Genomic DNA, 57671 nt, shown 5'->3' with positions numbered 1-57671 from the left:
GGCCTCATCGGCGAGCAGCTGGCGCGGCCCACCTGGCGGTCGCCGCAGGTGCTGTGGGCGGCCGGCCTCTACGGGCTGGCGGCGCTGCTGGCGCTGGGCGTCATCTGGGTGCTGTGGCGGTCGCTGCGGCGCTTCGCCCGCCTGGCCCGCGCCATCGCCCAGGGCGATGCCGAGGCGGCGCAGGGCTTCCAGCGGCAGGCCCGCATCCCGGAACTGGCCGGCATCGCCGGGGAGTTCGACCGCATGGTGGAGCGCCTGCGCGCCTCCGCCGATGCCATCCGCCACGCGGCGGAGGAAAACGCCCACGCCTTCAAGACGCCGCTCGCCACCATCGCCCAGAGCCTGGAGCCGCTGTATCGCGCCGTACCGGTGGGCGACCAGCGCGCCCGCCGGTCACTGGATACCGCCCGCGCCGCCCTCACCCGGCTGGAAGCGCTGGTGCAGGCGGCCCGGCGGGTGGATGCCGCCATGGCCGACCTGATCGACCCGCCGCGGCGGCGCATCGACCTGTCGGCCCTCATCGGCGCAGTGGCGGAAAGCTTCGACGACCCCGAGGAAGGGGTACGCATCATCGCCGACGTCGAGCCGGGGCTGCATGTGCTCGGCGGCGAGGATCTGCTGGAGACGGTGGCCGAGAACATCATCGAGAACGCCGTCTCCTTCAATCCCATCGGTGCCACCGTGCGGGTCAGCCTGCGCCGCACCGGCCGCGACGTCACCTTCACCGTCGACGACGAGGGGCCGGGCGTCGACCCTGCCGTGCTGCCCAACGTGTTCGAGCGCTACGTCAGCCACCGCCCGGAAACCCGGCCGGAACGCCAGGGCACCGGCCACTTCGGCCTCGGCCTGTGGATCGTCAAGCGCAACGTCCAGGCCATGGGCGGCATGGTGGCGGCGGAAAACCGCAAGCCGCGCGGCTTCCGCGTCACGGTGGTGCTGCCGGCGACGCGCTAAATGGGCCGGGTTTGAAGCATCCTCCCGGGGCGATCATATACCCGTAAGAGGATTGTTCCTGGGGAGGACCACACCATGACCGCGCCCGTCGTTCTTGCCGCTGTCGATCTCGGCGCCGGCACCGCCACCGTCATCACCCGCGCCGCCCATGTGGCGCGGGCGATCGGCGGCACGGTCAGCGTGCTCCACTGCGTCGACCCCGAGGAGCCCGGCCCCAACGCCCGCCGCCGCCTGGCGCCGCTGCTGGACGCCGACGCGGAGCTGGGCGAGCTGATCGCCGAGGTGCGGGTGCGGCCGCACATCCACGGCCTGCCGGAAGCCATCGCCGAGGAAGCCGACCACCTGGACGCCGCCGTCATCGTCACCGGCCGGTCGCAGCGCCCCTTCCTGGCCCAGCTGTTCAAGGGCGGCACCACCGTCGCCCTGCTGCGGCGGACCCGCCGGCCGCTGCTGCTGGCCCGCCTGCCGGCCGAACGCCCCTACGATGCCGCCCTGGTGGCGCTCGACCTCACCCGGCCGCTGGACCCGCCGGTGAGCGCCGCCCGGCGCCTGCTCGGCCCCCTGCGCATGGAACTGCTGACGGTGCTGGATGCCGCCACCCGCCTGCAGCTGGTGGTCGCCAATGTCGGCGAGGAAGCGGTGGCGGTCTACGAGCGCGACCGCAAGCAGGGCGCCTACACCGCCCTCACCGCCTGCGCCGCGCGGCTGGCCGAACCGGGCTGGGCGCCCTCCTCCGTCGCCGTCGAGGGCAAGCCGGAGGAAGAGATCACCCGTCGCCTGCAGGCCGTCGGCGCCGAGGTTCTGGTGCTGCAGCCCGACCAGAAGGACTGGCTGACCCGCACCCTGGTCGGCAGCCTGACCGAAACCGTGCTGGAACGCCCGGTGGACTGCGACGTTCTTGCCCTGCCGGCGCCGGGCTGACCACCACCCTCCCCTCTCCCGCCGTCCCTCTCCGCACCGGCACCGCAGGCCGCCGCCGGTGCGGGCGCCGGGCTGTTTCACACCCAAATTTTGTCCTATCGCCAAATTACACAGTCAGTTTAGAATAATTCCCATGTTCTACCGTTAAATGGTGTAAATATGAACACCCTGGACCTCATCGGCAACACGCCCCTGGTGGAGATCACCGGCCTCGACACCGGCGTCTGCCGGCTGTTCGCCAAGCTGGAGAATCAGAACCCCGGCGGCTCCATCAAGGACCGCATCGGCAAGTCGATGATCGAGGCCTTCGAACGCGACGGCCTGCTGAAGCCCGGCGGCACGCTGGTGGAAGCCACCGCCGGCAACACCGGCCTCGGCCTCGCCCAGGTGGCGGCGCGCAAGGGCTATCGCCTCGTTCTGGTCATCCCCGACAAGATGAGCCGCGAGAAGGTGCAGCACCTGAAGGCGCTCGGCGTCGAGGTGGTGATGACCCGCTCCGACGTCGAGAAGGGCCACCCGGAATACTACCAGGACAAGGCGGAGAAGCTGGCGGCCGAGATCCCCGGCGCCGTCTACGTCAACCAGTTCGGCAATCCGGCCAACCCGCTGGCGCACGAAACCGGCACCGGCCCGGAGATCTGGGAGCAGATGGACCACGACGTCGACGCCATCGTCTGCGGCGTCGGCTCGGCCGGCACCATCACCGGCCTGTCGCGCTATTTCGCCGGCGTCAGCCCGAAGACCACCTTCGTGCTGGCCGACCCCAAGGGCAGCGTGCTGGCCGAGTACACCCGCAGCGGCACCATGGGCAAGGCCGGCTCGTGGCTGGTGGAGGGCATCGGCGAGGACTTCCTGCCGCCCATCGCCGACCTGTCGCGCGTCGGTGCCGCCTATGAAATCTCCGACAAGGAAAGCTTCCTGGCCGCCCGCGAGTTGCTGGCGAAGGAGGGCATCCTCGGCGGCTCGTCCACCGGCACCCTGCTGGCCGCCGCGCTGCGCTACTGCCGCGAACAGACCGAGCCGAAGCGGGTGGTGTTCTTCGTCTGCGACAGCGGCAACAAGTACCTGTCCAAGATGTACAACGACCACTGGATGGCCGACCACGGCTTCCTCGACCGGCCGCGGAGCGGCGACCTGCGCGACCTGATCGCCCGCCGCCACGGCGTCGGCGACACGGTGACGCTGGCGCCCGACGATACCCTGCAGGTCGCCTATGGCCGCATGAAGCTCTACGACGTCAGCCAGCTGCCGGTGACGCGCGGCGACGAGGTGGTGGGCATCCTGGACGAATCCGACCTGCTGCTCTCCGTCGTCGGCGACGGCGGCGCCTGGAAGAAGCCGGTGGGCGACGTGATGACCACCAAGCTGGAAACCCTGCCGCCCACCGCCGACGTCTCCGACCTGCTGCCCATCTTCGACCGCGACCGGGTGGCGATCATCGTCGAGGACGGCCGTTTCCTCGGCCTCATCACCCGCATCGACCTGCTCAACCACCTGCGCACCCGCGCCGACGCCTGACCCGGAGCCCCCTATACCATGAGCCGTAACGACAAGACCGGCTTCGGCACCCGCGCCATCCACGCCGGGCAGCAGCCGGACCCGACCACCGGCGCCGTCATGACGCCGATCTACGCCACCAGCACCTACGCCCAGGAGGGCCCCGGCGAACACAAGGGCTGGGAATACAGCCGTTCCGGCAACCCCACCCGCAAGGCGTTCGAGGACTGCCTGGCCGACCTGGAAGGCGGCACCAAGGGGCTCGCCTTCGCCTCCGGCCTGGCGGCGGAAAGCTGCATCCTGGAAATGCTGGAGCCGGGCGACCATGTGGTGGCGGTGGACGACCTCTACGGCGGCTCCTTCCGCCTGTTCGAGCGGGTGCGGCGGCGGTCCATGGGGCTCGACTTCACCTACGTGCCGGCCGACGACACGGCGGCGGTGGAGGCGGCCATCCGCCCCGACACCAAGTTGATCTGGATCGAAACGCCCACCAACCCGCTGCTGAAGATCGCCGACCTGGCCGCCATCGCCGCCATCGCCCGCCGCCACGGCGTGCTGACGGTGGCCGACAACACCTTCTGCTCGCCCTACATCCAGCGGCCCATCGAGCAGGGCATCGACATCGTCGTCCACTCGGTGACCAAGTACGTCAACGGGCATTCCGACATGGTGGGCGGCGCCATCGTCATCGGCGACCGGCCGGAGGTGGCGGAAAAGCTGGCGTTCCTGCAGAACGCCACCGGCGGCATCCTGTCGCCGTTCGACAGCTTCCTGGTGCTGCGCGGGCTCAAGACCCTGCACCTGCGCATGGAACGCCACAGCAGCAACGGCCAGAAGATCGCCGAATGGCTGGTCGGCCGGCGGGAGGCGGAGGCGGTGTTCTACCCCGGCCTGCCCGACCACCCGGGCCATGCCATCGCCCGTCGCCAGATGCCGGGCGGCTTCGGCGGCATGATCTCGGTGCGGCTGAAGACCGACAAGGCCGGCGCCGTGCGCCTGCTGAAGGCGATGAAGGTGTTCACCCTGGCGGAATCCCTGGGCGGCGTCGAAAGCCTGATCGGCCACCCCGCCACCATGACCCACGCCAGCATCGACCCCGCCCGCCGGGCCGATCTTGGCATCACCGACGGGCTGGTGCGCCTGTCGGTGGGGGTGGAGGACGCCGACGACCTGATCGCCGACCTGGAACAGGCCTTCGCCGTCGCCGAGATCGGCTGAGGCCGTCCCGCAGCACGGACCGGTACGGCGGCGCCGGGATCAGGCGTCGCCGTACCAGCCGTCGGGCATGCCCGCCTCCGCCCGCGCCGGGGCGTTGAACGGCCCCTTGAGGCCACCCGGATGCAGACGCGGCAGGCGGTCGCGATATTCCGCCGCCGGGTCGAGCCCGCGGGCGGCGCACACATGGCGGAACCACCGCACGCCGGCCGCCACATGGGTGATCTCGTCGCGATAGATCACCTCCAGCACCGCCACCGTCTCCGGGTCGCCGTTGGCGGTCAGCCGCTCCATGGTCGGCGGCGTGGTGTCGAGGCCGCGCGCCTCGTGCGTCATGGGCACCAGCGCCAGCCGGTCGAGCAGGTCGCCGGCAGTCATGGTGGCGGCCCGCCACAGGCCGTCGTGGGCCGGCAGGTCGCCGTAGGCGGCGCCGAGATCGGCCAGCCGGCGCTCCAGCAGTTCGAAATGCAGCGCCTCGTCCACCGCCACCTGCACCCAGTCGTCGAAGAACTCGCGCGGCAGCCCGGACTGCGGGCCGAAGCGGGCAACGATGTCCCACGCCAGGTCGATGGCGTTCAGTTCGATATGCGCCAGCGCGTGCAGCAGGGCGATGCGGCCGCGCACGCCGCCCTTGGACCGCTTGGGCATGTCCTTGGGCAGCATCAGTTCGGGCCGCGCCGGCCGGGCCGGGCGCTCCGGCGGCGGCGTGGTGCCGATGTCGGGCAGGGTGCCGGCCGTCCACGCCTCGGCATGGATGCGGGTGAGGCGGATCTTGTCGGCCGGCTCCGCCGCCTGCAACACGGCGCAGGCGGCGGCGGCAAGGGTGCGCGGGGTGTCGGTCACAGCGCCTTCACGGCCTCCAGCACCTCGGCGGCGTGGCCCTTCACCTTCACCTTCGGCCAGACGCGGGCGACGGTGCCGTCGGCGGCGACCAGTACCGTGGTCCGCTCAATGCCCAGGAAGGTCTTGCCGTACATGCTCTTTTCCTTCCACACGCCATAGCGTTCGCAGACGTCGCCGTCGGCGTCGGAGGCGAGCGGGAAGGTCAGGCCGTGCTTGGCCTTGAACTTGTCGTGCTTCGCCACGGGGTCCTTGGAAATGCCGATCACCACCGCCGAGGCGCCGCTGAAGTCGGGCTCGGCATCGCGGAAGTCGCAGGCTTCAGTGGTGCAGCCCGGCGTGTCGTCCTTGGGGTAGAAGTACAGCACCACCGGCTTGCCGCGCAGCTCCGACAGGGTGACGGAGCCGCCGCCGTCGGTGGGCAGGGTGAAGTCGGGGGCGGGGGCGCCGACGGTCAGGGTCATGGGGCTCTCCTTGCCAGGGTCAGGAACGGTCGCCTTCTACGCCGCCGGCATCGGCCTGGACCTCCGCCAGCCGGGCGCGGGCGGCGGCGGCCGGCTCGTCCACCACCCGGCGGAACACGTCGGAGGCGGCGGCGGCACGGGCCGCCATGGCCTGCTGCAGGTGCTCGAAGCTGTCGCAGCCGGCCGCCTTCACCAGCTTGTCCTTGAGACCGGGGGGCGCCGTGTCCTCGCTGAAGCGGCCGTCGATGCAGTGGCGCAGCACGCCCTGCACGGTCAGCCACAGGAAATGCGCCCGGTCCAGCGCTTCCGCATCGGCGGCCGGCAGCAGGCCGGCGGCGGCGAGGTTGCGCAGCGCCGTTTCCGTGTTGGGCGACAGGATGTGCGGATGGGTCGGCGCATGGCGCAGCTGCAGGTACTGGCTGACGAATTCCACGTCCACCATGCCGCCGCGCATGTGCTTGACGTCCCAGGCGTCGCCGTCCTTGGTCAGTTCCTTGGCCATGCGGGCGCGCATGTCGGCGACGTCGACCAGCAGCCGGTCGCCGTCGCGCGGGCGGCACAGCACCTCGCGGATGGCGGCGCGCACCTTCTCCGCCAGCAGCGGGTCGCCGCAGCACACGCGGGCCCGCACCAGGGCCAGATGCTCCCACGTCCAGGCATCGTCGCGGTTGTACTTGACGAAGCTTTCCAGGCTGGTGGCGAGCGGCCCCTTGTTGCCGGACGGACGCAGGCGCAGGTCCACCTCCCACAGGCGGCCCTCGCTGGTCATGGCGGTGATGGCGTTGACGAAGCGCTGGGTCAGGCGGCCGAAGTACTCGGTGCGGCTGAGCGGCTTGCGGCCGTCGCTCATGTCGACGTCGGAGGGCGCGTCGTAGACGCAGATGAGGTCGAGGTCGCTGGTCGCCGTCATTTCCTCGCCGCCCGCCTTGCCCATGGCGATCACCGCCAGCCCGGCGCCGGGGAACAGGCCGCTGGTGCGGGCGAGGTCGGCGGTGACGTGGGGGATCAGCCGGTCGAGCACCACGTCGGCCACCGCCGCCAGGGCGCGCCCGGCTTCGCGGGCGTCGGCGGTGCGGCGCAGGGTTTGCAGCCCGACCTGGAACTTGTGGTCGTTGGCGAAGCGGCGGGAGATGTCGAGCACATGCTCGAAGTCGCGGGCATCGGCCAGCCGCAGGTCCAGTTCCTGCACCAGCTCCGCCCGTCCCGGCAGGGCGTCGAAGAAGCCCGGCGTCAGCACCGCGTCCATCAGGCCGGGATTGCGCGCCAGGATTTCCGACAGCCGCGGCGCATCGCCCATGATCTCCGCCACCAGATCGAGCATCTGCGGGTGGGTGTAGAACAGGCTGAACAGCTGCACCCCGGCCGGCAGGCGGCTGAGGAATTCGTCGAAGCGGAAGAAGGCCTTGTCCGGATCGGCGGTGCGGCCGAGCGCCCGCAGCAGGGTCGGCACCAGCTCGGTCAGCATCTCCTTCGACCGGGTGGAGCGCACCGCGCGGTAGCGCCCGTGGTGCCAGCCGCGCACCGTGCCGGCGACGCCGGAGGGGTTGGTGTAGCCCATTTCCCCCAGGGTCTGGATGGTGGCCGGATCGTCCTCGTTGCCGGTGAAGACCAGGTTGCCCTCGTCGGACAGGCTGGCCTCTTCCTCGAACAGGTCGGCGTAATGCCCTTCGACCGTGTGCAGCACCTCCTTCAGCGCTGTCTCGAAGGCCGGCAGGTCGGCGTGGCCCATGAACACCGCCAGCTCGCGCAGCTTGCCGGCGTCGGCGGGCAGGGTCTGGGTCTGGGCGTCCTCGATCATCTGCAGGCGGTGTTCGAGGGTGCGCAGGTAGCCGTAGGCGGCGATCAGTTCCTCCGCCACCGTGTCGCGCACATGGCCGGTGGCGACCAGCGCGCGCAGGGCTTCCACCGTGCGGGGGTTGCGGTTCTGCGGCTCGCGGCCGCCCCAGATCAGCTGCTGGGTCTGGGCGAAGAACTCGATCTCGCGGATGCCGCCGCGGCCGAGCTTGATGTTGTGCCCGGCCACCGCCACCCGCGCGCCGCCCTTGGCGGCGTGGATCTGCCGCTTGATCGACTGGATGTCCTGAATGGCGTGGAAATCCAGCGACTTGCGCCACACGAAGGGGCGCAGGTGCGACAGGAACCCCTGCCCCGCCGCATCATCGCCGGCGACGCAGCGGGCCTTGATCATGGCCGCCCGCTCCCAGTTCTGGCCGAAGCTTTCGTAATAGGTTTCCGCCGCCGGCAGGGCGATGGCGATCTTGGTCGAGCCGGGGTCGGGGCGCAGCCGCAGGTCGGTGCGGAAGACGTAGCCGTCCATGGTGCGTTCGTCCATCATCCGCACCAGATCCTTGGTGATGCGGACGAAGAACTCGCCGATGAACTTGGAGCCGCGGTAGTCGACGCCGTCGGGGTCGAAGACGACGATCAGGTCGATGTCGGAACTGTAGTTCAGTTCCCGCGCCCCCAGCTTGCCCATGCCGAGCACGAAGTAGCCGCAGCCCTTTTCCGGCTCGTCCGGGTGGGGCAGCACCAGATCACCGGCCGCATGGGCCCGCCGCAGCAGGAAGCCGCACGACATGCGCAGCGCCGCCTCGGCAAAGTCCGACAGGGCGGCGGTGACGCGGGTCAGATCCCACGCCCCGGCGATGTCGGCCAGCGCAACCGCGAGCGCCATGCGGCGTTTGGCGACACGCAGGGACTTCATGGCGCGGGCGATGTCGGTTTCCGCCGCCACCGCCGCGCGGGTCTCCGCCAGCAGGCCGGCCAGCGCCGCCTCCGGCCCCTGGGTCAGCAGGCGGCGCAGGAAGTCCGGCTCGCGCAGCACGCAGGAGGTGAGGTAGGGACTGTTGCCGAACACGGCATCCAGCAGGCGGCCGGTCGGGCCGTCCACGGCGGCGCGGATGAACTGGGCCAGACCGTCGTCGGCGGCGGTGTCGGCCAGGGCGACGAAGCGTTCGCGGCCGCGGTCGCGGCGGTCGGCGTCGGAGGCGTCGGGCAGGCGGGCCTCGGGCCCCGGAAAGACGAAGTCTGGCATTTGCATTTCCCCGCTTTTCGCGCACACTGCGCGATAGGTCGTCCGGGGTCAAGCGACGGGGCAGAGGGCTCCGGCGGTCGGCGGTATTGGAGTTGAGACGGGCGTGGTTCACGGCGCCGTGAAGTGGCTGTTCAAGGGGCTTGCGGCGCTCGCCCTGGTGCTTCTCCTGCTCGGCGCCGGCCTTGCCCTGCGCCTGTCGCACGCGCCCCTGCCGCTCGGTCTGCTCACCCCCTACATCGAGGAGGCCATCAACGGCCCCGACGCCCGCGTCACCCTGTCCATCGGCGGCACCGAACTGCATTGGGGCGGGCTGAAGGACCCCTTCGACCTGCGGGTGCGCGAACTGAAGGCCCACGACCGCGCCAGCGGCGCCCTCATCGCCGTGGTTCCCGATGCCTCCGTCACCCTCGACCCGCTGCCGCTGCTGCGCGACGGCACGCTGGCGATCGAGGACGTCACCCTGCGCGGCGCCAGCCTGCACCTGCGGCGGGAGGCCGACGGCTCCCTCGCCCTGGCCATGACCGGCGACGACGGCGCCGACAACCCGGCGGTCGAGCATCGCGCCGATACCCCCGCCGGCGCCGTGCGGGCGGTGCTGCGCGACCTCGGCCTCGGCGACGACGGCGAGCCGGCCGCCGCCGCCCTGCCGCACGAACTGCGCATCGCCGACGCCCGCATCACCCTCGACGACCGCATGATGGGCGTGGTGTGGCAGGTGCCGCAGGCCGACATCCTGCTGCGCCGCGACCGCAACCGGGTGGCCGCCCAGGCGGCGCTGGCGGTGGCGACGCCGGCCGGCGGCACCACCCGCCTGGAACTGGCGGCATCGCTGGAGCGCGGCGGCGTGATGGATGCCGCCCTCACCCTGCACGACCTGCGGCCGGCTGACTTCGCCGCCGCCGACGAGGCGCTGGCCGACCTCGCCCTGGCTGACCTGCCGCTGTCCGGCACGGTGGAGGCGACGGCGTCCCTGGACGGCGAGCGCATCGGCCTCGACCTGCTCACCGCCGCCCTCACCGCCGGCCCCGGCGTGCTGGTGCTGCCCGATCCGGTGCACCACGCCTATGCCCTGGACGGCATCCGCCTGCGGCTGTCGGCCTCCGACGACCTGCGCCATGTGGTGGTGGACGACCTGGCGATCACCGTCGCCGGGGCGCCGCCGACGGCGATCGGCCTGCGAGCCGCCGCGGTGCAGGGGGCGGAGGGGATGGAAGCGACCGCCGACGTGAGCCTCGACCGGGTGGCGACCGACCGGCTGGCGGAACTGTGGCCGGCGGCGGTGGCGCCCAACGCCCGCGAGTGGATCATCGCGCACCTGTCCGACGGCGATGTCTCCGGCCTCGGCCTGCATGTGGCACTGGCCGGCGCCGATGCCGATACCCTGGCGCTGACGGCGCTCGACGGCCGCGCCCAGGTGCAGGGGGTGACGGTCGACTACCTGCCCCCCATGCCGACGGTGGCCGATGCCGCCGCCGAACTGATCTTCGAGCAGGAGGCGGTGCGCCTGGTGCTGAGCGGCGGCCGGGTGTTCGACCTGAGCGTCACCGGCGGCGAACTGGTGTTCGACAAGCTGCACGGCGACGACCCCACCGCCGACATCAAGGTCAGCGTCCAGGGGCCGCTGGTGGATGCCCTGCGGCTGGTGGACAGCCCGCCGCTCGGCTACGTCTCGCGCTACGGCCTGCCGCTGAAGGGGGTGAAGGGCCGGCAGGTGACCGACCTGCACCTCGCCTTCCCGCTGCTGGCCGACCTGACCTTCGACGACATGCAGGTGGAGGCGGTGAGCCGCCTCACCGGCGTCGCCCTGCCGACGGTGGCCTTCGAGCAGGACCTGACCCAGGGCGAGCTGGCCCTGCGGGTGGATACCAAGGGCCTGAAGGTGGAGGGCAACGCCGCCATCGGCGAGGTGCCGGCGGTGGTGGCGTGGGAGGAGAACTTCACCGGCAAGGGGCCGTTCACCTCGCGCTACACCGCCTCGGCCATCCTGGACGATGCGGCGCGGGAACGGTTCGGGCTCGACATCATCCCCTTCACCAAGCCCTTCACCCGCGGCCCGACCCAGGCGTCGGTGATCCTGACCGGCCTGCAGGACGGCACCCAGACCCTTGGCGCCACCATCGACCTGGCCGCCGCCTCCATGACCCTGCCCGGCTTCGGCTGGCACAAGCGGGCCGGCGAGCCGGGGCAGGCGACCATCGCCGGGCTGCTCGACAAGGGCGGCACGCTGCGGGCCATCAACCACTTCACCGTCACCGCCGGCGGCCAGCTGTCCATGAGTGGCCGCGTCGACATGACCGAAAGCGGCCAACTGGACCATGTCGCCTTCAGCGACGTGCGGGTGGGGGAAACCCGCCTGCGCGGCGGCCTGTCCATGCGGCCGGACGGCGGCATCGACGTCAACGTGGTGGGCGATGCGCTCGACGCCGTGCCCTTCCTGCAGGACCGCCCCATGGGCGCCGCCGAATCCCCCGCCCTGCCCGAGGAGGCGGAGGAAGACGAAACCACCCTGCCGCCGCTGTCGCTGCGGGCCCAGTTCGACGTGGTGTGGGTGGCCGAGGACAGCACCCTGGAATCGGTGGTCGCCCACATGATCCGCGACCGCGACGGCTGGACCTTCATGGACATCCGCGGCCTGGCCGAGGGCATCGAGCCGCTGGCCTTCGAGTTCCGGCCGCTGGCGCCGGGCTCGCCCAACCGCGCCTTCACCCTCGACAGCGGCAATGCCGGCACGGTGCTGCGGGCGCTGAACGTGTTCGGCGACGTGCAGGGCGGGCGGCTGTCGGTGAAGGGCACCATGGACGTCAACGACATCGTCACCGGCGTCGCCCAGATCGGCGACTTCCGCGTGGTGCGGGCGCCGGCCCTGGCGAAGATCCTGTCGGTGGCGGCGCTGACCGGCATCCTGGAAAGCCTGACCGGCCCCGGCCTCGCCTTCCAGTCGGCCACCGTGCCTTTCACCTACATGGACGACGTGCTGCGCGTGAGCGACGCCCGCGCCAGCGGCCCCTCCCTTGGCTTCACGGCGGAAGGGGCGATCAACCTGGAAGACGACCTGATCGACGTGCAAGGCACCATCGTGCCGGTCTATGCGCTCAACTCGCTGCTCGGCAACATCCCCATCATCGGCGACCTGATCACCGGCGGCGATGCCGGCGGCGGCCTGTTCGCCGCCACCTATACGGTGCGCGGCAGCCTGGAAAGCCCCGACGCCTCCGTCAACCCGCTGTCGGTGCTGGCGCCGGGCATCCTGCGCAAGATCTTCGAAGGCGACCCGCCGCAAACCGTCCGCCGCCCCCACGATGCGCCGGCTCCCGCGCAGTGAGGCGGGCGGGTCTATTGCCTGTGCTTGCAGGCGACCAGCCGCCGCCCTATGCTTGATCGGCGCTGACCCGGGATCACGGCCATGACCCTCAATCTCTCCCCTGAAGCCCTGCTGAAGGCCCGACGCCTCGCCGAGTTGCGACACCTGTCGCTGGAGGAGGCGGTGGAGGAAGCCATCACCGACCGCCTGCGGGCGTCGGAACCGCCCGGCCGTCCCAAGGTGAGCGTGGCCGAGCATGCGGAGCGGCTGCGCCGAATCCAGGCCCATGTGCGGGCAACGGCGACCACGCCCCATCTCGATGACACCGACCTCTACGACGCCGACGGGAATCCCATCCTGTGATCGCCGTAGACACCTCCGCTCTGGTGGCGATCCTTCGTCAGGAACCCGAGGGAGAGGGCTTTTCCCACATCCTGCTTGCGGAGCGTTGCGCCCTCTCGGCCGCCACGCTGGTGGAACTCCGCCGTGTCGTCGCCAGTTGGCAGGGCCCGGAGCAATGGATCGTGGACGACACCCTCGACACCTATGGCATCGAAGTCATCCCCTTCGACATGACCCAGGCAACCTTCGCGCGTGACGGCATGTTGCGCTATGGCAAAGGGCGCCGGATGCCGCCGGAGGTGCTCAACTTCGGCGACCTGTTTTCCTATGCGCTGGCCCGCGCCCTTGATGCGCCCCTGCTGTACAAGGGGGATGATTTCGGCCTCACCGACGTCCGACCCTATCCAGCACTATGACAAAAGGGCCGCCCCACCCGGAGCGGCCCTTTTTCACGTCCAGCCTCTGCCGCCGGTGGTCAGGCCGGCTTCACCAGGGCGTGCTTCTTCTTGCCGGCCGACAGCTTGATGTGGTCGCCGTCGAGGGCGGCGAGCGTTACCGTGTGGGCTTCGTCGGTCACCGCGGCATCGTTGACGCGGGCGCCGCCCTGCTTGATGAGGCGGCGGGCTTCACCCTTGGACGCCGCCATCTCCAGCCGCACCAGCAGGTCGACCAGGGTCACGCCGGCCTCCAGCTCGGCGTGCGGCACCTCCACCGTCGGCAGGTCGCCGCCGGCGCCGCCCTTCTCGAAGGTCTCCTCCGCCGTGCGGCGGGCGGCTTCGGCGGCCTCGGCGCCATGGCACAGGCGGGTGGCCTCGTCGGCCAGCACCTTCTTGGCGTCGTTGATCTGCGCCCCCGGCAGGGACTCCAGGCGGGCGATCTCGTCCAGCGGCAGTTCGGTGAACAGGCGCAGGAACTTGCCGACGTCGGCGTCCTCGGTGTTGCGCCAGAACTGCCAGTAGTCGTAGGGGCTCAGCCGTTCCGCGTTCAGCCACACGGCGCCGGAGGCGGTCTTGCCCATCTTGGCGCCGGAGGCGGTGGTGAGCAGCGGCGAGGTCAGGCCGAACACTTCCTTGCTGTCGCAGCGCCGGGTCAGCTCGACGCCGTTGACGATGTTGCCCCACTGGTCGGAGCCGCCCATCTGCAGGCCGACGCCCAGCTTGCGGTTCAGCTCCAGGAAGTCATAGGCCTGGAGGATCATGTAGTTGAATTCCAGGAACGACAGGCTGTGCTCGCGCTCCAGCCGCAGCTTGACCGAGTCAAACGTCAGCATGCGGTTGATGGAGAAGTGGCGGCCGTAGTCGCGCAGGAAGTCGATGTACTGCAGGCCGTTCAGCCAGTCGGCGTTGTTCACCATCACCGCGTCGGTGGGGCCGTCGCCGAAGGTCAGGTACTTGGCGAAGACCTTGCGGATGCCCTCCATGTTGGCGGCGATCACCTCGTCGGTGAGCAGCTGGCGGGCTTCGTCGCGGCCGGTCGGGTCGCCGATGCGGGTGGTGCCGCCGCCCATCAGCACCACCGGCTTGTGGCCGGCCTGCTGCAGGCGGCGCAGCAGCATGATCTGGATGAGCGAACCCACATGCAGGCTGTCCGCCGTGCAGTCGAAGCCGATATAGGCCGGCACGACGCCTGCTGTCATCCGGGCGTCCAGCGCCTCCAGGTCGGTACACTGGTGGAGGTAACCACGCTCCACCACGGTCCGCAGGAACTCGGAACGGCAGGTGCTCATGGATCGTGCCTTTTGTTCTTGCCTATCGAATTGGCGTTGCAGGGAAGAGGGGTCGTTTAGCACAATCGTCCCCGCCCCACAACGCAACCCACGCCCAGGCGGAGCCCGTGACAGACCTGCTTGCGCCCCCCCATCCGCTGCGGGCCATCGGCCTGATGAGCGGCACCAGCATGGACGGCATCGATGCCGCCTGCGTGGTCACCGACGGCCATCGCATCCTTGAGCGCGGCACGTCGCTCACCCTGCCCTATACCGCCCCCTTCCGCGCCCGCCTGCGCAGCGTGCTCGGCGGCGGCGGCCCCCTGGCGGCGGTGGAGCGGGAACTGACCCTGCTGCACGTCGAGGCGGCGCGCGCCCTGCTCGCCCGCACCGGGCCGGTGGACGTGGTCGGCTTCCACGGCCACACCATCCTGCACCGGCCGCAGGAACGCCGCACCTGGCAGATCGGCGAAGGCGCCCTGCTGGCGCGCGAACTGGGCCTGCCGGTGGTCGACTCCCTGCGCGTCGCCGACGTCACCGCCGGCGGCCAGGGGGCGCCGCTGGTGCCGGCCTACCACGCCGCCCTGGCCGCCGACCTGCCGAAGCCGCTCGCCGTCCTCAACATCGGGGGCGTCGCCAACATGACCGTCATCGGCCGCGACGGCAGCCTGCTCGCCTTCGACACCGGCCCCGGCAATGCGCTGGTCGACGACTGGATGCACAACCGATCCGGCCTGCCCATGGATGCGGACGGGCGCCATGCGGCGCGCGGGACGGTGGACGACATCTGCCTCGCCACCCTGCTGGCCCATCCCTACTTCGATGCGCCGCCGCCCAAGTCGCTGGACCGCGACGACTTCTCCGCCGACGCCCTCGCCCATCTGGCCCGCGACGACGGCGCGGCGACGCTGACCGCCTTCACGGCGGCGGCAGTGGCCCGCGCCCTGCCCCACCTGCCGGAAGCGCCGCGCCGCTGGATCGTCTGCGGCGGCGGTCGCCGCAACCCGACCCTGATGGCCATGCTGCGCGACCGCCTCGCCCCGGCGACGGTGGAGCCGGTGGAGGCGGTCGGCTGGGACGGCGACGCGGTGGAAGCGGAGGCCTTCGCCTTCCTGGCGGTGCGCAGCCTGCGCGGCCTGCCCATCACCTTCCCCGGCACCACCGGAGCCCCCGCCGCCATGACCGGCGGCCGGCGCCACGAGGCGGCTTGAGGTTTTTGTGCGCCCTCAGGCGCCGGGCGCGGCCTCCGGCCGCTTGGCTCCCGCGGCAGGGGCCGCGCGGCGCAGTCGCGCCGTGGGGGAGTCGGTTTGTGCGCCCTCAGGCGCCGGGCGCGGCCTGCGGCGCTTGGCTCCCGCGACATAAGCCGCGCGGCGCAGTCGCGCCGGGTGGAGAGTGGTTTGTGAGCCTTCACGCGCCGACCGGCCGGCGATGGGGGATCGCCGGCCGGTCGGGTGTGGCCTTACTTGTCCGCGCGGGCGGTGGCCGGGGTGGTGCCGAGCAGGGCGCGCCAGTCGGTTTCCCGCGCCAGGGCCGGCAGGGCCAGCATGGCGACGCCGGTGATGGCGATGGCGGTCTTGGTCACCTCGTTGAACGGGCCGTAGTGGCTGTTCAGCGCCATCACCGCATAGGCGATGGGAACGTGGAAGGCATAGACCTGCAGCGAGTGGCGGCCAATCAGGCGCAGGAACGGCAGCTGGAACACGTTGCCCACCACCTCCGCCATGCGGCGCACGCGGGCGTTGCTGCTGCGCGGGCCGGCGATCAGCAGCCACGCCATGGCCCAGCCGAGGGCGAGGAAGTTGACCAGGAAGATCAGGCTGAACTCCGGCCGCACCTCATAGCCGCGGAACCGCTGCGCCACCTCCTGCGGCCAGACGCCGAACGAGAAGCCGACCCGCCACACCAGGAAGAACACCAGCAGCGCCACCGCCAGCCACACCAGGGCGGTGCGTTCCGGCGTGAACACCTTCTGCCAGTCGATCTGGTTGGTGACGGTCATGACGCCCAGCACCAGGCCGCTCATGAACACCACCTGCCAGGCCAGCACGTTGAAGGCGGCACGCAGGCGCACGCCCTCGCCGGCGGCGCCGATCAGGCTGTTTATGCCGTCGGCCACCGGCATGTGCAGGCCCAGCTGCACCGCCAGCCACAGCACCGCCGAGCCGATGGCGACGGCGGCCCAGCGGCCGCGCAGGCACAGCCACACCAGCGGCGGCGCCACCAGCAGGTAGACGATGTACTGCGGCAGGATGTCCATGAAGGTCGGCTGATAAGCGAGCGAGGCGGCGGCGCCGACCATGGCGGCATCGCCCGCCCGCAGGTCGCCGAGCCACGGCTGCCAGTAAGCCTGCAGCGCCGGCTCCAGCGCCGCGGCGCCGAGGATCAGGGCGATGCACCCCATGGCATAGAGATACAGCTCGCCGGCCCGCTTCCACATCTTGGCGGTGCCGTCGGCGAAGCCCTTGCGGTCCATGCGGCGGGCGTAGACCATCCCGACCAGCAGGCCCGACAGGAAGACGAACCCCTGGGCATCCTGCACGAAGCCCAGTTCCGCATGGTTCACCCGCACCAGCAGATAGCCGCCGGTGAAGCTCAGGTGGTTGAGCAGCATGAAGACCAGGAAGTAGCCCCGCATGCCGTCGAGGATCTCGAGGCGTCGCATGATCGTGTCCTCGGCTGAAGCCTAGATGTTGCCGAAGAAACGGATCGAGAGTGTCGATGGCTCCCCCAAAGACGGTGACCAATCGGGGGCGGGACTGCCACAGCGGCGGGACTCTAAAAGACTGAAAATGTTCCTTGGCGGCCGCCCCGCCCCCACCCGCGCGACCCGCCCCCGCCGCGCGGCGGGAGGAAACCGTGCGGTGGAGGCGGGGGCGGGCCGGCGGAGCCTGCCCTATCCGGCGGCGGCCAGATGCCGGGCCTCGGCCCGCAGCACCTGCTTCTGGATCTTGCCGGTGGCGGTCTTCGGCAGCTCGCGGAAGACGATGCGGCGCGGCGCCTTGAAGTGGGCCAGATGGTCGCGGGTCCAGGCGATCAGGGCCTCCGCCGTCGGCGCCGGGGCTCCCGGACGCAGGGTGACGAAGGCCGCCGGCGTCTCGCCCCAGAACGGGTGAGGCTCGGCCACCACGGCGGCTTCAAGCACCGCCGGATGGCGGGTCAGGGCTTCCTCCACCTCCAGCGAGCTGATGTTCTCGCCGCCGGAGATGATGATGTCCTTGGCCCGGTCCTTGACCTCGATGTAGCCGTCCGGGTGGAGCACGCCGAGATCGCCGGTGAGCAGCCAACTGTCGCGCAGGGCCTCGGCGGTGGCGGCGGGGTTCTTCAGGTAACCGAGCATGACGCCGTTGCCGCGGAAGGCGACCTCGCCCAGGGTGGCACCGTCGGCCGCCACCGGCAGGCCGGTGATGCGGTCGAGCACCGTCGCGTCCTCCACCTGCACCAGCGGCACGCCCTGGCGGGCCTTGGCGGCGTAGACCTGCTCTGCCGGGGCTGCCGCCCACTCGGGCTGATCGGCGCACAGGGTGGTGGGGCCGTAGCTTTCGGTCATGCCGTACATGTGCAGCACGCGGAAGCCGCGATCCTCGGCGGTGCGCAGGGTGGTGGACGACGGCGCCGCGCCGCCGGTGCCGGCCAGTACCGGCCGCGCCGGGCGGATGACGTGTTCCTCCGGCGCATGCAGCAGCATGGTCAGCACCACCGGCGCCGCGCACAGGTGGGTGACGCCATGGGCGGCGATGAGGCGATAGATCTCCTTCGGGTCCACCCGCGGCAGACAGACATGGGTCGCCCCCGCCGCCGCCACCGCCCAGGTGCCGGCCCAGCCGTTGCAGTGGAAGGCCGGCAGGGTCCACAGGTAGACGCTGTCCTGCGTCAGCCCGAGGGTGTGCATGTTGCCGATCGCCGCCAGCCAGGCGCCGCGATGGTGCAGCACCACGCCCTTGGGGTTGCCGGTGGTGCCGCTGGTGTAATTGACGGCGATGGGCTCCCACTCGTCGTCGGGCAGGCGCCACGCGGCGGGCACGGCGGCGGCCAGGGCCGTCTCGTAGTCGAGGGCACCGGCGATGACGCCCTCGCCCTCGCCGTCGCCGTCGCGCACCTCGATCACCGTCAGACCCGGCGGCAGCTCCGCCAGCGCCTCCCGCGCCACCGCCGCCAGGCTGGCGTGGACGATCAGCACCCGCGCCTCGCTGTGGGCGAGGATGAAGGCCAGCGCCGGCGCATCCAGGCGGGTGTTGAGCGGGTTGATGACCGCACCGGCGAGCGGAATGCCGAAGTGGGCTTCCAGGATCACCGGCACGTTGGGGGCCAGCACGGCCACCACGTCGCCGCGCTCCACCCCCTGCGCCGCCAGCAGCCCGGCCAGGCGGCGGGCGCGGTCGGCGAAGGCGCCCCAGGTCAGGCGGCGGTCGCCGTCGATCACCGCCGTGCGCTGCGGCCACACCCGCGCCGTGCGGCGCAGGAACGACAGCGGCGACAGCGGCGCCTCGTTGGCGGCGGAGCGGGCGAGGCCCGCCCACCGCTCCTGCGGAAAAGCCATGGGCGGGGTGCTCCTTACCACGTCGGCAGGATGGTGCCGTTGAACTTGGTCTCGATGAACTGCTTCACCTCCGGCGAGCGGTAGGTGTCGATGAAGGTGGCGACGCGGGCGTCGTCGGCGTTGTTCTTGCGGGTGGCCCACACCAGATGCCAGCGCGAGTGCTCGTCTTCCAGGATCAGCGCCGACTTGGGATCAAGGCCCGACAGCACGGCATAGTTCAGGGTCACCACCGCCGCATCCACGTCCGACAGCGAGCGCGGCAGCTGCGCCGCGTCCAGTTCGATGAAGGTGATCTTCTTCGGGTTGTCGGCGATGTCGAGGATGGTGGCGGTGATGTCGGCGCCTTCCTTCAGCGTGATCAGCCCGGCCTTTTCCAGCAGGAACAGCGAGCGGGCGCCGTTGGTCGGGTCGTTGGGGATGGCGACGCGGGCGCCTTCCTTCAGGTCGGCGAAGCTCTTGACCTTTTCGGAATAGACGCCGGTCGGCACCACGATGGAGGGCTTGCTGGCGACGATGTCGTAGCCGCGCGCCTTGATCTGGTTCTCCAGGTAGGGAATGTGCTGGAAGTTGTTGGCGTCGATATCGCCGTTGTTCAGGGCCTCGTTGATGAGGGTCCAGTCGGTGAACTCGATGATTTCCGCCTCGACGCCCTTCTTCGCCGCCAGTTCGGCGGTGTAGCGCAGGATGTCGCCGTAGGGGCCGGCGGAGACGCCGATCTTCAGCGCCGACTCGGCATGGGCGGGGGCGATGGGCGCGGCCACCGCCAGCAGGGCGGCGAAACCGGCGGCGGCAAGCAGGCGGCGGCGGGACAGGATACGCGACATGGGACAGACTCCGTGGTGAGGATCAGGCAGGCGCCAGGGTGCGGTGCCGCCGGGAACGCGGCACCGTGGGATCACCCGGGCGAAGAGAAGAGAAGAGAAGAGAAGAGAGAAGAAGGAAGGCGGCGGAGGCCGGCCGTCAGCCGGCGAGCAGCTTGCGGCGGGCCTCGTGCATCTGGCGGCTGACGTCCTCGACGGTCAGACCGTCGCGGGCGAGCACCAGATGCACCAGCGGGTCGGCCAGCAGGTCGGCCAGCAGCGGTTCCCGCCCGGCGGTGCCGTAGGCCTCCGCCGTATGACGGGGCGGGCGCGGCACCGGCCGCAGGAAGGACGGCAGGCGGGGGCGCGACGGGCCGCCGACGGACGGCGTCCGCTCGGGCGGGGCGGTGGGAAAGGCAACGGCAACGCAGGCCATGGTCAGTGCTCCTCGGTTGGCGCGAGGGCTCTGCCGAAGCGGTGGCCGCAACGACAAAACCCGCCGCAGCGCTGGCGCTGGGCGGGTCACGGCCGCTCACGCTTTAGCTGCATTTATAACGCGCCCGCAAGCTGTTGCTTCAAATCGGCGCGACAGGGAGACGCTATAACACACATCGGGCATCGTCAAACAAAAAATATCTACATGATCCTCGCGTAATTACATCCCCTCCCATTGGCCCTTTCGCCCCTGCCCCGGCTTTGGCAGCCTGAGGCTTCCCCAGCAGGAGGCACACCCCATGAGCCACCCCGCCGACGCCCTGTTCCCGCCCGGCTTCACCCTGCGGCGCATCGCCGTCAACGGCATCGAACTGGCGGTCCGCACCGGTGGCGAGGGGCCGCCGCTGCTGCTGCTGCACGGCTATCCGCAGACGCACGCCTGCTGGCACCGCATGGCGCCGCTGCTGGCCCGCACCCACACCCTGGTGATGCCCGACCTGCGCGGCTATGGCGACAGCGACAAGCCGCCCGGCGACTCCAGCCACGACACCTACAGCCGCCGCACCATGGCGGCCGACGCGGCGGCGCTGATGACCGCGCTGGGGCATGATCGGTTCCAGGTCGTCGGCCATGACCGCGGCGGCCGCGTCACTCATCGCCTGTGCCTCGACCATGCGGAACGGGTGGAGCGGGCGGCGGTGCTCGACATCGTGCCCACCCACACCATCTTCGCCACCATGAACCGCGGCATCGGCCTCGCCTATTACCACTGGCTGTTCCTGGCCCAGCCGGCGCCGCTGCCGGAACGGCTGATCGGCGGCGACCCGGACTTCTACCTGGAGTGGAAGCTGGGCGCCTGGGGCACCGGCCTTGCCGCCTACGACCCCGCCGCCCTGGCCGAGTACCGGCGGGCCTTCCGCGACCCGGCCTGCATCCACGCCACCTGCGAGGACTACCGCGCCGCCGCCACCATCGACCTCGCCCACGACGAGGCCGATGCCGAGCGCCGCATCCGCTGCCCGCTGGTGGTGCTGTGGGGGACCAACGGGCTGATGGAAAGCAACTACGACGTCCTCGCCACCTGGCGCGCCAAGGCCGACGACGTGCGCGGCCGCGCCCTGCCCGGCGGCCACTTCCTGCCCGAGGAACGGCCGCAGGAAACCGTCGACGCCCTGCGGGAGTGCGGCTTTGCCCTGGCGTGAGGAGGAACCGCGGGTCGGCGTCATCGTCACCGTTCGTGATGCCGAGGGGCGCATCCTGCTGGTCCGCCGCCGCAACCCGCCCTCGGCCGGCATGTGGGGCTTTCCCGGCGGCAAGCCGCGCCGGGGCGAGACCCTGGCCGAGGCCGCCGCCCGCGAACTGGTGGAGGAAACCGGCATCACCGCCCGCATCCTGCGCCCGCTGACCGCCTTCGACGCCATGGAGACGGACGCCGGGACAGGCGCCCTGGCCCATCACTTCGTGCTGGTCGCCATGCTGGCGGTGGCCCCGCGCGGCACCTGCGCCGCCGCCGACGACGCCCTCGACGCCGGCTGGTTCGCCCTCGACGCCCTGCCCGAACCGCTGATCGAGCGGGTGCGGGAGGTGGCGGCGATGATGGAACAGCCCTGAGCTAGCCCGCCGCCGGCGCCAGCAGCCCGGCCTCGGCCAGGAAGGCGACCACCCGCCCGGCGGCGGCGTCGTGGGGTTCCGGCGTGGCGGGGAAGTGCGGCAGGCCGGGCAGCAGTTCCAGCCGCCGGGGCGCGGCCGCGGCGGTCAGGGCGGCGAAGGCCCGCTCGGTCGCCACCGGCGGGATCATGCGGTCGGCCCCCGGCTGCAGCACCAGCACCGGCCGCCGCCACTCGGCCCACCGCAGGCGCGGCGGCAGGTCGGTCTGCAGCGACTGCAGCACGCCGAGGGTGCTGGTGCGGGTGATGAGCGGATCGCGCAGCATGGAGGCGGTGAAGCCCGGCGTATCGTTCAGATGCTCCAGCGCCAGCCCGAGCCATGCCGGCAGGCTCAGCCCCGGTGCCAGCCGCGCCAGCGGCCGCGCCGCCCGCAGCAGCGGCCCGGTGGCGGCGCCGAAGCGGCCGGCGGCCCGCAGCACCGCCGGGTCGGCAGGGCTGAACAGGTTCCACACGGCCAGCGCCCGCACCGCCGGCACCGCCAGGGCGGCGGCGAAGACCGTCGGCGCCCCCAGGCTCACCCCGCTGGCCACCAGCGGCCGGTCGGCCCCGCGCGCCGCCGCCGCCCGCAGCACCGCTTCCAGCCCCGCCACCTGATCGAGGATGCCGCGCCGCCCCTTGTCGTCGGCCGTGGCGGACAGGCCGCAGCCCGGCAGGTCCGGCGCCACCACGGCGCAGCCGCGCCGCCACAGCCCCGCCAGCACCGGCATCAGCATGCGGCCATAGCCCTGGATGCCGTGGACCATCACCACCACCGGCGCCGCCGGCTCCGGCCGGTCGTAGACGTCCTGGTGCAGCCGCCCGCCGGCCCACGACAGCGTCTCCGCCCGGCCGTGGTCGGCATGGAAGGCGACCGCCGCTTCGCCGAACCAGCGACGGACGAAGCCGCTCCAGTCGTGGTCGCGCCCCTGCGTCATGGCTGCCTTGCACTCCGGTGAATGGGACTTTGCCGGCGGTGGATGCGGGTGCTATAGGCCCCGCCCATGGATGACGCAAGGCGACAGGCGGAGGATCCCATCATGCGGCGGTTGTGCGTGTTCACCGGCTCCAACGAAGGGGCCAACGTGGCCTATCAGGCGGCGGCGGTCCGCATGGGGCGGACGCTGGCGGAAGAAGGCATCGAGCTGGTCTACGGCGGCGGCCGGGTTGGCCTGATGGGCGCGGTGGCCGATGCCTGCCTGGCCGCCGGCGGCCGCGTCACCGGCGTCATCCCCAAGTTCCTGATGGACCTGGAAGTGGGGCACGAGGGCCTCACCGACCTGCGCGTCGTCGCCAGCATGCACGAGCGCAAGGCGCTGATGGCCGACCTGTCGGACGGCTTCGTCGCCCTGCCCGGCGGCATCGGCACCATGGAGGAAATCTTCGAGGTCTGGACCTGGGGCCAGCTCGGCAACCACGGCAAGCCGGTGGGGCTGCTGAACGTCCACGGCTACTACGATCCTCTGCGCAGCTTCATCGACCACATGGTGGAGGAACGCTTCCTGCGCGCCGAGCATCGCGGCATGCTGATCGTCGAGACCGAACCGGCGGGGCTGATCGCCTCGTTCCGCACCTGGCGGCCGCTGGCGCAGACCAAGTGGATCACCCGCGCCGAACGCTGAACCCTGCGGCCTCAGCCGCCGGCGGCGCGGGAGCGGGCGGCGGGCATCACCTCGTCGATCCAGGCGGTGATGCGGTCGCCGGCGCCGTAGTCGTACAGGTTGGCGTGCAGGGCGCCGGGGAAGACGTGCAGGCGCTTCGGCTCGTTGGCGCGGGCGTACAGGGCCTGCGCCATTTCCACCGGCACCAGATCATCCTCCTCGCCATGCAGCAGGAACACCGGGCAGCGGATGCGGCCGATCTTCGCCAGGGTCTCGAAGCGGTCCTTGGTCAGGCGATGGACCGGCAGCCAGGGATACTGCCGCTTGCCGACCGCCGGGATGGAGACGAAGGCCGCCTCCAGCACCAGCGCCGCCGGCGCGTGCTCCAGCGCCAGCTGCGCCGCCACCCCCGACCCCAGGCTCTCGCCGTGGATCACCAGCCGGTCGTCGCCGATGCCCTGGTCGAGCAGGAAGCGGCGGGCGGCGCGGGCGTCTGCATAGAGGCCCTGCTCCGTCGGGCGGCCGGGATTGCCGCCGTAGCCGCGATAGTCGAACAGCAGCGCCCCCATGCCCGCCGCCTGCCACGCCGCCAGCTTGAAGGCGCAGTCGCTCAGGCAGCCGGCATTGCCGTGGCAGTAGAGCACCACCGGCCGCCCCGGCTGCGGCGGCAGCCACCAGCCGTTGAGGTCGAGGCCGTCGTCGGTGCGCAGCGTCACCTCCTGCAGCCCGTCGACGGCACACGATGCGGCCAGCGGCCGCTCCAGCGTCGGGGCGTAGAGCAGCGCCCGCTGGCGCAGGTACATGTAAGCCACCGCGGCGGCATACATGGCCAGAACCGCCACCACGGCCCACAGGATGGTGTTGAGCAGGATGGTCACGCCGCGCCCCGCCGTCCGTGAAAGAGAAGCGGCGGGCCTCAGCCCGCCGCCGTCTCGCCGCGCTTCTCGGTGCCCGTCAGCTTGGACGCCAGCGACGCCTGCATGAACTGGTCGAGGTCACCGTCCAGCACCCCCTGGGTGTCGGAGGTTTCCACGCCCGTGCGCAGGTCCTTGACCATCTGGTAGGGCTGCAGCACGTAGGACCGGATCTGGTGGCCCCAGCCGATGTCGGACTTGGCGTCCTCGGTCGCCTGGGCCGCCTCTTCCCGGCGGCGCAGTTCCGCTTCGTACAGGCGGGCGCGCAGCATCTTCATCGCGTGATCGCGGTTCTGGTGCTGCGACCGTTCCGACTGGCAGGCCACCACGATGCCGCTGGGCATGTGGGTGATGCGCACCGCCGACTCGGTCCGGTTGACGTGCTGGCCACCGGCGCCGGAGGCGCGGTAGGTGTCCACCTTCAGGTCCTTGTCGAGGATCTCGATCTCGATGGTGTCGTCCACCACCGGATAGACCCACACCGACGAGAAGCTGGTGTGCCGCCGCGCGGCGCTGTCGTAGGGCGAGATGCGCACCAGCCGGTGCACGCCGCTTTCCGTCTTCAGCCAGCCGAAGGCGTTGTGGCCCGAGACCTTGACGGTGGCCGACTTGATGCCTGCCTCTTCGCCGTCGCTCTCTTCAACATACTCCACCTTGTAGCCGTGCTGTTCGGCCCAGCGGGTGTACATGCGCAGCAGGATCTGCGCCCAGTCCTGCGCCTCGGTGCCGCCGGCGCCGGCGTTGACCTGCAGGTAGCAGTCGTTGGAGTCGGCCTCGCCCGACAGCAGGCTTTCCAGCTCCGCCTTGGCGACCTGATCCTTCAGCGCCCGCAGGCCCTGCTCGCCCTCGGTGACGGTATCCTCGTCATCCTCCATCTCGCCCAGTTCGATGAGCGTCAGCGCATCGTCCAGGTCCTTCTGGATGGCGTGGTAGCGGTCGAGGTTGGCGGCCAGCTGGGTGCGCTCGCGCATCAGTTTCTGGGCGCGGGCGGCGTCGTTCCACAGGTTGGGGTCTTCTACGATCGCGTTCAGCTCGTCGAGCCGTCTTACAGCCTGATCGTAGTCAAAGATGCCTCCTCAGCAGTGCCATCGACTGCTTGATCTCGGAGACCATGGTTTCGGTTTCGGCCTTCATGTTCGTCCTCTCATGCAGGCGTGAGGGTCTTACTTACGGAAAACCACCGGCCGGCTCAACCCTTTAAAGGACAACGGGCGCCGCCGGGGTGCGGCGGCGCCCGTATCGGGCCGGAGGGAGATCAGTACAGGCCGCCGGCCGAGGGCGCCTCCACCGGGCCGCCGCCGCCACCGCCGCCGAAGCCGCCGAAGCCGTCGCCGCCCCAGCCGTCGCCCTCGCCGGCGCCGAAGCCGTCGCCGGTGAAGCCCTGCGGCCCGACGGCGTAGGACGGTTCGCCGACGTTGCGGCTGTCGAACGGCGACTGGCCGGGCTTGAAGGCCTCCAGGATCAGGTTGCGCGAGCCCGGCATGGCCGGCTGCCCCGTCTCGTGGTCGACGCGCATCAGCTGCACGCCCGACGGGATGCGGAAGGGCGTCGCCTTGCCGTCCAGGGCGGCGGCCATGAAGTCCTTGAAGATGGGCGCCGCGACGCTGGAGCCGGTTTCCTTCGGCCCCAGGGTCTTGGGCTCGTCGAAGCCGACGAATACGCCCACCACCATGTCGGGCGAGAAACCCATGAACCAGGTGTCGAAGGCATCGTTGGAGGTGCCGGTCTTGCCGGCCAGCGGAATGCCCAGTTCCGCCACTCGGCGGCCGGTACCGCGCAGCACCGCGCCTTCCAGGATGGACGTCATCTGGTAGGCGGTGATGGGGTCGGTCACCTGCTCGCGGGCATCCTTCACCGCCGGCACCGCCTGCTCGCTCCAGAACACGTCGCGGCACTCCGGGCAGTCCCGGTTGTCGTGGCGGAAGATGGTCTGGCCGTTGCGGTCCTGGATGCGGTCGATGAGGGTCGGCGTGATCTTCTTGCCGCCGTTGACCACCTGGGCGTAGGCGGTGGTCAGGCGCATCACCGTGGTCTCGCCGGCGCCGAGGGAATAGGACAGCAGCGGCGGCATGGAGTCATAGATGCCGAACCGCCGCGCCACGTCGGCCACCTTGTCCATACCGACGGCATGGGCGAGGCGCACGGTCATCAGGTTGCGCGACTTCTCGATGCCGGTGCGCAGGGTGGACGGGCCGTAGAACTCGCCCGAGTAGTTCTTCGGCCGCCACTTGGGCAGGCCGGGGCCCTGGTCGAACTCCACCGGCGCATCCAGGATGATGGACGACGGCGTATAGCCGTTCTCCAGCGCCGTCAGATAGACGAAGGGCTTGAAGGCGGAGCCGGTCTGGCGCCACGCCTGGGTGGCGCGGTTGAACTCCGACGCCTCCAGCGAAAAGCCGCCGACCATGGCCAGCACGCGGCCGGTGTGCGGGTCCATGGCGACCAGAGCGCCGTTCACCGCCGGCACCTGACGCAGCAGGAAGCGGCCGGGCTCTCCGGCCGGGGCGGCGGCGGCGGGCTGGACGCCGTCCTTGGCCGGCGCCTCCTGCACCAGCACCACGTCGCCCACCTTCACCACGTCGGCCATGGACTTGGGCGCCGCGCCCAGGCGCTGGTGCTGCAGCCACTGGCGGGCCCATTTGGTATCGTCGAAGGCGATGTAGCCGGCCCGGCCGCGCAGGCCGATGCGGGCCCGTTGCGGCTGCACCTCCAGCACCACCGCCAGATCCCATTCCGGCAGCGAGCCGGCGGGGCGGGCGATGTCGCCCAGCTTGCGCGCCCAGTCGTCGGCGCCGTCGATGTGGGCCACCGGGCCGCGCCAGCCATGGCGGCGGTCGTAGTCCATCAGCCCGTCGCGCATGACGCGGGTGGCAATGGCCTGCAGGCGCGGTTCCAGCGAGGTGCGGACGGCCAGGCCGCCCTTGTACAGCATGTTGTCGCCATAACGCTGCTGCAGCTCGCGGCGCACGTCCTCGGCGAAATAGGCGCCGTCGGCGACGATCTGGGTGGCTTCCGGCGGGCGCACCACCAGCGGCTCGGCCCAGGCCTGTTCGGCTTCCTCGCGGGTGATGCGGCCGTCTTCCAGCATGCGCCCGACCACCCAGTCGCGGCGGCCCTTGGCGGCGTCCGGTCGGCGATAGGGGTTGTAGTTGTTGGGCGCCTTGGGCAGCGCCGCCAGGAAGGCCATCTCGCCGATGGACAGCTGGTCGAGCGACTTGTTGAAGTAGTTCATGGCCGCCGCGGCCACGCCGTAGGAACCGCCGCCGAGGTAGATCTCGTTCAGGTACAGCTCAAGGATATGATCCTTGGTGAAGGCCCGCTCGATGCGGAACGACAGGATCGCTTCCTTGATCTTGCGCTCGATGGAGACTTCGTTGGTCAGCAGGAAGTTCTTCGCCACCTGCTGGGTGATGGTGGAGGCGCCTTCCGGCCGGCGGCCGCTGCCGATGTTGCGGACGTTGGACAGGGTGGCGCGCAGCAGGCCCTGGAAGTCGAGGCCGGGGTGGCGGTAGAAGTTCTGGTCCTCGGCCGAGATGAAGGCATCGGCCAGCTGCTGCGGGATGGCCTCCACCGGCACGAAGACGCGCTTCTGGATGGCGTATTCGGTGATCAGGCGGCCGTCGCCGGCATAGATGCGGGTGGAGATGGCGGGCTCGTAATTGGCCAGCTGCTTGTGGTCGGGCAGATCGCGGCCGTAGTAGTAAAGGCCGCCGGCAATGCCCGCCGCCGCCGCGATGGCGCCCAGGAACGCAAGGCTCAGCAGCCCCAGCATCAGCCGCCCGACCAGCGAGCGCCTGCGCTTCTTCGGCGGCTGGCCCTTGCTTCCGCCGCCCCCCTTGCCGTTGCCCCGGCCGTCGCCCTTGGGCTCCTTGCGGGGGCGGGGCATGTCGTGCGGATCGCGCACGGCGCGCAGTTCCGGCTTCCTGTTCTCGTCCGTCATCCTGTCGGGTATCCGTGATCGCCCGGCTGTCGGGCCCTGCCGTCATCAACGTGTGGCGCCGCCATATAGCACGACACGGAGGCAACATTAAGGCCGCAGAGGCAGACGGCCGCCCCTTATGGACGATAGGCCTTCTGGGTACGGCTGAAGAAGCCGTCCAGGGTGCGCTCCAGCGCCTTGCCCAGCTTGGCGCGGTAGGACGCCTGGCGCAGCAGCCGCTCCTCCTCCGCGTTGGACAGGTAGCCCATCTCGATCAGGATGGAGGGCACGTCCGGCGCCTTCAGCACGGCAAAGCCGGCGAAGCGGTGGCTGCGCGGTAGCAGCTTGACGTCGCGCTTCAGCTCGTCGATCAGGTGTTCGGCGATGCGCGACGACAGGTTCATGGTCTCGCGCTGGGCGAGGTCGATGAGGATGTTGGTGACCTCCACACTTTCGTGCGACAGGTCGATGCCGGCGATGATGTCGGCCTTGTTTTCCTTGTCGGCGAGCGCCGCCGCCTCGGAGTCCGACGCCTTTTCCGACAGGGTGTAGACCGACAGGCCGCGCACGCTCGGGTTCTTGATGCTGTCGGCGTGCAGCGAGATGAACAGGTCGGCCTGATGGCGGCGCGCCACCTCGAAACGGTCGCGCAGCGGCAGGAAGATGTCGCGGTCGCGGGTCAGCACCACCTTGAACTTGCCCGACTTCTGCAGGATGTCGCGGAACTCGCGGGCCGCCGCCAGGGTGATGTTCTTTTCATAGACGCCGGAAGCACCGATGGCCCCGGGGTCGACGCCGCCGTGGCCGGGGTCGATGACGATGACCTTCTGGGCCCGCTCCACCTCTTTCGACGGCGCCTGCGGGGCGGGGCGCAGCGACGCTTCCTGCACCTTGGGCGGCGTCGGCTCGGGCGCCGACTTCAGGCTGCCGATGCGCTTTTCCGGCCCGGCGGCGGCCAGGAACTGGGTGAGCGAGGTTTCCTGCAGGTCAAGGACGAAGCGCCAGCCGACCTGACCGTTGGGCGGCAGCAGGAAGGCCTGCTTGACGTTGGCCGGCCGCACCAGATCCAGCACCACGCGCGACTGGCCGGGCTGGAACAGGCCCCAGCGCAGGGACGAGACGACGCCCTTGGCCGGCGGCAGGTTTTCCTCGCCGAAGCTCCATTCCACTTCCGGCAGGTCGATGACCACGCGGTTGGGGTCTGTCAGGGTGAACAGGCTGAAGTCCACCGCCTGCGACACATCGAGCACAAAGCGGGTGAATTCCTCGTGCCGGCCCAGGCGCACGGCGGAGGCGCGCACCGCCGCCCACGCCTCGGTCGGGCGCAGCACGCCGCCCAGCGCCGCCGTGGCGGCAGCGCCGAGAACAACCAAGCGTCGCGTCACTGTCGGGAAGGGCCAGGCGGCCATGATCCCCCTCGCGGCCGTCAACTACGGGTTCAGCTGGTGGACAAGGTCAAGCGCCCAATTAACAATTGCTTAAGCGCAGACCTTGATATGGCGGATCATCACTGAAACCGAGTCGCGGTGCAAGGAAAACCCGACTCGCCCCGCGCATTCTTCGCCCCGGCAAGGGAATATCACGGCGTTTCTGCGCGTGTGGAGCGGTAACAAACCGTTGTGCCGGGCGCCCGCCGCCGCTATGGTGAACAGGCGAATTTCCGCTGTCGGCGGAGTTCCCTGCTTCCCGGAGGTGTCGCCCCGGGTCCGGCAGCCGCGGTGCGGCGCCGTTCGGATCGGCGATCCATCATTCGGCAGGAGGAATGCCCGGGCTCCCCGTCCGGCGGCCGCCGACGGCCTGTTCGAATTTGGGTCCGAGGCCTTCATGCAGTTCCGCGGCATTCCGATGTCGATGCACCGTCCGGCCGTGTCCGCCGCGCCCACCGTGGCGCCGCGTGCGGCCGGCGCGCCGTTGGGCGCGCCGATGTCGGGCGTTTCACGCATCGCCGTCGCCGCCGCCGTGCCCGCAGCCGGCCTCGTCGGATTGATCCCCTGTCCAGGACGGCGCAGTGTTCGCCGCCGGGCAGGACTGCGGAGTCACACGGTTAATGGTCAAGCGTATGCTCATCGACGCCACGCACTCGGAAGAGACCCGGGTGGTTGTGGTGAATGGAACGCGCCTTGAAAGCTTCGACGTCGAAACCAGCACGAAGAAGCAGAACAAGGGAAATATCTACCTCGCGAAGATTGTCAGGGTTGAACCGTCGCTGCAGGCTGCCTTCGTCGATTACGGCGGCGGCCGGCATGGGTTCCTGGCCTTCAGCGAAATCCACCCCGACTACTACCAGATCCCCGTCGCCGACCGGCAGGCGCTGATCGCCGAGCAGCAGGCCGAAGCCGCCCGCGAAGCCGCCGAGCAGGAAGCCGCCGACAACGGCGAGGACGTGGAAACCCTGGGCGGCGACGAGTCGGAAGAGGAGCCGGCGACCCGCACCCGCCAGCGCTCCATCCGCAACTACAAGATCCAGGAAGTGATCAAGCGCCGGCAGATCATGCTGGTGCAGGTCGTGAAGGAAGAGCGCGGCAACAAGGGCGCGGCGCTGACCACCTACATCTCGCTCGCCGGCCGTTACTGCGTGCTGATGCCCAACACCGCCCGGGGCGGCGGCGTCTCGCGCAAGATCACCTCGGCCATCGACCGCCGCCGCCTGAAGGCGATCATGTCTGACCTGGACGTTCCGGGCGGCATGGCGGTCATCCTGCGCACCGCCGGGGCGGAGCGCAACAAGACCGAGATCAAGCGCGACTACGACTATCTGATCCGCACCTGGAACCAGATCCGCGAAACCACGCTCGCCAGCCGGGCGCCGGCGCTGATCCACGAGGAAGCCAGCCTCATCCGCCGCGCCATCCGCGACGTCTACTCGGCCGACCTGGAAGAGGTGCTGGTCGAGGGCGAGGAAGGCTACCGCCTCGCCAAGGACTTCATGAAGACCCTGACGCCGAGCCACGCCAAGAAGGTTCAGCGCTACCGCGACCCGATCATGCCGCTGTTCCACCGCTATCAGGTGGACAGCCAGCTGGATGCCATGCACAGCCCGGTGGTGCAGCTGCGCTCCGGCGGCTACATCGTCATCAACCAGACCGAGGCGCTGGTCGCCATCGACGTCAACTCCGGCCGCGCCACCAAGGAGCGCCACATCGAGGAGACGGCGCTCAAGACCAACCTGGAGGCGGCGGAGGAAATCGCCCGCCAGCTGCGCCTGCGCGACCTGGCCGGCCTGATCGTCATCGACTTCATCGACATGGAGGAGAGCCGCAACAACGCCTCCGTCGAGAAGCGCCTGAAGGAAGCGCTGAAGAGCGACCGCGCCCGCATCCAGATGGGCCGCATCTCCGCCTTCGGCCTGCTGGAACTGTCGCGCCAGCGCCTGCGCCCGTCGCTGATGGAAACCAGCTTCACCGCCTGCCCGCACTGCGGCGGCACCGGCATGATCCGCTCCACCGAGTCCACCTCGGTGCACATCCTGCGCATCATCGAGGAAGAGGGCGTGCGCCAGCGCTCCACCGAGGTGACGGTGACGGTCCACCCGACGGTGGCGCTCTACATCCTCAACTACAAGCGTCAGGCGCTGGAAGACATCGAGCGCCGCTACGGCATCAAGGTCTACATCCAGGGCGACGAAAGCCTGATCCCGCCCGACCACCGCATGGAGCGCGTGAAGGGCGACCGCAAGGAGGAATTCCGCCCGGCCGTCGACTACGCCGCGCCGGTGGACGATGAGGACGACGACGAGGACGAGGACGCCGCCGAGGCCGAAGACACCGGCCCGGACGCCGCCGAAGCCGAGGCGGAAGCGCCCGTCGCCGCCGCTGCCGAACCGGCCCGCGCCGCCGCCCAGCCCGCCGCCGAGGGTGGCGAGGACGACGGCGACAACGGCAAGACGCGCCGCCGCCGCCGCCGCCGCCGTCGCGGCAAGCGCAACGGCGAGACCGAGACCCAGGGTGAGGCCGACGCCGAAGCGGTGGCGCTCGACGAGCAGTTCGCCGAAGAGGGCGACGGCGACGACGATGCCGACGGCGAGGACACCGAAGCCGAGGGCGAAGGCGAAGGCGACGCGGATGAGGGCGCTGACGAGGGCGCCGACCTGGACGCCGTCGAGGGTGAGAGCGAGGCCGACGCCGAAAAGCGCCGCCGCCGCCGCGCCCGCCGCCGCGGCCGTCGTCGCCGCAAGGGCGGCGCCGGCGAGGGTGACGAGCCGGCTGTCGCTGCTGCCGCCGCCGTGACCGTCGAGCCGGAAGTGGCCGTCGCCGACGAGGACGAGGGCGGTGCCCTGGTCGCGCCGGTGGAGGACGATGCCGAGGCCGCCCCGGCCGCCGAGGAAGCTCCGGCCCGCAAGCCGCGCCGCCGCCGCACCAAGGCGGACGCGGACGCGACCGAGACTGCCGAGGCCGCTGATGCGGTTCCCGTCGCCGATGGCCGCACCGCCCGCACCAGCGGCCGCCCCCGCGCCGCCCCGGCGGACGAGGCGGTGACGCCAGAACTGGCCGAGGCCGTCGCCGAAGCCGAACAGCCGGTGGAAGCCACCCCGGCCGAGCAGCCGGAACCGGCCGCCGCGCCGCAGCCGGAACCGGAAGCCGCCCCGGCCGCGCCGGAGCCGGCCGCCAGCGCCGAACCGGAACAGCCGCCGCAGCCGCCTCGCCGCGGCTGGTGGGAGCATTCCCTGTAAGGCTGCGGCCGGATCACACCGACCGGACATGCAATCGGGCGCCGGAGTCCCCTCCGGCGCCCGATCTGTTTTCCACCTTCTGCCGCCGCAGCCGGTCAGGCGGCGAGTACCGCCTGCACCGCCGCCGGATCATGGTCGATCACCGCCAGCAGGATGCGGCTGGCGGTATCGGGCTGCGACCGCCCCTGCTCCCAGTTGCGCACGGTCGCCACATCAAGGCCGAAGCGCAGGGCGAAGTCCTCCTGGCTGAGGCCGCTACGCTCGCGGATGGCCTTCACGTCCACCTGCGCCGGCGCCTGATAGGGCACCGCCCGGATGCCGCAGGCGGCCAGATCGGCAGCCAGGGCGGCCCGGTCCTCGACCATGGGGAGTTCGACCACCGCGCGACCCCGCTCCAGCAGCAGCGTCATGGCGCGATGGGCCTGCCGCAGCGGCAGGTGCCGAGCCACCAGCGCTTCCGCCGCTACCACCGTGCGCGGCGCCTCAGTCTCGCGGACCAGCAGCAGGCGGGCGGCGGAACCGGAGGCGACCCGGTCGACGGCCCGGACCTGCACCCGTGGTCCGAATCGCTCCTTCAAGGATGATCTCATCGCAGTCCACCACCTCCATCACCGCCTGAGCCAGCCAGCGCAGGCGCACCGGCCCCAGGCTGCCGGGCCCGATGTCCTCGCCGTGGGTGTGCACCCCGGTCAGGATGAGAACGCGGCCCTCGAAGCGCACGTCGGCCATCATCGCCAGCAATCCCGCTGGCGTCTGCAGGCGCACGGTCACGGCATCTGCCTCGGACAGATCGTCGAAGACCTCGACGCGAATGTCGGCGCCCGTCCACATGATATTATCTACGCAACTTGCGCAGCATTTCAACCCCCGCCCCCGCCCCCGCCAGTCCCCCGCACGGCCGCCAGCGCCTTCAGCACCGCCACCAGGGCGGCATCGCGTTCGGCTTCCAGGGCGGGCAGCGCGCGGCCGGCGGCTTCCGCCTCCACCCCCGCCACCAGCGCCTGCTTCACCGGCTCGCTCAGGGCGGGGGTGCCGAGGTCGGCCCAGCGGCGTTCCTGCGCCGGCCCCAGGTGATCGAGGTAGGCGCGCAGGCCCCCTGCCCCGCCGCCCAGGTGATAGAGCATGTGCGGCCCCATCACCGCCCAGCGCAGGCCGGGGCCATAAGCAATGGCGGCATCCACATCCTCCACATCGGCGATGCCCTCCGCCACCAGATGCACCGCCTCGCGGTAAAGCGCCGCCGCCAGCCGGTTGGCGACGTGGCCGGTGGCTTCCTTCTTCACCAGGATGCAGCGCTTGCCGAGGCCCTCGAAAAATGCCCGCACGGCCGCGGTCACCGCCGGGTCGGTGCGCGGCGACGGCACGATTTCCACCAGCGGCACCAGGTGCGGCGGGTTGAAGGGGTGGGCGACCAGCACCCGCTCCGGGTGGCGGCACGGCGCCTGAAGGGCCGATGGGGGATGGGCGGTGGTGCTGGAGGCGATGGGCACCGCCGGCGCGGCGGCGGCGTCGATGTCCGCCAGCAGCGCCTGCTTGGCCTCCAGCGCCTCCGGCCCGGCCTCGATGATCAGGTCCGCCCCGGCCACCGCTTCGGCCAGCGGCATCACCTGCCACGCCCCCGGTGCGGCCGGCGGCGGCTCCAGCCCGGCGAGCGCCGCCCAGGCGCGGTCCTGCATGGCCGTCACGCGCGCCGTCACGTCGGGCGACGGATCGACGATGCGCACGGCGTGGCCCTTCCAGGTCAGCAGGGCGCACCAGCTGGCACCGATGAGGCCGGCGCCGACCACCGCCACCACCGCCATGTCAGCGCCTCCAGGCCTTCAGGGCGGCGACCGCCTTCTCCATGTCCTCGGTGCCGCCGGCGAAGGAGAAGCGCACGAAGCGGTCGCCCTCGGCATCGTCGAAATCCACCCCCGGCGTCGCCGCCACCCCCGTCTCGGCCAGCATGCGGCGGCAGAAGGCGAGGCTGTCGTTGGTCATGTGGGCGACATCGGCATAGAGGTAGAAGGCCCCGTCGGCGGGGGCCAGCCGGTCGAACCCGGCCGACGGCAGGCCGTCCAGCAGCACCTCGCGGTTGCGGGCATAGCGGGCGACGTTGGCCTGCAGCTCGTCTTCGCAGTCGAACACGGCGATGCCGGCGTGCTGCGACAGGGTGGGCGGGCTGATGAACATGTTCTGCGTCAGGCATTCCACCGGCCGCACCATGTCCTGCGGCAGCACCAGCCAGCCGAGGCGCCAGCCGGTCATGCAGAAGTACTTGGAGAAGCTGTTGATGATGATGGCATCGGGGGCGAAGCCGGCCACCGTCTCCGCTTCCATGCCGAAGGTGATGCCGTGGTAGATCTCGTCCGACACCAGCCGCACCTTGTGCGTATCGCACCACGCCGCCACCCGCCGCAGCTCGCCGGCCGGCATGACGGTGCCGGTGGGGTTGGACGGGCTGGTGACGATGATACCGTCCAGATCCTGCGCCCCGGCCTGCTCCAGCACCTCGACCGTCGGCTGGAAGCGGGTGTCCGGGCCGACCGGGATGGCCACCGGCTCGATCCCCAGCGCCTTCAGGATGTGGCGGTAGGCGGGATAGCCGGGCCGCGTCACCCCCACCCGATCGCCGACCTCGAAGGCTGACAGGAAGGCGAGCACGAAGGCCGCCGACGAACCCATGGTCACCACCACCCGCTCCGCCGGCACCTCGACGCCGTGGACGCGGCTGTAATGGCCGGCGATGCCGGCCCGCAGCTCGGGCAGGCCGAGCGCCACCGTGTAGCCCAGCGGCTGGCCGGAGGCGAGCAGCGCCTGCACCGCCTCCGCCGCCCGCCGCGGCAGGCCGGTGGAAGGCTGGCCGACCTCCAGGTGCAGGGTGGCGCCGCCGGCCGCCTCGCGTTCGGCGGCGGCGCGCATCACGTCCATGACGATGAAGGGCGGAACGGTGCCGCGGCGGGCGATCTTCAGGGTCATGACGCTCTCACTCTCACTCTCACTTGCGGCCGACGACCATGCCGAGACCGCCGGAGCGGCTGTCGGTCACGACGCGGCAACTGCCGGGGTTGGGCGGGATGCCCTGGGCGCAATGGGCGACGCTGACGAGGCCGGAAATCTCGTCGCGGCCGCTGATCACCTCGCCCAGGGCGGTGCCGATGTCGCCGCCCTGGGTCAGGGCGCGGGCGGCGATGCGGCCCACCGACGAGGCGGCGGCGGTGCCGCCGGCGGCGCCGGCGAAGTGGAATTCCTTGACGTTCGGGTTGATGGACATCAGCAGGCCGACCGGCTGCCGCACCATGCCCGGCTGCGGCGGCGGGGCGGCGATCATCATGCCGGTGCCGGGCGCCATGCGGCCGGTGCCGAAGGGACCGTTCATGATCAGCACGCAGGCGACGGCCGAGCCCTCGTTGTCCACCACCACCAGGCCGGACGAGCCGGGCGCCGGCTGGCCACCCTGATCGGGCCCGGCGCCACCGCCGCTGGCGGCGGTATAGACCTCCAGCGTCTCCGCCCCCGGCAGGCCGGCCGGCGGCACCGCCACCACCTCGTTGCCGCGCATGGCGGTCATCGGCTCCAGCCAGCGCGGGCGGTAGTCGCGCAGGGCCTCCATGGACAGGGCGAAGCCGGCGCGGCGGTAGGCCGCCACCAGATCGCGGGCCATCAGCCCCTGATAGACGTCACCCACCCCGCGCATGCGGATGCGGGCGATGGAGGCGCCCAGGTTGGGCTGCACCAGGGTCGAGCCCTCGCCGGGCGACATGCCTTCGCGGTCGGCGAAGGTGCGCACGGCCTCGATGTCGTTGCGCAGCACGGCGCCGCCGGCGACGAATTCCTTGGCCAGCGCCCGCGAGGCGGGGTAGCCGAGGCGCGCCATCTGTTCCGCCGGGCCGAGCAGGCTTTCCCAGCGCAGGGCGCCGTACTTGGCGTGCAGGGCATACATGCCGCGCGGCAGGCCGGGCACGGCGGCGGGGAAGCGCGAAGCGCCGTCGTTGGGGGCGAAGCCGGGCAGGAACTCCAGCACTTCCACCTTGCCCTGCTTGGCGCCGTGCACCAGGCAGACGCCGCCGCCCAGGATGCCGGCCGAGGACGGCAGCGTCACCGACATGGTGAAGGCGGCGGCGACGGCGGCATCGGCAGCGGTGCCGCCGGCCGACAGGATGTCACGGGCGGCCAGGGCGGCATGCGGCTCGTCGGCCGCCACCAGCCCGGCGAAGCCGGTGACGGCGCCGATCTGGCCGCGCTCGATGCGGTCCCCGCCCCCGCAGGCGGCAAGGCCGGCGGTGGCGGCGGCGGCGAACAGACAGGCAAGGCGGCCGGCGCGGCCGCGTTGACGGCGCTGCGGGGTGTCACTAGCTTCAGGAGACAACATCGAGGGTCGGTCCTTGATCATGCACGTGTTCTCTCGGGCCAAGGCCCGCTGGCGGGAAGCCGGAAGACGCCTCGCCTCCCTGGCCGTGGTCGCGGTCACGGCGGCGGCCCTGGCTGTTGCAGGTCCGGCCGCCCCGGCGCTGGCCCAGGGCATGTCCCTGATCCGCGACGCGGAAATCGAAACTACCATCCGCGGTTGGGCCGCGCCACTGCTGCGGGCGGCGGGCGTGTCGCCGGATTCGGTGACCATCCGCATGGTGCGCGACGACTCGCTCAACGCCTTCGTCACCCTCGGCAACAAGATGTACATCCACACCGGCCTGCTGAAGCGCAGCGACAACGCCTCGCAGGTCATCGGCGTCATGGCGCACGAAATCGGCCACATCGCCGGCGGCCACGCGGTGCGCCTGAAGGACGAGGTGGAAACCGCCCAGATGCTGTCCATGATCGCCGCCGCCCTGGGCATGGCGGCCGCCGTCGGCAGCGGCCGCGGCGATGTCGGCACGGCGGTGATGATGGGCGGCAGCCAGGCGGCCCTGAAGAACCTGTTCAGCTTCTCCCGCACCCAGGAAAGCGCCGCCGACCAGGCCGCGCTCAAGTACCTCAACGCCACCGGCCAGTCGGCGCAGGGGCTGCTGGAGTTCTTCGAGATCCTGGGCGACCAGGAACTGCTGCTGACCAGCCAGCAGGACCCCTACGTCCGCACCCACCCGCTGACGCGCGAGCGCATCGCCACCATCCGCAATGCGGTGGAGAACTCGGCCTATCCGCAGCGCACGGAAACCGCCGCCGACCAGATCGCCCACGCCCGCATGGTGGCGAAGCTGTTCGCCTTCCTGGAAACGCCGGGCCGCACCTTCCAGCGGTATCCGCAGAGCAGCACGGAAATCCCCGCCCGCTACGCCCATGCCGTCGCCTACTACCGCCAGGGCAAGCTGGCGCAGGCGCTGCCGATCATCGACGGGCTGGTGGCGGAATACCCCCACGACCCCTACTTCCACGAACTGCGCGGCCAGATGCTGCTGGAAAACGGCCGCGTCGCCGACAGCCTGGACTCCTACCGCCGCGCGGTGGAACTGCGCCCCGACGCGCCGCTCATCCGCATCGCCCTTGCCCACGCCATGATCGAGACCCAGGACGACAGCCTGCTGGCCGCCGCCCAGGAGCACCTGAACGAAGCCCTGAAGACCGAGCGCGCCGACGGCATGGCGTGGCGGCTGCTGGGCATCTCCTACGGCCGCCAGGACAACCTGACCATGGCCTCCTACGCCATGGCGGAAAGCGCGCTGCTGCAGGGCGATCCGTCGCAGGCCCTGTTCCACGCCAGCCGCGCCGAACAGGGGCTGAAGACCGGCGAGCCCACCTGGCTCCGGGTCCAGGACGTCAAGCAGCGGGCGCAGAACCTGATGGACGAGAAGAAGCGCCGCGGCGGCTGAGGCCCCCTGCCCGTAGCCCGTAGCCCCTTGCCAGCGCCCGCCCCTGCCGCCATCATCGCCGCCACCGCAGACCCTCAGCACTGGAAAGATCGCATGGCCCGCCTGTCCGTTCTGCCGACCCGCCTCGCCGCCGTGGCTGCCGTCGCCCTTGGCCTTGGTGCCGCCGCCGCGCCCGCCGCCCTGGCCGCCGATGCCCTGAGCAAGGCGCAGGCCGACCAGGTGCGGGAGATCGTGCGCGAATACCTGATCGAGAACCCGGAAGTGCTGGTGGAGGCCATGCAGGTGCTCGACGCCCGCCAGCAGGCGGCGGCGGAGCAGGCCCAGAAGGAAGCCCTGAAGACCCACGCCGAGCAGATCTTCAACGACCCCGGCAGCCCGGTGCTCGGCAACCCTGACGGCGACGTGACGCTGGTGGAGTTCTTCGACTACCAGTGCGGCTACTGCAAGGCCGTCTACCCGGCGGTGATGAAGGCCGCCGCCGAGGACAAGGGCCTGCGGGTGGTGATGAAGGAATACCCGATCCTCGGCCCGGAAAGCCTCTACGCCTCGCGGGCCGCCCTCGCCAGCCGCGAGCAGGGCAAGTATGCCGAGTTCCACGGCGCCCTGATGGGCCACAAGGGCAAGCTGACGGAAGCCGCGGTGGACGACCTCGCCCGCAAGACCGGCCTCGACCTCGACAAGCTGAAGGCCGACATGGCCGGCGCGGCGGTGGAGGACCAGATCGGCACCACCATGGCGCTGGCCCGCGTGCTCGGCATCCGCGGCACCCCCGCCTTCGTGGTGGGCGAGACGCTGCTGCCCGGCGCCGTGCCGCTGGAGCGCCTGAAGCAGGAAGTCGCCAAGGCCCGTCAGGCCGGCGGCTGATCCACACGTCACCGACGACCCCGCGGCCGGCCCCACCAGCGCCGGCCGCAATCGCGTGACGGGAAAAATGCGCGCAAGAGGCGTAGACGTCCGAACCGGCGGCGGACGGCGGCTGTTCATGAGTCAATCTCCCTGAGCAGCCGAAAGGATGAACGCCATGCGCCCGTGGATGATCGCTCCCCTTGGCATAGCCCTTCTGACCGCCGCCTGCGGCAGCACCGATGAACAGCGCGCCGCCAGCGGCGGCCTTGGCGGCGCCGCCGCCGGGGCGGTGGTCGGCGGCCCGGTGGGTGCCGCCGTCGGCGCCGGCGTCGGCGCGGCCGGCGGCTTCATGCGTGACGATGCCGAGCAGGCCCTGCAGGGGCAGGATGCCCAGCAGCAGCAGCAGCAGACCGCCGCCGGCACCCGCACCATGCAGCCGGCCCAGGCGCAATCCTCGCGCCAGGCCAGCCGGCCGATGGTCAACGACCTCGACAACGACGACGTGCGGCAGGCCCAGACGGCCCTGCGCGACATGGGCCTCTATGACGGTCAGGTGGACGGTCTCTACGGCCCGCGCACCATCCGCGCGGTGGCCGAGTTCCAGCGCCACAACGACATGGCCGCCACCGGCGAACTGACCGACGAGACGCTGAACCGCCTGACCCAGACCGCCGCCAGCGGCACCGGCCAGCAGCCGCAGGATGACGGCCAGACCGCCACCCAGCCGGCCGACCCGGCGCCGACCCCGGAGACGCAGCCGCAGACCGGCCAGGGCACCACCACCACCGACCCCGCCGATCCGGGTGAGCAGACCGGCACCCTGCCGCAGACCGGCACCGCCGGCGATACCGACGACACCCAGCCCGGCGCCACCACCGGCACCGGCACCGGCACCACCGGCGGCACGAACACTGGCACGACCGGCACCACCGGCAACACCGGCACCACTGGTAACACCGGCAACACCGGCACCACCGGCACCACCGGGGGCGCGACCGGCGGCACCACCGGCGGTACCGCCCAGTAACCCCGCCGCTTTCCGCACCAGGGCCCCGGCCATCACGGCCGGGGCCTTTTGCGCGTCCGGGCGGCGGCCGCTCGCCGGGTCCGTGTGGAGCCTCTTGTCATTTCCCGCAGCCTCGCACACACTGTTCAATATTCTCATCGCGAGGTCCGAAATCTTGAGCACCGCCGCAGCCGCGCCCGACATCCCCGATGCCGCCGCCGATGCGCTTCATGCCCGCGAGGCCGAGGCCTTCGCCGCCGCCCGCCCGGTTTCCCGCCGGCTGGGGCAGGAGGCGCAGGCCCATCTGTACCGCGGCGTGCCCATGCACTGGATGGCCGACTGGCCGACGCCCTATCCGCTGTTCCTGAAGGAAGCCGGCGGCGCCACCCTGGTGGATGCCGACGGCCATGCCTATGCCGACTTCTGCCTGGGCGACACCGGCGCCATGTTCGGCCACTCCCCCGCCCCGGTCGCCGCCGCCATCGCCGCCCAGGCGGCGCGCGGCCTGACCGCCATGCTGGCGTCGGAGGATGCGGCGGTGATCGGCCGGCTGCTGGCGGAGCGTTTCGGCCTGCCGGTGTGGCAGGTCTGCGCCACCGCCACCGATGCCAACCGCTACGCCCTGCGCTGGGCGCGGGCGGTGACGCAGCGGCCGGTGGTGGTGGTGTTCGACGGCTGCTACCACGGCACGGTGGAAGACGCCATGGTGCGCCTCGGCCCGCAGGGGCAGACGCTGCCGCGCCCCGGCCTGCTCGGGCAGGTGCATGATCTGGCGCGGTCCACCCGCGTGGTGCCGTTCAACGACGCCGCAGCGCTGGCCGACGCCCTCGCCCCCGGCGACGTGGCGGCGGTGCTGACCGAGCCGGCGCTGACCAACTGCGGCATGGTGCTGCCGCAGCCGGGCTTCCTGGACGACGTGCGCCGCCTCACCCGCGAGGCGGGGACGCTGCTCATCATCGACGAGACGCATACCTTCTCCACCGGCCCCGGCGGTTATACGCGCACGTATGGGCTGGAACCGGACCTGTTCGTGCTCGGCAAGCCGGTGGCGGGCGGGCTGCCGACGGCGGTCTACGGTGCCTCGGCCGCCATGGCCGAGCGCATGGCCGAGGCCCACGCCCGCGCCTCCGCCGCCGGCGGGCACGGTCACTCCGGCATGGGCACGACCCTGTCCGCCAACCCGCTGCAGCTGGCCGCCATGCGGGCGACGCTGGAGCAGGTGGCCACCCCCGATGCCTTCCGCCGCATGATCGCCCTGGCCAACCGCCTCGCCGACGGGCTGGAGGCGGCCATCGCCCGCGCCGGCCTGCCGTGGACGGTCACCCGCCTGGGCGCCCGCTGCGAAATCCAGTTCCGCCCCACCCCGCCGCGCACCGGCGCCGAGGCCGAAGCGGCCTTCCGGCCGGGGCTGGAACGGGCGCTGCATCTCGCCCTGCTCAACCGGGGCGTTGTCATCACCCCCTTCCACAACATGACACTGTGCAGCCCTGCCACCACCGAGGCCGACGTCGACCGGCTGCTGGCCGCCTTCGACGACGTCCTCCTTCAACTGACCGCCAGGTGATCCTTCCATGAGCCATTTTGCCGACGTTTCGGAGGCGCGCGCCTTCCTGGCCGCCAACCCCGACATCCGCCGCGTCCATCTGCTGTTCACCGACGTGACGGGGGCCTTCCGCGGCAAGGCGGTTCAGGCGCACGAACTGGAAGCCGTCTACCGCACCGGGCGGCCGCTGCCCACCTCCACGCTCTCCATGTCCATCCGCGGCGAGGACGTGCCGGAAGCCGGCCTGCTGTGGGAAGTGGGCGACAAGGACTGCACCCTGCGCCCCATCGCCGGCACGCTGGTGCGCTGCCCGTGGATCGCCGTGCCGACGGCGCAGGTGCTGATGGGCGTCGACCCCGGCAGCGAGCCCGCCATCCACGCAGACCCCCGCGCCGCCCTGGTGCGGGTGACGGAGCGCCTGCGCGCCGACGGCTTCCACCCGGTGATGGCCTGCGAGCTGGAGTTCTACCTGTTCGACCGCGAGCGCGGCCCTCACGGCGAGCTGCAGCCGGCGCGCGGCTACCTGTCCGGCGAGCGGCCGACCCAGAGCCAGGTCTGCCACACCACCGCCATCGAGGACATGGCGCCCTTCTTCGACGAGCTGTACGACTGCGCCGAGGCCCAGGGCATCGCCGCCGAAACCGCCATCAGCGAATTCGCCGCCGGGCAGTGGGAACTCACCCTGCACCACAAGGCCGATCCGCTGCGGGCGGTGGACGAAGGCATCATGCTGAAGCGGCTGGTGAAGGCCATCGCCCAGAAGCACGGCCTGATCGCCAGCTTCATGGCCAAACCGCTGACCAACGAGTCCGGCAGCGGCATGCACGTCCACGTCAGCCTGGCCGACGAGTCCGGCGCCAACCTGTTCGCGGGCAGCGAGGCCGACGGCGGGCCGCTGCTGCGCAAGGCGGTGGCCGGGCTGCTCGACACCATGCAGGACGGGGTGGCGGTGTTCGCGCCCGGCGCCAACAGCTTCCGCCGCTTCCGCGCCGGCTCCTACGCGCCGACCACCAAGACCTGGGGCATCGACAACCGCACGGTGGCGGTGCGCGTCACCAGCGGCGACCCGCAGACCCGCCATATCGAGCACCGCACCGCCGGCGCCGATGCCAACGCCTATGCCGTCGCCGCCGCCGTGCTGGCCGGCCTGCACCACGGCATCACCGAAGGGCTGGCGCCGCCGCCGGCCATCGAAGGCAACGGCTATGACCAGCCGGGCGAGCCGCTGCCCACCGACTGGCGGGCGGCCATCGCCCTGTTCGAGAACAGCTTCGTCATGCGGCGCTACCTCGGCGACGACTTCGTGCGCATCTATTCCTGCGTGAAGCGCTTCGAGTGCGAGGTCTTCCAGGCCGAGGTCTCCGACCGCGACCTGCTGTGGTACCTGCGCGACGCTTGATCGCGGCGGCGGTTTTCGGTCAAGGTCTTCCCAACCATAAAACATCGGGAGGACCTTCGACCATGCCGCAAGCCGATCACGTCATCTGCCTGGACATCGCCGACCCGGCGGAGATGGACGAGGACCTGCGCAAGTACTTCCAGGTCTGCGAGGAGAAGATCGGCTTCGTGCCGAACGTGCTGAAGGCCTACGCCAAGGCGCCCAACAAGCTGCGCACCTTCTCCCGCCACTACAACGAGATCATGCTGGCCGACAGCGGCCTGACCAAGCTGGAGCGGGAGATGATCGCCGTCGCCGTCTCCTGCGCCAACCACTGCTATTACTGCCTGGTGGCCCACGGTCAGGCGGTGCGCCAGCTGTCCGGCGACCCGCAGCTGGGCGAGATGCTGGCCATGAACTACCGCGTCGCGCCGCTGCCGCCGCGCCAGCGCGCCATGCTCGACTTCGCCTGGAAGCTGACGACCGCCCCCATGGACGTGGGCGAGGCAGACCGCCAGGGCCTGCGCGACCTCGGCTTCAGCGACGCCGACATCTTCGACATCGCCGACACCACCGGCTTCTACAACTACACAAACCGCGTCGCCCACGCGACCGAGATGATGCCGAACGCCGAGTACCACGGCCGCAGCCGCTAGCACCGCCCGAGCCGGCGCCCCTTGACCCGGCGCCCTGCCGCCCAAACATCTGCGGGATGCATGCACGCGATTGGGTCAAGGTCACCCGCCAGGGGATCTATGTCGAGCCGGGGGACTTCCATGTCGACCCGTTGCGGCCGGTGCCGCGGGCGGTGGTCACCCATGGCCATGCCGATCACGCCCGCGCCGGTCACGGCGCCACCCTGGCAACGCCCGAGACGCTGGCCATCATGGCGGCGCGCAACGGCGGCAGCCTGAGCGGCGGCGACCCGCTGCCCTATGGCGAGGCGCGGCAGGTGGGCGGGGTGACGGTGCGGCTGGTGCCGGCCGGTCATGTGCTCGGCTCGGCGCAGATCGTCATGGAGTACCGCGGCCAGCGGGTGGTGGTCTCGGGCGACTACAAGCGCCGCCGCGACCCCACCTGCCCGCCGTTCGAGGTGGTGCCCTGCGACGTGTTCATCACCGAGGCCACCTTCGCCCTGCCGGTGTTCCGCCACCCCGACGACCGCCACGAGATCGACCGCCTGCTCGCCTCCCTCCGCCTGTTCCCCGACCGCGCCCATGTGGTCGGGGCCTATGCGCTGGGGAAGGCGCAGCGGGTGATCGCCCTGCTGCGCGAGGCGGGCTGGCAGCGCCCCATCTTCATCCACGGCGCCCTGCAGGCCCTGTGCGACCTCTATGAAGCCCACGGCATCGCCCTCGGCCCGCTGCGCCCGGCGACGGCGGCGGACAAGGCGGAGATGAAGGGCGAGATCGTGATGGCGCCGCCCTCCGCCCTCGCCGACCGCTGGAGCCGGCGGCTGCCCGACCCGGTCACCGCCATGGCCTCGGGCTGGATGCGGGTGCGCGGGCGGGCGCGGCAGAAGGGCGTCGAGCTGCCGCTCATCCTCTCCGACCACGCCGATTGGGACGAGCTGACCCGCACCATCGCCGAGGTGCAGGCCGGCGAGATCTGGGTCACCCACGGCCGCGACGACGCCCTCATCCACCACGCCCGCCAGCACGGGCTGCACGCCGAGGCGCTGCACCTGGAAGGGTATGAGGAGGAACCCACCGACATCGCCGGCGGGGGCGGCTGACCGCCATGCAGCGCTTCGCCGACCTGCTCGACGGCCTCGTCTTCATGCCCAGCCGCACCGGCAAGCTGCGGCTGATCGAGAACTACCTCGCCACCGCTCCCGATCCCGACCGCGGCTACGGCCTCGCCGCCCTCACCGGCGACCTCGACCTCGGCACCGCCAAGCCGGGCGCCATCCGCGAACTGGCAGAGGCGCGCTGCGACCCGACGCTGTTCTACCTCTCCTATGACTACGTCGGCGATCTGGCGGAGACCCTGGCCCTCATGTGGGTGCCGCCGGCCGGCGGCAACGAGCCGCCGCCGCCGCTGTGGGAGGTGGTGGACACGCTGATGGCCGCACCACGCAGCAGCATCCCCGGCCTGCTGGCCGGCTGGCTCGACCGGCTGGACGCCACCGGCCGGTGGGCGCTGCTGAAGCTCATCACCGGCGGGCTGCGGGTCGGGGTCTCCGCCCGCCTCGCCCGTACCGCCTTCGCCCAGTGGGCACAGGTGCCGCTGCACGACGTGGAGGAAGCCTGGCCCTGCGTCCGCCCGCCCTATGCGCCGCTGTTCGCCTGGGCGGCCGGCGGCGACAAGCCGGCGCTGACCGACGTCGCCGGCTTCCGCCCCTTCATGCTGGCGACACCGCTGGAAGAGGCCGACGTGCGGGCGCTGAACCCGCATGACTACGCCGTCGAATGGAAGTGGGACGGCATCCGCGTGCAGGTGGTCGGACGCGCCGGCGACCGCCGCATCTATGCCCGCTCCGGCGACGACATCACCCACAGCTTCCCCGACATCGCCGAGGCCATCGACTTCGACGGCGCGCTGGACGGCGAGTTGCTGGTGCGCGAGGCCGACGGCGCGCCCGCCCCCTTCAACCACCTGCAGCAGCGGCTCAACCGCAAGACCGTTTCCGCCGCCCATCTGCGCAAGTACCCGGCCTTCGTGCGCGCCTACGACCTGCTGCAGGAGGGGACGGACGACCTGCGGCCGCTGCCCTTCGCCGACCGCCGGCGGCGGCTGGAGGCCTTCCTCGCCCGCCCGCGCGACCGCTTCGACCTGTCGCCGCTGCTGCCGCTGACCGCCTGGGACGACCTCGGCCGCCTGCGCGACGAGGCGCGCGAGCGGCGCATGGAAGGCCTGATGCTGAAGCGGTGGGACAGCGCCTATGTCCCCGGCCGCCCCAAGGGACCGTGGTTCAAGTGGAAGCGCGACCCGCTGACGGTGGATGCGGTGCTGCTCTATGCCCAGCGCGGCCACGGCAAGCGGTCGAGCTATTACAGCGACTATACCTTCGGCGTCTGGAAGGGCGACGAACTGGTGCCGGTCGGCAAGGCCTACTTCGGCTTCACCGACGAGGAACTGCGCCAGCTCGACCACTGGATCCGCACCAACACCACCGAACGCTTCGGCCCGGTGCGGGCGGTGCGGCCGGGGCTGGTGTTCGAGGTGGCGTTCGACAGCATCCACCCCTCGCCGCGCCACAAGTCCGGCCTCGCCATGCGCTTCCCGCGCATCAGCCGCATCCGCTGGGACAAGCCGCACACGGAGGCCGACCGACTGGAAGCCCTGGCGACCCTGGTGGTGTGAGGCGCCTCATGCCTCCGGCCGCCGCGGCGCCGAGGCCAGCGGCGCGCCGCCGGTGCCGGGCTCGTACAGGCGGGCGGCGGCGGGGTCGCTTACCGCCACGCTCTGGTCGAGCAGCAGGCGACGACCCTCCGCCCGCAGGCTGCCGAGGCGCAGGGCAAACACCGCCGCCGCCGCCAGACAGGCGGCGCCGCCGAGCGTCACCGTCTGCGGCGCCCCCAGGTGCTGGGCCAGGACGCCGCCGATCAGGGCGCCGAAGGGCATCATGCCCATGAACATCATGGAATAGACCGCCATCACCCGGCCGCGGTAGGCATCGGGCACCATGGCCTGGATCAGGGTGTTCGAGGCGGCATTCTGGATCATCATGCAGAAGCCGGTCGCCGCCAGCAGCGGCAGCGCCACCGCCAGCGACGGCGCCTGGGCGAAGGCCATCAGCATCAGCCCGTAGCCGACGGCGGCGGCAGCGATCCAGCGGCCGAGGCCGCGCACCTGCTGGCGCATGGCAAGCAGCAGGGCGCCGGCCAGGGCTCCGACGCCGATGGCGCTCATCAGCAGGCCGAGGGTGCTGGCATCGCCGCCGAACACCTGATCGGCGAAGATGGGCATGAGCACGATGTAGGGGCTGCCCATCAGGCTGGCGACGCCCACCAGCAGCAGCAGGCCGCGCACCGGCCGGGTGCGGTGGACGTAGGCGAAGCCCTCCCGCATGCGGCTGAGCAGGCCGCCGGTCGGCCGCGGCCGCTCCACCGGCTGGCGGCGCATGGCCAGCAGGGCGGCGATCACGGCCAGATAGCTGGCGGCGTTGATGGCAAAACACCACCCCTCCCCCACCAGCGGCAGCAGGGCGCCGGCCACCGCCGGGCCGACCAGCCGGGCGCCGTTGAACATGGAGGAATTGAGGGCGATGGCGTTGGGCAGGTCGTCGCGCCCCACCATCTCCACCACGAAGGCCTGGCGGGCGGGAATGTCGAAGGCATTGACGGTGCCGAGCAGCGCCGCCACCGTGAAGACGTGCCAGACGTGAACGCTGCCTTCCAGCGTCAGCACCGCCAGCCCGGCCGCCAGCAGCATGGACGCCACCTGCGCCGCCACCATGATGCGGTGGCGGTCGGCGGCATCGGCCACCGCCCCGCCCACCGACGACAGCAGGAACACCGGGATCTGGGTGGCGAACCCCACCAGCCCGAGCAGCGCCGCCGATCCGGTCAGGCGATAGGTCAGCCACGACAGGGCGATGGTCTGCACCCAGGTGCCGATGAGCGACACCAGCTGGCCGGCGAAGAACAGGCGGTAGTTGGAATGCCGCAACGCCCGCAGGGGCGAGGCCCGGCGCGGGGCGGCAGGGGTGGGGGCGGACATGGACGCTCCGTGGACGCAGATGTCCATGCTAAACGCGCAAGGCCCCGCCTGCCTACGGCCACTCCCGTCGCGCCGCCGGAGCCGGCGGCCGTGACGCACGCGGCATCGCCAGCCGGACTCCCGCCCAGGCTGTTGCAAATTCGATTGTCATTGGCATTATGGTGCCGTGGACCGCACCGGCGGTGCCGGTGCGCGCCACGCTCAGGAGAGCGTTCGACGATGCGATTTCGTCGTTTCGTCCTGCGGCTCAAGATAAAGGCGATGAGGATGCACCTCCTCATCGCCCTGACTCTCGAGTAGCAGGGTGGCTGGGCGGGCTTGCGCCCGTTCAGCTACCCTCCTGATAATACCTCAACCGCACCGGATCGCAAGCAGTACTCACGCCTTGGTGCGCTGGAAGATGGAGCCGCCGTGCTCGGCCGCCTCGCGGCCCGGCAGGACCAGGTTCAGCACCAGGCCGACGATGGTGGCAAGGGCCATGCCGGCGATCTTGACGCTGGCTTCCACCGGGGCGCCGTCCACTTCCACCGAGAACGGCACCTGCACCAGGGCGCCGCCGATGCCGATGACCAGGATCACCGAGGCGATGATCAGGTTGCGCTTGCGGCCGAGGTCGATCTGGCGGTCGATCAGCATGCGCATGCCGGAGCTGGCAATGATGCCGAACAGCAGGATCGACACGCCGCCCATCACCGCCGTCGGGATGGTCTGGATCAGCGCCGCGATCTTGCCGACGAAGCCGAACAGAACCGCCAGGCAGGCGGCGCCGCCGATCACCCACACGCTCATGACGCGGGTGATGGCGATGACGCCGATGTTCTCGCCGTAGGTGGTGTTGGGCGGGCCGCCGATGAACGAGGCCAGCATGGTCGCCGCGCCGTCGCCGAGGATGGAGCGGTGCAGGCCCGGCTCCTCCAGGAAGTTGCGGCCGGTCACCTTGCTCAGCACCATCTGGTCGCCGATGTGCTCGGCCAGGGTCACCACCGCCACCGGGGCGACGATCAGGATGCAGGCGAGAAGCTGCGGCCACGGCAGGTAGAAGGCCGGCAGGGAGAACGCGGGCACGGCAAGCCACGGCGCCTGCGCCACCGGGGCGAAGTCGACGATGCCGATGGCCAGCCCGACCACATAGCCGCCGACGATGCCGAACAGGATCGGCACCAGCGCGAACACGCCCTTCAGGAACATGCCGCACAGGATGGCGATCAGCAGCGTCGCCAGGGCGGTGACGAAGTGCGGCGCCGAATAGACGCCCTGCCCCGGCAGGTTCATGGCCATGTCGACGGCGACCGAGGCGAGGCTCAGGCCGATCACCATGATCACCGGGCCGACCACGATGGGCGGCAGCAGGCGCATCAGCCAGCCGATGCCGCCCTTCCAGATGAAGAAGGCGACGACGACGTAGACGGCGCCCGCAACCGCCGCACCCACCATGGCACCGCCGGGACCGGCGATGGAGGCGGCCGAGATGATCGGGGCGATGAAGGCGAACGAGCTGCCGAGATAGGCCGGAATGCGGGCCCGCGTGCACAGGATGTAGAGCAGCGTGCCGAGGCCGCTCGACACCAGCGCCACCGCCGGGTTGAGCCCGGTCAGGAACGGCACCAGGATGGTGGCGCCGAACATGGCGAACAGGTGCTGCAGGCTGAGCACGGCCCAGGTTGCCGGCGCCGGCCGGTCGTGCACGTCCAGGACCACGTCGAGGTCGGCGGCCATGGTGTTATCCCCTCTTGTCGGAACTTTAGGATGAAGATGCGGCGGGGCCGTTCGGTACTCCCGCCGGAGCGGCGGCGCAAGAGAAAACCGCGGCGGAAGAAGCGGTTGATGCAGAACCGCCGGGCTCCGCCAGCCGTTCCCGCGATGGGGGCGATGCACGCTTCCGCCTGCAACCGCCGGAAAGGGAACGCCCGCCATGACCCCCGGTTCCGCCAGCGACGCACCCCCGGCCGGCAACCGCCGCCTGCGCCGCATCCGGCTGTTCCGGCTGATCGACTTCCTGAAGCGGCTGGGAGAACGCATCGGCGCCGACAACCTGAACGTGGTCGCCGCTGGCGTCGCCTTCTACGGTCTGCTGGCGCTGTTCCCGTTCCTGGCGGCGCTCATCTCCGTCTTCGGGCTGTTGGCCGATCCGTCGCGCATCCGGGACCAGATGCAGGCCCTGCACGGCACCGTGCCGCCGCAGGCCTATGAGATCATCGACACCCAGGTGCAGCAGCTGACGCGGGAGGAAGCGACCCTCAGCATCAGCCTGCTGCTGTCGACCACCATCGCGCTCTATTCCTCCACCCGCGGCGTCAAGGCGATCATGGGGGCGCTCAACATCGTTTACGACGTCGGCGAAAGCCGCAACATCATCAAGCAGAACCTGGTCGCCCTCGGCCTCACCGCCGGCACCATCCTCAGCATGGTGGTGGCGCTGATGCTGGTGGTGGTGCTGCCCATCGCCTTCACCGCCGTCGGCGTGCAGGGCAACGTGGCCGCCGACCTGATCCTGGCCGGCCGCTGGCTGCTGATGCTGGCGGGGGTCCTGTTCGGCCTGGGCGTCATCTATCACCTGGCGCCCAACCGGCCGCGCGCCCGCTTCCGGCTGTTCAGCTGGGGCACGGTGGTGGGGGCGGCGTTGTGGCTGGCGGCCAGCATGCTGTTCTCGTGGTACGTGACCAACTTCGCGTCCTACAACGAGACCTACGGCTCCCTCGGCGCGGTGGTGGTGCTGCTGATGTGGTTCTTCGTCGGCGCCTATGCCGTGCTGATCGGCGCCGAAATCGACGCCGAGCTGGAGGATGGCCGCCGCCGGCGCGAGTCGCAGCCGCCCGGCCACCGCCACCCCCACTGACGCCGGCGCCGCCCCACCTGCACGTCTGCCGCGACTGATCCCCCTGGGCAAGTGCCCCCGGCTGTGGGACACTTTGGAGGCGCAGCCGGTCGGGATGGGTGGCAGCGCGCAGAGAGGGGGAGACACAGGCGTGCGACCGTGGATCGTGCGGGCGGCCCTGGTGCTGGCGACGCTCCTTGCCGTCGCGGCGCCGCTGCGGGCGATGGCAGCCGCCGACAGGCTCATCATCGGCACCGAGGGCGATTACGCCCCCTTCAGCTATGTCCAGGCCGACGGCAGCCTCGGCGGGTTCGACGTCGACATGGCCGAGGCCTTGTGCGCCGCCATGCAGGCAACGTGCGAGATCGTCGCGGTGCCGTGGGGCGACCTCATCCCGGCCCTCAACGACCGCCGCATCGACGCCATCATCGCCAGCATGTCGATCACCGAGGAACGCAAGCAGCTGGTGGCCTTCACCAACCGCTATTACCGCACCCCCATGCAGTTCATCGCCCGCAAGGGCTCGCGCATCGACGTCTCGCCGGAACACCTGCGCGGCAAGCGGGTGGCGGTGGAGGCCGACACCACCGCCCACAAGTACCTGCTCGGCCACGGCGAGATCGGCATGGACATGCGCGTCTTTGCCACCCAGTCGGAGGCCAACCGGGCGCTCATGCGCGGCGAGGCCGACCTGCTGATCGCCGACAGCCTGGTGATGTGGGCGCTGACGAAAACGCCGGAGGGCGCCCACTTCGAATTCGTCGGCGCCCCGATCTATGCCGACGAGGGCATCGGCATCGCCGTCCGCCATGGCGACGAGACGCTGCTGCAGGCCCTCAACCGCGCCATCCTGCGGGTCCGCATGGATGGCACCTACGACCGCATCAACGCCAAGTACTTCCCCTTCAGCATCTATTGACCGCCCCTTCCCCCACCCGCCGCACCGGTGGCAACGGCGCCTGCGAGGATACACGGCCATTGCGCCTCAAACTGGCACAGAAGATTCCCCTGCTGGTGGTTCTGGCGACGCTCGTCACCGGGCTGGTGGTGGCCTACGCGGACTATGACCGCGCCGCCCGCGAACTGGCCACCGCCGCCGAGGACCGCCTGGGCGCCCTGCTGGAAAGCCGCCGCCTCGCCCTGGAGGAATACCTGGAGGCCCTGCGCCGCGACCTCCGCAGCCAGGCCACCAACCCGCTGATCGAGGAAGCCTACTCCAGCTTCCTGGTGGGCTGGGACGAGATGGGCGAGCGGGCGCCCGAACGCCTGCGCCACCTGTATGTCGAGGCCAACCCCTACAGCCCGCAGGACCGCGACCGGCTGGATCACCCCAACGACCCGTCCATCTTCAGCCTGGCGCACAACCGCTTCCACCCCCGCCTGCGCCAGTTCGCTCGCGACTTCGGCTATGCCGACATGCTGCTGGTGGATGCCACCGGGCGGGTGATCTACTCGGTCAAGAAACGCCCGGACTTCGCCGTCACCGTAACCGACCGCCCCTTCGCCGCCACCGGCCTGCGGCGCGCGTGGGAAGCGGTGATCGCCACCCACGCCCGCACCCGCGACGCCGACCTGCAGGTGTTCGTCGACTTCGCCCCCTATGAAGCCCACCAGGACCGCCCGGTCGCCTTCCTGGCGGCGCCGCTGCTCGATCCCGCCGGGGCGCTGACCGGGGTGCTGGTGCTGGAAATCCCCACCGACCGCATCAACCGGCTGGTGCAGGCGGCCACCGGCCTCGGCCGGTCGGGCGACGTGTTCATCGTCGGCGCCGACCACATGATGCGCTCCGACAGCCGGGTGTCCGGCCGCAGCACCCTGATGGCGCGGGCGGTGCGCACGGCGCCGGTGGAAGCGGCGCTGGCCGGCACCAGCGGCATCATGGAAAGCGAGGAACTGGGCCCCGACGCCACCCCGACCCGGCTGCTCGCCGCCTATACGCCGCTCGACTTCCTGGGCGCCCGCTGGGCGGTGGTGGCGACCGCCGATCTGGCCGAGGTCCACGCCCCGGTCAGCCGCATGCGCGAACGCGCCATCCTCAGCGGTCTGGCCGTCACCTTCGTGGTCGCCGTGCTGGGCGTGCTGGTGGTGCAGCGGCTGGTGGTGCGGCCGCTGACCGCCGCCACCGCCGCCCTGCGCCGCCTGTCGGCCGGCGACCCGGACATCACCCTGCCGCCGGTGCGCAGCAGCGACGAGGTGGGCGACATCGTGCGCGCCCTCACCGTCTTCCGCGACAACCTGGTGGAACGCGACCGCCTGGCCGCCGCCCATGCCGACGAGATCCGCAACCGCGAGGTCCGCCAGCGACTGGCGGAGGCCATCGAGGCCATTTCCGACGGCTTCGCTCTCTACGACGCCGAGGAACGGCTGGTCATCGCCAACTCCAAGTTCCTCCAGACCTACGGGCCGGGTGCGGAGATGCTGGTGCCCGGCACGCCGTACCTGGAGTTCCTGACCCACGCCGCCGATTCCGGCATGTTCGACGATGCCGTCATCGACCGCGCCGGCTTCATCGCCCGCCGCCTGTCGCAGTTCCGCAACCCCGGCGATGCGGTGGAGCGGCGGCTGACCGACGGCCGCTGGCTGCGCATCGCCGACTTCCGCACCCAGGACGGCGGCACGGTCTGCGTGCGCTCCGACATCACCGAGCACAAGCAGAGCGAGGAACGCTTCCGCGCCATCGTCGAAGGCGCCGCCGACGCCATCATCACCATGGACGGCGACGGCCGCATCGTCGAGTTCAACCGCGCCGCCGAACGCATCTTCGGCCGCCGCCGCGGCGACGTCGCCGGCCGCCTGATCATCGAGACGCTGGTGCCCCAGCCCCTGCGCGCCGGCCATGCCGAGGGCATCCGCCGCTACCTCGAAACCGGCGAGCTGCGCCACCGCGAGCAGCGCATGGAGGCGCTCGGCCTGCGCGCCGACGGCTCCACCTTCCCCATCGAGCTGACCGTCACCCAGATGCCCATGCGCGGCGCCCGCACCTGCGCCGCCTTCATCCGCGACATCACCGACCGCAAGCGGGTGGAGGAGGAACTGGCGGCCTACCGCGGCCATCTGGAAGAACTGGTGGAAAGCCGCACCGCCGCCCAGCGGCAGGCGGAAGAACGGCTCATCACCGCCATCAACACCTTCAAGGGCGGCTTCGCGCTGTATGACGCCGACGAGCGGCTGGTGCTGTGCAACGACCAGGTGCGCGAGTTCATGCCGGAGGTCGACACCCTGCTGCGCCCCGGCATCCCCATGGCGGAGATCACCCGCGCCATCGGCCTCGGCCTCGGCCAGGATGAAAGCTGGGTGGGGGAGCGCCTCACCCTCTACCGCCGGCAGGAAACCTTCCTGGCCGAGCGCCAGCTGCCCGACGGGCGGTGGATCGAAACCATGGTCGACCACACCCCCGACGGCTCCACCCTGTTCGTCATCACCGACATCACCGGCCACAAGCAGGCGGCCGAGGCGCTGCGGGTGGCGCTGGAGCGCGAGCGCGAGCTGAACCAGCTGCAGCGCGAGTTCGTGTCCATGACCAGCCACGAATTCCGCACCCCGCTCGCCATCATCGACGCCTCCACCCAGCGGCTGATGCGCCGGCGGGCGACCCTGGCGGAGGGCGACTTCACCAACCTCGGCACCGAGATCCGCGCCGCCGTCGCCCGCATGGTGGGGCTGATCGACGCCATCCTGTCGGCCTCGCGCCTGGACTCCGGCGAGATCCGCTTCGCGCCGCAGGACTGCGACCTTAAGCGCATCCTGACGGAGGTCTGCCATCGCCAGCAGGCGCTGACCCGCAACCACACCATCGTCTGCGACATCGACGCCCTGCCCGACCGGCTGGTGGCCGACGGCACGCTGCTCGATCAGGTGGCGACCAACCTGCTGGCCAATGCGGTCAAGTACTCGCCCAAGGGCGGCACCGTGCTGGTGCGCGGCTGGCAGGAGGGGCAGCGGGCCCGCGTGGCGGTGACCGACGAAGGCGTCGGCATCCCGGCGGAAGACCTGCCGCGGCTGTTCCAGCGCTTCTTCCGCGCCCGCACCTCCACCGGCATCGCCGGCACCGGCATCGGCCTGCACTTCGTGAAGCGGCTGGTGGAAATGCACGGCGGCAGCGTGTCGGTGCAGAGCATCGAGGGCGCCGGCACCACCTTCACGGTGGACCTGCCGCTGCTGCCGCCCGGCGGCACCGTCGCGTCGCAGCAGCAGGAGGCGGAGACGGCGGACATCGGCTGAGGCGACGGCCGGCAGCACAAACGGGGTGGCGGCCGCTGAGGGGCGGCCGGGAGCAATCGGGGGGAGACGGACCGCATGGCGCGGATCTTGTGCATTGAGGACGAGGCGGCCCTGCGCCGCATCCTGGCCGACGAACTGCGCGACGCCGGGTTCGAGGTGATCGAGGCCGGCGACGGCATCGACGGGCTGGCGGCCATCATCGACCACCGGCCGGACATGGTGCTGTGCGACGTCACCATGCCGGGCATGAGCGGCTATGACGTGCTGGCCCGCCTGCGCGAGCGCGGCGACGCGCTGGCCGACATGCCCTTCGTCTTCCTGTCTGCCCTGGCCGACCGCAAGGACGTCATCGCCGGCCGCCAGCTGGGCGCCGACGACTACCTGACCAAGCCGGTGGACATCGAGATGCTGCTGGCGACGGTGGAGACCCGCCTCGCCCGCGAGCGCCGGCGGGAGGCCCGCGTCGCCGCCGAGCGCGCCGCCGCCACCGACCAGGCCCGCGACAGCGATGCCGTCACCGGCCTGCCGACCCGCGGCGTCTTTCTCGGCGACCTGGGCGCCCTGCTGGCGGCGCGGCCGGACCGGCTGGCGGTGCTGTTCATCGAGATCGACCGCTTCCGCCAGATCGAGGTGGCGACCGGCTTCGACACCGCCGAAGACCTGCTGCGCCAGACGGCGGCCCGGCTGGCTGCCGCCCTGCCGGCCGGCAGCCGCCTCGCCCGCCATGGCGGCGAGCGCTTCGTGGTGGCGCTGACGGCGACCGGCCGGGTGCTCGACATGGCCGAGGATCTGCGCCGCGCCATGGGCGCCCCCTACGAGGTCGGCTGCCGCAAGCTGTTCACCACCGTGTCGGTGGGGGTGGCGGTGTTCCCCGATCATGGCAGCGAGGCCGCCGCCCTGGTCACCCGCGCCGAGGAAGCCGCCCATGCCGCCGCCGAGGACGGTGGCAATGCCTGCCGCATCTATCGCCCGGAACAGGCAGGCAAGCTGCTGGAACGGCTGGAGATCGCCCACGGCCTGCGCGCCGCCCTGGTCAACGACGAGTTCGAGCTGCACTTCCAGCCCAAGGTTGACCTCGCCACCCTCACCCCCATCGGCGCCGAGGCGCTGCTGCGCTGGACCAGCCCCAGCCTCGGCCGGGTGGCGCCGGCGGTGTTCGTGCCGGTGGCGGAGGAAACCGGGCTCATCCTCGACCTCGGCGCCTGGGTGCTGCGCGAGGCCTGCCGCCATATGCGCCGCTGGCGGCAGGCGGGCTTCCCGCCGGCCTTCCGGCTGGCGGTCAACGTGTCGGTGCTGCAGTTCCGCCACCCCGACTTCACCGCCACCCTGCGCGCCGTACTGGCGGAAACCGGCCTCGCCGCCGATGCCCTGGTGCTGGAGATCACCGAAAGCGCGCTCGCCGGCGACGAACCGGCGCTGCTCGCCACCCTGGCGGAGTTGCGCGCCATGGGGGTGCTGCTGTCCATCGACGATTTCGGCACCGGCTATTCCTCGCTCAGCTACCTCGACCGCCTGCCGGCCGACGAGTTGAAGATCGACCAGAGCTTCGTGCGCGGCCTGCCCGACACCGCCGGCAGCCAGACCATCATCAACGCCGTCATCGCCATGGGCCGCGACCTCGGGCTCAAGCTGGTGGCGGAGGGGGTGGAGACGCAGGCCCACAGCGATTACCTGGGCGACCGCGGCTGTCAGGTCGGCCAGGGCTGGCTGTTCGCCCGCCCGCTGCCGCCGGACGACTTCCGCGACTGGGTGCTGGCGCGCCTCGGCACCGAGCCGGCCGCCGCCGACGGGGCGTAGCGGCAGGCGGCGGCGGCTCAGGCCACCACCGTCTCCACCAGCGAGCGGCCGCCGCCGGCCTTGCTGACGCGGATCTGCACGCCGATGCGGTCCACCAGCGCCTGCACGTGGCTGATGACGCCGACCTTGCGGCCGGTCGCCTGCAGCGCCTCCAGGGCCGACAGGGCGACGTCCAGGCTGTCGGCGTCCAGCGCCCCGAAGCCTTCGTCGATGAACAGGCTTTCGACCAGCGCCCGGTCGCCGGACATGGAGGCGAGGCCGAGCGCCAGCGCCAGCGACACCAGGAAGCGCTCGCCGCCCGACAGGGAGCCGACACCGCGCACCTCGTCGCCCATCTCGCGGTCGATCACCTGCAGGTCCAGTTCGCCGCCCGGCGACCGCTGCAGCACATAGCGCGCCGCCAGATCCTCCAGGTGGCGGTTGGCGAGCATCAGCAGGCGGTCAAGCGTCAGGCTCTGGGCGAAGCGGCGGAACTTGTCGCCGTTGGCGGAGCCGATGACGTCGTTGAGCCCGGCCCACAGGTCGCACCGGGCGCGCTGGGCGTCGATGCGGGCGGCCAGATCGTCGCCGCGCGCCCGCTGGCGGGCGTCGTGCTCCAGGCGGGCGCGCTGCTCGGCGCAGCGGCGGCGGGCGTCCTCGCAGGCGGTTTCGGTCTCGCCGGCCCGCACCGCCAGCGCCGCCTCGTCCTCCGCCGGGGCCGGGGTGGCGAGGTGGGCGGCAAGGCCGGCGCGGCGGTCGGCGAGCACCGCCCGCGCCGTGGTCAGCGCATCGTCCAGCCGCCGCAAGCCCTCCTCCGCCGCCGTCAGGGCGGCCTCGTCCTCGG

General features: G+C 71.2%; 45 protein-coding genes (1 of these 45 running past the window's edge). 24 read left to right on the top strand and 21 right to left on the bottom strand.

Annotated features, from left to right (window positions below; all coding sequences use genetic code 11):
• The 4 genes from ABD056_RS11250 to ABD056_RS11235 all read left to right on the top strand — a co-directional run.
• Positions 1-954 carry the 3' portion of a sensor histidine kinase gene (locus ABD056_RS11250; RefSeq protein WP_343866677.1) on the top strand. 588 nt of this gene lie to the left of the window's left edge, so 954 of the gene's 1542 nt are visible here — the last part of the coding sequence; its start codon lies off the left edge, out of view; its stop codon occupies positions 952-954.
• A 75-nt stretch (positions 955-1029) separates the two neighbouring features.
• Complete coding sequence (locus ABD056_RS11245) at positions 1030-1875, top strand: universal stress protein (protein WP_343866675.1); 846 nt, start codon at positions 1030-1032, stop codon at positions 1873-1875.
• A 159-nt stretch (positions 1876-2034) separates the two neighbouring features.
• Positions 2035-3393, top strand: a complete 1359-nt coding sequence (locus tag ABD056_RS11240) for a pyridoxal-phosphate dependent enzyme (RefSeq protein WP_343866673.1) — start codon at positions 2035-2037, stop codon at positions 3391-3393.
• Positions 3394-3411: 18 nt separating this feature from the next.
• Entirely contained in the window at positions 3412-4590 is a 1179-nt protein-coding gene (locus ABD056_RS11235) for a cystathionine gamma-synthase (protein WP_343866671.1), read from the top strand.
• Positions 4591-4629: 39 nt separating this feature from the next.
• Here the strand turns inward: ABD056_RS11235 and ABD056_RS11230 are convergent, their stop codons facing one another.
• From ABD056_RS11230 to ABD056_RS11220, 3 genes are read right to left on the bottom strand one after another with little or no spacing between them, the layout of a single operon-like run.
• A complete protein-coding gene (locus ABD056_RS11230; protein ID WP_343866669.1) occupies positions 4630-5430 on the bottom strand; it encodes a ferritin-like domain-containing protein in 801 nt (266 codons plus the stop codon).
• Entirely contained in the window at positions 5427-5891 is a 465-nt protein-coding gene (gene bcp / locus ABD056_RS11225; RefSeq protein ID WP_343866668.1) for a thioredoxin-dependent thiol peroxidase, read from the bottom strand. Before bcp ends, ABD056_RS11230 begins: the two co-directional genes overlap by 4 nt.
• A gap of 19 nt (positions 5892-5910) precedes the next feature.
• The gene (locus tag ABD056_RS11220) at positions 5911-8925 is read right to left on the bottom strand and encodes a bifunctional [glutamine synthetase] adenylyltransferase/[glutamine synthetase]-adenylyl-L-tyrosine phosphorylase (protein ID WP_343866666.1); all 3015 of its coding nucleotides are present in this window, start codon (positions 8923-8925) and stop codon (positions 5911-5913) included.
• A 103-nt stretch (positions 8926-9028) separates the two neighbouring features.
• Here ABD056_RS11220 and ABD056_RS11215 point away from each other — a divergent pair, with 103 nt between their 5' ends.
• The 3 genes from ABD056_RS11215 (at position 9029) to ABD056_RS11205 (ending at position 12984) form a co-directional block, all read left to right on the top strand.
• Positions 9029-12247: a YhdP family protein gene (locus ABD056_RS11215; RefSeq protein ID WP_343866664.1), complete on the top strand. Its 3219-nt coding sequence runs from the start codon at positions 9029-9031 to the stop codon at positions 12245-12247.
• 81 nt (positions 12248-12328) lie between these two features.
• Positions 12329-12589 (top strand): type II toxin-antitoxin system VapB family antitoxin, encoded by a 261-nt coding sequence (locus tag ABD056_RS11210; protein WP_343866662.1) that lies wholly within the window; start codon positions 12329-12331, stop codon positions 12587-12589.
• Entirely contained in the window at positions 12586-12984 is a 399-nt protein-coding gene (locus ABD056_RS11205) for a type II toxin-antitoxin system VapC family toxin (protein ID WP_343866659.1), read from the top strand. Before ABD056_RS11210 ends, ABD056_RS11205 begins: the two co-directional genes overlap by 4 nt.
• Positions 12985-13043: 59 nt before the next feature.
• Here ABD056_RS11205 and tyrS read toward each other — a convergent pair whose 3' ends face one another.
• A complete protein-coding gene (gene tyrS, locus ABD056_RS11200) occupies positions 13044-14294 on the bottom strand; it encodes a tyrosine--tRNA ligase (protein WP_343866656.1) in 1251 nt (416 codons plus the stop codon).
• A gap of 116 nt (positions 14295-14410) precedes the next feature.
• Between tyrS and ABD056_RS11195 the strand changes: the two genes are divergently transcribed.
• Complete coding sequence (locus ABD056_RS11195) at positions 14411-15484, top strand: anhydro-N-acetylmuramic acid kinase (RefSeq protein WP_343866719.1); 1074 nt, start codon at positions 14411-14413, stop codon at positions 15482-15484.
• Between the two features lie 248 nt (positions 15485-15732).
• Here the strand turns inward: ABD056_RS11195 and ABD056_RS11190 are convergent, their stop codons facing one another.
• The 4 genes from ABD056_RS11190 to ABD056_RS11175 all read right to left on the bottom strand — a co-directional run bounded on the left by ABD056_RS11190 (position 15733) and on the right by ABD056_RS11175 (position 20046).
• Positions 15733-16935: an OpgC family protein gene (locus ABD056_RS11190; RefSeq protein WP_343866654.1), complete on the bottom strand. Its 1203-nt coding sequence runs from the start codon at positions 16933-16935 to the stop codon at positions 15733-15735.
• A 231-nt stretch (positions 16936-17166) separates the two neighbouring features.
• Entirely contained in the window at positions 17167-18810 is a 1644-nt protein-coding gene (locus ABD056_RS11185; RefSeq protein WP_343866653.1) for an AMP-binding protein, read from the bottom strand.
• Positions 18811-18824: 14 nt separating this feature from the next.
• The gene (locus tag ABD056_RS11180; protein WP_343866651.1) at positions 18825-19634 is read right to left on the bottom strand and encodes a MetQ/NlpA family ABC transporter substrate-binding protein; all 810 of its coding nucleotides are present in this window, start codon (positions 19632-19634) and stop codon (positions 18825-18827) included.
• A gap of 136 nt (positions 19635-19770) precedes the next feature.
• Complete coding sequence (locus ABD056_RS11175) at positions 19771-20046, bottom strand: hypothetical protein (protein WP_343866650.1); 276 nt, start codon at positions 20044-20046, stop codon at positions 19771-19773.
• Between the two features lie 298 nt (positions 20047-20344).
• On the opposite strand from ABD056_RS11175, the gene ABD056_RS11170 reads away from it, so the two are divergent.
• Together ABD056_RS11170 and ABD056_RS11165 are read left to right on the top strand one after the other, a co-directional pair.
• Complete coding sequence (locus ABD056_RS11170) at positions 20345-21247, top strand: alpha/beta fold hydrolase (protein WP_343866649.1); 903 nt, start codon at positions 20345-20347, stop codon at positions 21245-21247.
• The gene (locus ABD056_RS11165; protein ID WP_343866648.1) at positions 21234-21656 is read left to right on the top strand and encodes an NUDIX hydrolase; all 423 of its coding nucleotides are present in this window, start codon (positions 21234-21236) and stop codon (positions 21654-21656) included. Before ABD056_RS11170 ends, ABD056_RS11165 begins: the two co-directional genes overlap by 14 nt.
• Position 21657: 1 nt before the next feature.
• On the opposite strand, the gene ABD056_RS11160 is transcribed toward ABD056_RS11165, so the two are convergent.
• The gene (locus tag ABD056_RS11160) at positions 21658-22626 is read right to left on the bottom strand and encodes an alpha/beta hydrolase (protein ID WP_343866647.1); all 969 of its coding nucleotides are present in this window, start codon (positions 22624-22626) and stop codon (positions 21658-21660) included.
• Between the two features lie 102 nt (positions 22627-22728).
• On the opposite strand from ABD056_RS11160, the gene ABD056_RS11155 reads away from it, so the two are divergent.
• Positions 22729-23310, top strand: coding sequence for an LOG family protein (locus ABD056_RS11155; RefSeq protein ID WP_343866646.1), 582 nt, complete (start codon positions 22729-22731; stop codon positions 23308-23310).
• A gap of 11 nt (positions 23311-23321) precedes the next feature.
• Here the strand turns inward: ABD056_RS11155 and ABD056_RS11150 are convergent, their stop codons facing one another.
• The 4 genes from ABD056_RS11150 to ABD056_RS11135 all read right to left on the bottom strand — a co-directional run bounded on the left by ABD056_RS11150 (position 23322) and on the right by ABD056_RS11135 (position 29531).
• Positions 23322-24167, bottom strand: coding sequence for an alpha/beta hydrolase (locus ABD056_RS11150; RefSeq protein ID WP_343866645.1), 846 nt, complete (start codon positions 24165-24167; stop codon positions 23322-23324).
• A 38-nt stretch (positions 24168-24205) separates the two neighbouring features.
• A protein-coding gene (gene prfB / locus ABD056_RS11145; RefSeq protein ID WP_343866644.1) for a peptide chain release factor 2 occupies positions 24206-25337 on the bottom strand; the annotation gives its coding sequence in 2 pieces (ribosomal slippage) (positions 24206-25267 and positions 25269-25337; 1131 coding nt in all).
• 121 nt (positions 25338-25458) lie between these two features.
• Positions 25459-27975: a penicillin-binding protein 1A gene (locus ABD056_RS11140; protein ID WP_343866717.1), complete on the bottom strand. Its 2517-nt coding sequence runs from the start codon at positions 27973-27975 to the stop codon at positions 25459-25461.
• Between the two features lie 284 nt (positions 27976-28259).
• Positions 28260-29531 (bottom strand): N-acetylmuramoyl-L-alanine amidase, encoded by a 1272-nt coding sequence (locus ABD056_RS11135; RefSeq protein ID WP_343866643.1) that lies wholly within the window; start codon positions 29529-29531, stop codon positions 28260-28262.
• A 638-nt stretch (positions 29532-30169) separates the two neighbouring features.
• Between ABD056_RS11135 and ABD056_RS11130 the strand changes: the two genes are divergently transcribed.
• Complete coding sequence (locus ABD056_RS11130; protein WP_343866642.1) at positions 30170-32791, top strand: Rne/Rng family ribonuclease; 2622 nt, start codon at positions 30170-30172, stop codon at positions 32789-32791.
• Positions 32792-32886: 95 nt separating this feature from the next.
• Here the strand turns inward: ABD056_RS11130 and ABD056_RS11125 are convergent, their stop codons facing one another.
• From ABD056_RS11125 to ABD056_RS11105, 5 genes are read right to left on the bottom strand one after another with little or no spacing between them, the layout of a single operon-like run.
• A complete protein-coding gene (locus tag ABD056_RS11125; protein ID WP_343866641.1) occupies positions 32887-33345 on the bottom strand; it encodes a helix-turn-helix domain-containing protein in 459 nt (152 codons plus the stop codon).
• Positions 33275-33622, bottom strand: coding sequence for a hypothetical protein (locus ABD056_RS11120; protein ID WP_343866640.1), 348 nt, complete (start codon positions 33620-33622; stop codon positions 33275-33277). The genes ABD056_RS11125 and ABD056_RS11120 overlap by 71 nt, the downstream gene beginning before the upstream one ends.
• A gap of 29 nt (positions 33623-33651) precedes the next feature.
• Positions 33652-34593 carry a 3-hydroxyacyl-CoA dehydrogenase NAD-binding domain-containing protein gene (locus ABD056_RS11115; protein ID WP_343866639.1) on the bottom strand — a complete coding sequence of 314 codons (942 nt, stop codon included), beginning with the start codon at positions 34591-34593 and terminating at the stop codon, positions 33652-33654.
• A 1-nt stretch (position 34594) separates the two neighbouring features.
• On the bottom strand, positions 34595-35749 hold the full coding sequence (locus tag ABD056_RS11110) for a pyridoxal phosphate-dependent aminotransferase (protein WP_343866638.1): 1155 nt from the start codon (positions 35747-35749) through the stop codon (positions 34595-34597).
• Between the two features lie 19 nt (positions 35750-35768).
• The gene (locus ABD056_RS11105) at positions 35769-37142 is read right to left on the bottom strand and encodes a gamma-glutamyltransferase (protein ID WP_343866637.1); all 1374 of its coding nucleotides are present in this window, start codon (positions 37140-37142) and stop codon (positions 35769-35771) included.
• Between the two features lie 19 nt (positions 37143-37161).
• Here ABD056_RS11105 and ABD056_RS11100 point away from each other — a divergent pair, with 19 nt between their 5' ends.
• The 8 genes from ABD056_RS11100 to ABD056_RS11065 all read left to right on the top strand — a co-directional run bounded on the left by ABD056_RS11100 (position 37162) and on the right by ABD056_RS11065 (position 46656).
• On the top strand, positions 37162-38577 hold the full coding sequence (locus ABD056_RS11100) for a M48 family metalloprotease (protein ID WP_343866636.1): 1416 nt from the start codon (positions 37162-37164) through the stop codon (positions 38575-38577).
• A 93-nt stretch (positions 38578-38670) separates the two neighbouring features.
• Positions 38671-39441, top strand: coding sequence for a DsbA family protein (locus ABD056_RS11095; protein ID WP_343866635.1), 771 nt, complete (start codon positions 38671-38673; stop codon positions 39439-39441).
• Positions 39442-39598: 157 nt separating this feature from the next.
• Positions 39599-40450, top strand: coding sequence for a peptidoglycan-binding domain-containing protein (locus ABD056_RS11090; RefSeq protein ID WP_343866634.1), 852 nt, complete (start codon positions 39599-39601; stop codon positions 40448-40450).
• A 154-nt stretch (positions 40451-40604) separates the two neighbouring features.
• The gene (locus tag ABD056_RS11085) at positions 40605-41993 is read left to right on the top strand and encodes an aspartate aminotransferase family protein (RefSeq protein ID WP_343866633.1); all 1389 of its coding nucleotides are present in this window, start codon (positions 40605-40607) and stop codon (positions 41991-41993) included.
• Between the two features lie 7 nt (positions 41994-42000).
• Complete coding sequence (locus tag ABD056_RS11080) at positions 42001-43371, top strand: glutamine synthetase family protein (RefSeq protein WP_343866632.1); 1371 nt, start codon at positions 42001-42003, stop codon at positions 43369-43371.
• Positions 43372-43433: 62 nt separating this feature from the next.
• Positions 43434-44006, top strand: a complete 573-nt coding sequence (locus tag ABD056_RS11075; protein ID WP_343866631.1) for a peroxidase-related enzyme — start codon at positions 43434-43436, stop codon at positions 44004-44006.
• A gap of 56 nt (positions 44007-44062) precedes the next feature.
• Positions 44063-45085 carry a ligase-associated DNA damage response exonuclease gene (locus ABD056_RS11070; RefSeq protein WP_343866630.1) on the top strand — a complete coding sequence of 341 codons (1023 nt, stop codon included), beginning with the start codon at positions 44063-44065 and terminating at the stop codon, positions 45083-45085.
• Between the two features lie 5 nt (positions 45086-45090).
• Positions 45091-46656 (top strand): cisplatin damage response ATP-dependent DNA ligase, encoded by a 1566-nt coding sequence (locus tag ABD056_RS11065; RefSeq protein ID WP_343866629.1) that lies wholly within the window; start codon positions 45091-45093, stop codon positions 46654-46656.
• A gap of 6 nt (positions 46657-46662) precedes the next feature.
• On the opposite strand, the gene ABD056_RS11060 is transcribed toward ABD056_RS11065, so the two are convergent.
• Both ABD056_RS11060 and ABD056_RS11055 read right to left on the bottom strand, forming a co-directional pair.
• A complete protein-coding gene (locus ABD056_RS11060; RefSeq protein WP_343866628.1) occupies positions 46663-48015 on the bottom strand; it encodes an MFS transporter in 1353 nt (450 codons plus the stop codon).
• A gap of 378 nt (positions 48016-48393) precedes the next feature.
• Positions 48394-49731, bottom strand: a complete 1338-nt coding sequence (locus tag ABD056_RS11055; RefSeq protein ID WP_343866627.1) for a solute carrier family 23 protein — start codon at positions 49729-49731, stop codon at positions 48394-48396.
• A 196-nt stretch (positions 49732-49927) separates the two neighbouring features.
• On the opposite strand from ABD056_RS11055, the gene ABD056_RS11050 reads away from it, so the two are divergent.
• From ABD056_RS11050 to ABD056_RS11035, 4 genes are all read left to right on the top strand, one after another.
• The gene (locus tag ABD056_RS11050; RefSeq protein ID WP_343866626.1) at positions 49928-50851 is read left to right on the top strand and encodes a YihY/virulence factor BrkB family protein; all 924 of its coding nucleotides are present in this window, start codon (positions 49928-49930) and stop codon (positions 50849-50851) included.
• 130 nt (positions 50852-50981) lie between these two features.
• Entirely contained in the window at positions 50982-51749 is a 768-nt protein-coding gene (locus ABD056_RS11045) for a transporter substrate-binding domain-containing protein (RefSeq protein WP_343866625.1), read from the top strand.
• A gap of 59 nt (positions 51750-51808) precedes the next feature.
• Positions 51809-55051: a PAS-domain containing protein gene (locus tag ABD056_RS11040; RefSeq protein WP_343866624.1), complete on the top strand. Its 3243-nt coding sequence runs from the start codon at positions 51809-51811 to the stop codon at positions 55049-55051.
• A 75-nt stretch (positions 55052-55126) separates the two neighbouring features.
• Positions 55127-56848, top strand: coding sequence for a putative bifunctional diguanylate cyclase/phosphodiesterase (locus ABD056_RS11035; RefSeq protein ID WP_343866623.1), 1722 nt, complete (start codon positions 55127-55129; stop codon positions 56846-56848).
• A 17-nt stretch (positions 56849-56865) separates the two neighbouring features.
• Here ABD056_RS11035 and ABD056_RS11030 read toward each other — a convergent pair.
• The coding region (locus tag ABD056_RS11030; RefSeq protein WP_343866622.1) for an SbcC/MukB-like Walker B domain-containing protein at positions 56866-57671 on the bottom strand (806 nt) is incomplete at its 5' end.

It is taken from the genome of Caenispirillum bisanense (genome assembly GCF_039523075.1).
GTDB classification, from domain to species: domain Bacteria; phylum Pseudomonadota; class Alphaproteobacteria; order Rhodospirillales; family Rhodospirillaceae; genus Caenispirillum; species Caenispirillum bisanense.
The sequence above is the reverse complement of the archived record's forward strand: the minus strand, read 5'-3'. Positions and strand labels throughout refer to the sequence as shown.

What these genes read in the sequence shown, in the direction of transcription:
- ABD056_RS11245 (WP_343866675.1), top strand. Translation starts at nt 1,030, where the DNA reads ATGACCGCGCCCGTCGTTCTTGCCGCTGTCGATCTCGGCGCCGGCACC.
- ABD056_RS11240 (WP_343866673.1), top strand. Translation starts at nt 2,035, where the DNA reads ATGAACACCCTGGACCTCATCGGCAACACGCCCCTGGTGGAGATCACC.
- ABD056_RS11235 (WP_343866671.1), top strand. Translation starts at nt 3,412, where the DNA reads ATGAGCCGTAACGACAAGACCGGCTTCGGCACCCGCGCCATCCACGCC.
- bcp (WP_343866668.1), bottom strand. Translation starts at nt 5,891, where the DNA reads ATGACCCTGACCGTCGGCGCCCCCGCCCCCGACTTCACCCTGCCCACC.
- ABD056_RS11220 (WP_343866666.1), bottom strand. Translation starts at nt 8,925, where the DNA reads ATGCCAGACTTCGTCTTTCCGGGGCCCGAGGCCCGCCTGCCCGACGCC.
- ABD056_RS11210 (WP_343866662.1), top strand. Translation starts at nt 12,329, where the DNA reads ATGACCCTCAATCTCTCCCCTGAAGCCCTGCTGAAGGCCCGACGCCTC.
- tyrS (WP_343866656.1), bottom strand. Translation starts at nt 14,294, where the DNA reads ATGAGCACCTGCCGTTCCGAGTTCCTGCGGACCGTGGTGGAGCGTGGT.
- ABD056_RS11190 (WP_343866654.1), bottom strand. Translation starts at nt 16,935, where the DNA reads ATGCGACGCCTCGAGATCCTCGACGGCATGCGGGGCTACTTCCTGGTC.
- ABD056_RS11185 (WP_343866653.1), bottom strand. Translation starts at nt 18,810, where the DNA reads ATGGCTTTTCCGCAGGAGCGGTGGGCGGGCCTCGCCCGCTCCGCCGCC.
- ABD056_RS11180 (WP_343866651.1), bottom strand. Translation starts at nt 19,634, where the DNA reads ATGTCGCGTATCCTGTCCCGCCGCCGCCTGCTTGCCGCCGCCGGTTTC.
- ABD056_RS11175 (WP_343866650.1), bottom strand. Translation starts at nt 20,046, where the DNA reads ATGGCCTGCGTTGCCGTTGCCTTTCCCACCGCCCCGCCCGAGCGGACG.
- ABD056_RS11170 (WP_343866649.1), top strand. Translation starts at nt 20,345, where the DNA reads ATGAGCCACCCCGCCGACGCCCTGTTCCCGCCCGGCTTCACCCTGCGG.
- ABD056_RS11160 (WP_343866647.1), bottom strand. Translation starts at nt 22,626, where the DNA reads ATGACGCAGGGGCGCGACCACGACTGGAGCGGCTTCGTCCGTCGCTGG.
- ABD056_RS11155 (WP_343866646.1), top strand. Translation starts at nt 22,729, where the DNA reads ATGCGGCGGTTGTGCGTGTTCACCGGCTCCAACGAAGGGGCCAACGTG.
- ABD056_RS11140 (WP_343866717.1), bottom strand. Translation starts at nt 27,975, where the DNA reads ATGCTGGGGCTGCTGAGCCTTGCGTTCCTGGGCGCCATCGCGGCGGCG.
- ABD056_RS11135 (WP_343866643.1), bottom strand. Translation starts at nt 29,531, where the DNA reads ATGGCCGCCTGGCCCTTCCCGACAGTGACGCGACGCTTGGTTGTTCTC.
- ABD056_RS11130 (WP_343866642.1), top strand. Translation starts at nt 30,170, where the DNA reads ATGGTCAAGCGTATGCTCATCGACGCCACGCACTCGGAAGAGACCCGG.
- ABD056_RS11120 (WP_343866640.1), bottom strand. Translation starts at nt 33,622, where the DNA reads ATGTGGACGGGCGCCGACATTCGCGTCGAGGTCTTCGACGATCTGTCC.
- ABD056_RS11115 (WP_343866639.1), bottom strand. Translation starts at nt 34,593, where the DNA reads ATGGCGGTGGTGGCGGTGGTCGGCGCCGGCCTCATCGGTGCCAGCTGG.
- ABD056_RS11110 (WP_343866638.1), bottom strand. Translation starts at nt 35,749, where the DNA reads ATGACCCTGAAGATCGCCCGCCGCGGCACCGTTCCGCCCTTCATCGTC.
- ABD056_RS11105 (WP_343866637.1), bottom strand. Translation starts at nt 37,142, where the DNA reads ATGTTGTCTCCTGAAGCTAGTGACACCCCGCAGCGCCGTCAACGCGGC.
- ABD056_RS11100 (WP_343866636.1), top strand. Translation starts at nt 37,162, where the DNA reads ATGCACGTGTTCTCTCGGGCCAAGGCCCGCTGGCGGGAAGCCGGAAGA.
- ABD056_RS11095 (WP_343866635.1), top strand. Translation starts at nt 38,671, where the DNA reads ATGGCCCGCCTGTCCGTTCTGCCGACCCGCCTCGCCGCCGTGGCTGCC.
- ABD056_RS11090 (WP_343866634.1), top strand. Translation starts at nt 39,599, where the DNA reads ATGCGCCCGTGGATGATCGCTCCCCTTGGCATAGCCCTTCTGACCGCC.
- ABD056_RS11080 (WP_343866632.1), top strand. Translation starts at nt 42,001, where the DNA reads ATGAGCCATTTTGCCGACGTTTCGGAGGCGCGCGCCTTCCTGGCCGCC.
- ABD056_RS11075 (WP_343866631.1), top strand. Translation starts at nt 43,434, where the DNA reads ATGCCGCAAGCCGATCACGTCATCTGCCTGGACATCGCCGACCCGGCG.
- ABD056_RS11070 (WP_343866630.1), top strand. Translation starts at nt 44,063, where the DNA reads ATGCATGCACGCGATTGGGTCAAGGTCACCCGCCAGGGGATCTATGTC.
- ABD056_RS11065 (WP_343866629.1), top strand. Translation starts at nt 45,091, where the DNA reads ATGCAGCGCTTCGCCGACCTGCTCGACGGCCTCGTCTTCATGCCCAGC.
- ABD056_RS11060 (WP_343866628.1), bottom strand. Translation starts at nt 48,015, where the DNA reads ATGTCCGCCCCCACCCCTGCCGCCCCGCGCCGGGCCTCGCCCCTGCGG.
- ABD056_RS11055 (WP_343866627.1), bottom strand. Translation starts at nt 49,731, where the DNA reads ATGGCCGCCGACCTCGACGTGGTCCTGGACGTGCACGACCGGCCGGCG.
- ABD056_RS11050 (WP_343866626.1), top strand. Translation starts at nt 49,928, where the DNA reads ATGACCCCCGGTTCCGCCAGCGACGCACCCCCGGCCGGCAACCGCCGC.
- ABD056_RS11035 (WP_343866623.1), top strand. Translation starts at nt 55,127, where the DNA reads ATGGCGCGGATCTTGTGCATTGAGGACGAGGCGGCCCTGCGCCGCATC.